The 57671-nt window shown below is 55.6% G+C and carries 54 protein-coding genes, 1 tRNA gene and 1 pseudogene (1 of these 56 running past the window's edge); 21 read left to right on the top strand and 35 right to left on the bottom strand.

What is annotated here, in order from left to right; genetic code table 11:
- Nucleotides 1-259: the end of an EAL domain-containing protein gene (locus tag HEQ34_RS04110; protein WP_296197781.1), read on the top strand. The gene continues 1880 nt to the left of window position 1, outside the view; the window shows 259 of its 2139 coding nt (coding positions 1881-2139); its start codon lies beyond the left edge, outside the window; the stop codon is at nt 257-259.
- Nucleotides 256-2760 carry an ATP-binding protein gene (locus HEQ34_RS04105; RefSeq protein WP_296197778.1) on the top strand — a complete coding sequence of 835 codons (2505 nt, stop codon included), beginning with the start codon at nt 256-258 and terminating at the stop codon, nt 2758-2760. Before HEQ34_RS04110 ends, HEQ34_RS04105 begins: the two co-directional genes overlap by 4 nt.
- A 35-nt stretch (nt 2761-2795) precedes the next feature.
- Here the strand turns inward: HEQ34_RS04105 and HEQ34_RS04100 are convergent, their stop codons facing one another.
- The 4 genes from HEQ34_RS04100 to HEQ34_RS04085 all read right to left on the bottom strand — a co-directional run bounded on the left by HEQ34_RS04100 (nt 2796) and on the right by HEQ34_RS04085 (nt 7059).
- Nucleotides 2796-3518 carry a polysaccharide biosynthesis/export family protein gene (locus tag HEQ34_RS04100; RefSeq protein ID WP_296197773.1) on the bottom strand — a complete coding sequence of 241 codons (723 nt, stop codon included), beginning with the start codon at nt 3516-3518 and terminating at the stop codon, nt 2796-2798.
- Between the two features lie 138 nt (nt 3519-3656).
- A complete protein-coding gene (locus HEQ34_RS04095) occupies nt 3657-5330 on the bottom strand; it encodes a M20/M25/M40 family metallo-hydrolase (protein WP_296197771.1) in 1674 nt (557 codons plus the stop codon).
- Between the two features lie 455 nt (nt 5331-5785).
- A complete protein-coding gene (locus HEQ34_RS04090) occupies nt 5786-6610 on the bottom strand; it encodes a hypothetical protein (RefSeq protein ID WP_296197767.1) in 825 nt (274 codons plus the stop codon).
- Entirely contained in the window at nt 6607-7059 is a 453-nt protein-coding gene (locus tag HEQ34_RS04085; RefSeq protein ID WP_296197765.1) for an ABA4-like family protein, read from the bottom strand. The genes HEQ34_RS04090 and HEQ34_RS04085 overlap by 4 nt, the downstream gene beginning before the upstream one ends.
- Nucleotides 7060-7111: 52 nt before the next feature.
- On the opposite strand from HEQ34_RS04085, the gene HEQ34_RS04080 reads away from it, so the two are divergent.
- Complete coding sequence (locus tag HEQ34_RS04080; RefSeq protein WP_296197763.1) at nt 7112-7576, top strand: TetR family transcriptional regulator; 465 nt, start codon at nt 7112-7114, stop codon at nt 7574-7576.
- 114 nt (nt 7577-7690) lie between these two features.
- Here the strand turns inward: HEQ34_RS04080 and HEQ34_RS04075 are convergent, their stop codons facing one another.
- The 3 genes from HEQ34_RS04075 to HEQ34_RS04065 form a co-directional block, all read right to left on the bottom strand.
- Nucleotides 7691-9172, bottom strand: a complete 1482-nt coding sequence (locus tag HEQ34_RS04075) for a S41 family peptidase (protein WP_296197761.1) — start codon at nt 9170-9172, stop codon at nt 7691-7693.
- Between the two features lie 250 nt (nt 9173-9422).
- Nucleotides 9423-11315, bottom strand: coding sequence for an NAD(P)-binding protein (locus HEQ34_RS04070; protein WP_296197757.1), 1893 nt, complete (start codon nt 11313-11315; stop codon nt 9423-9425).
- Nucleotides 11312-12049, bottom strand: coding sequence for a hypothetical protein (locus tag HEQ34_RS04065; protein ID WP_296197754.1), 738 nt, complete (start codon nt 12047-12049; stop codon nt 11312-11314). The genes HEQ34_RS04070 and HEQ34_RS04065 overlap by 4 nt, the downstream gene beginning before the upstream one ends.
- Before the next feature lie 116 nt (nt 12050-12165).
- Here HEQ34_RS04065 and HEQ34_RS04060 point away from each other — a divergent pair, with 116 nt between their 5' ends.
- Nucleotides 12166-12747 carry a TetR family transcriptional regulator gene (locus HEQ34_RS04060; RefSeq protein WP_296197750.1) on the top strand — a complete coding sequence of 194 codons (582 nt, stop codon included), beginning with the start codon at nt 12166-12168 and terminating at the stop codon, nt 12745-12747.
- Nucleotides 12748-13207: 460 nt separating this feature from the next.
- Here the strand turns inward: HEQ34_RS04060 and HEQ34_RS04055 are convergent.
- Nucleotides 13208-13297: transfer RNA gene (locus HEQ34_RS04055), tRNA-Ser, on the bottom strand.
- 132 nt (nt 13298-13429) lie between these two features.
- Between HEQ34_RS04055 and hspQ the strand changes: the two genes are divergently transcribed.
- Nucleotides 13430-13780: a heat shock protein HspQ gene (gene hspQ / locus HEQ34_RS04050; RefSeq protein ID WP_296197748.1), complete on the top strand. Its 351-nt coding sequence runs from the start codon at nt 13430-13432 to the stop codon at nt 13778-13780.
- Nucleotides 13781-13815: 35 nt separating this feature from the next.
- Here hspQ and HEQ34_RS04045 read toward each other — a convergent pair whose 3' ends face one another.
- From HEQ34_RS04045 to HEQ34_RS04020, 6 genes are all read right to left on the bottom strand, one after another.
- Nucleotides 13816-14514: an amino acid racemase gene (locus HEQ34_RS04045; protein ID WP_296197746.1), complete on the bottom strand. Its 699-nt coding sequence runs from the start codon at nt 14512-14514 to the stop codon at nt 13816-13818.
- 81 nt (nt 14515-14595) lie between these two features.
- Complete coding sequence (locus HEQ34_RS04040; RefSeq protein WP_296198070.1) at nt 14596-15978, bottom strand: NAD(P)(+) transhydrogenase (Re/Si-specific) subunit beta; 1383 nt, start codon at nt 15976-15978, stop codon at nt 14596-14598.
- A 31-nt stretch (nt 15979-16009) separates the two neighbouring features.
- Nucleotides 16010-16291, bottom strand: coding sequence for an NAD(P) transhydrogenase subunit alpha (locus tag HEQ34_RS04035; protein WP_296197744.1), 282 nt, complete (start codon nt 16289-16291; stop codon nt 16010-16012).
- The gene (locus tag HEQ34_RS04030; RefSeq protein ID WP_296197738.1) at nt 16291-16710 is read right to left on the bottom strand and encodes a DUF559 domain-containing protein; all 420 of its coding nucleotides are present in this window, start codon (nt 16708-16710) and stop codon (nt 16291-16293) included. The genes HEQ34_RS04035 and HEQ34_RS04030 overlap by 1 nt, the downstream gene beginning before the upstream one ends.
- Nucleotides 16711-16791: 81 nt before the next feature.
- Nucleotides 16792-16980, bottom strand: a complete 189-nt coding sequence (locus HEQ34_RS04025; RefSeq protein WP_296197736.1) for a hypothetical protein — start codon at nt 16978-16980, stop codon at nt 16792-16794.
- Complete coding sequence (locus HEQ34_RS04020; RefSeq protein WP_296197733.1) at nt 16977-18107, bottom strand: NAD(P) transhydrogenase subunit alpha; 1131 nt, start codon at nt 18105-18107, stop codon at nt 16977-16979. Before HEQ34_RS04020 ends, HEQ34_RS04025 begins: the two co-directional genes overlap by 4 nt.
- Before the next feature lie 289 nt (nt 18108-18396).
- On the opposite strand from HEQ34_RS04020, the gene HEQ34_RS04015 reads away from it, so the two are divergent.
- Nucleotides 18397-19824, top strand: a complete 1428-nt coding sequence (locus tag HEQ34_RS04015; RefSeq protein WP_296197730.1) for a sigma-54 dependent transcriptional regulator — start codon at nt 18397-18399, stop codon at nt 19822-19824.
- Nucleotides 19825-19898: 74 nt separating this feature from the next.
- On the opposite strand, the gene HEQ34_RS04010 is transcribed toward HEQ34_RS04015, so the two are convergent.
- The 6 genes from HEQ34_RS04010 to glmM all read right to left on the bottom strand — a co-directional run bounded on the left by HEQ34_RS04010 (nt 19899) and on the right by glmM (nt 25883).
- The gene (locus tag HEQ34_RS04010) at nt 19899-20318 is read right to left on the bottom strand and encodes a DUF2177 family protein (RefSeq protein WP_296197729.1); all 420 of its coding nucleotides are present in this window, start codon (nt 20316-20318) and stop codon (nt 19899-19901) included.
- 73 nt (nt 20319-20391) lie between these two features.
- Nucleotides 20392-21483: a dihydropteroate synthase gene (gene folP, locus HEQ34_RS04005; protein ID WP_296197726.1), complete on the bottom strand. Its 1092-nt coding sequence runs from the start codon at nt 21481-21483 to the stop codon at nt 20392-20394.
- A complete protein-coding gene (locus HEQ34_RS04000) occupies nt 21480-22610 on the bottom strand; it encodes a DNA methyltransferase (protein ID WP_296197724.1) in 1131 nt (376 codons plus the stop codon). The genes folP and HEQ34_RS04000 overlap by 4 nt, the downstream gene beginning before the upstream one ends.
- A gap of 212 nt (nt 22611-22822) precedes the next feature.
- Nucleotides 22823-23404, bottom strand: a complete 582-nt coding sequence (locus HEQ34_RS03995; protein WP_296197721.1) for a ribonuclease HII — start codon at nt 23402-23404, stop codon at nt 22823-22825.
- Nucleotides 23401-24543: a bifunctional hydroxymethylpyrimidine kinase/phosphomethylpyrimidine kinase gene (thiD, locus tag HEQ34_RS03990; RefSeq protein ID WP_296197718.1), complete on the bottom strand. Its 1143-nt coding sequence runs from the start codon at nt 24541-24543 to the stop codon at nt 23401-23403. The genes HEQ34_RS03995 and thiD overlap by 4 nt, the downstream gene beginning before the upstream one ends.
- Nucleotides 24543-25883: a phosphoglucosamine mutase gene (gene glmM, locus HEQ34_RS03985; RefSeq protein ID WP_296197715.1), complete on the bottom strand. Its 1341-nt coding sequence runs from the start codon at nt 25881-25883 to the stop codon at nt 24543-24545. Before glmM ends, thiD begins: the two co-directional genes overlap by 1 nt.
- Nucleotides 25884-25979: 96 nt before the next feature.
- On the opposite strand from glmM, the gene HEQ34_RS03980 reads away from it, so the two are divergent.
- Together HEQ34_RS03980 and HEQ34_RS03975 are read left to right on the top strand one after the other, a co-directional pair.
- Entirely contained in the window at nt 25980-27224 is a 1245-nt protein-coding gene (locus HEQ34_RS03980; RefSeq protein ID WP_296197712.1) for a dicarboxylate/amino acid:cation symporter, read from the top strand.
- Complete coding sequence (locus tag HEQ34_RS03975) at nt 27211-28206, top strand: aldo/keto reductase (RefSeq protein ID WP_296197710.1); 996 nt, start codon at nt 27211-27213, stop codon at nt 28204-28206. Before HEQ34_RS03980 ends, HEQ34_RS03975 begins: the two co-directional genes overlap by 14 nt.
- 8 nt (nt 28207-28214) lie before the next feature.
- Here HEQ34_RS03975 and HEQ34_RS03970 read toward each other — a convergent pair whose 3' ends face one another.
- From HEQ34_RS03970 to HEQ34_RS03955, 4 genes are read right to left on the bottom strand one after another with little or no spacing between them, the layout of a single operon-like run.
- Nucleotides 28215-28892, bottom strand: a complete 678-nt coding sequence (locus HEQ34_RS03970; RefSeq protein ID WP_296197708.1) for an NnrU family protein — start codon at nt 28890-28892, stop codon at nt 28215-28217.
- Between the two features lie 50 nt (nt 28893-28942).
- On the bottom strand, nt 28943-30235 hold the full coding sequence (locus HEQ34_RS03965; protein ID WP_296197706.1) for an amidohydrolase family protein: 1293 nt from the start codon (nt 30233-30235) through the stop codon (nt 28943-28945).
- On the bottom strand, nt 30232-31635 hold the full coding sequence (locus HEQ34_RS03960) for an amidohydrolase (RefSeq protein WP_296197703.1): 1404 nt from the start codon (nt 31633-31635) through the stop codon (nt 30232-30234). The genes HEQ34_RS03965 and HEQ34_RS03960 overlap by 4 nt, the downstream gene beginning before the upstream one ends.
- A gap of 3 nt (nt 31636-31638) precedes the next feature.
- On the bottom strand, nt 31639-33405 hold the full coding sequence (locus HEQ34_RS03955) for an oligopeptide:H+ symporter (RefSeq protein ID WP_296197700.1): 1767 nt from the start codon (nt 33403-33405) through the stop codon (nt 31639-31641).
- A 132-nt stretch (nt 33406-33537) separates the two neighbouring features.
- Here HEQ34_RS03955 and HEQ34_RS03950 point away from each other — a divergent pair, with 132 nt between their 5' ends.
- Complete coding sequence (locus HEQ34_RS03950) at nt 33538-34107, top strand: nitroreductase (protein WP_296197698.1); 570 nt, start codon at nt 33538-33540, stop codon at nt 34105-34107.
- Nucleotides 34108-34179: 72 nt separating this feature from the next.
- Nucleotides 34180-34521 carry a GntR family transcriptional regulator gene (locus HEQ34_RS03945; RefSeq protein ID WP_296198067.1) on the top strand — a complete coding sequence of 114 codons (342 nt, stop codon included), beginning with the start codon at nt 34180-34182 and terminating at the stop codon, nt 34519-34521.
- 34 nt (nt 34522-34555) lie between these two features.
- On the opposite strand, the gene HEQ34_RS03940 is transcribed toward HEQ34_RS03945, so the two are convergent.
- Complete coding sequence (locus HEQ34_RS03940; protein ID WP_296197694.1) at nt 34556-35971, bottom strand: short-chain fatty acyl-CoA regulator family protein; 1416 nt, start codon at nt 35969-35971, stop codon at nt 34556-34558.
- Between the two features lie 147 nt (nt 35972-36118).
- On the opposite strand from HEQ34_RS03940, the gene HEQ34_RS03935 reads away from it, so the two are divergent.
- The 3 genes from HEQ34_RS03935 to HEQ34_RS03925 all read left to right on the top strand — a co-directional run bounded on the left by HEQ34_RS03935 (nt 36119) and on the right by HEQ34_RS03925 (nt 38471).
- On the top strand, nt 36119-37720 hold the full coding sequence (locus tag HEQ34_RS03935) for an isocitrate lyase (protein ID WP_296197691.1): 1602 nt from the start codon (nt 36119-36121) through the stop codon (nt 37718-37720).
- Nucleotides 37721-37731: 11 nt separating this feature from the next.
- On the top strand, nt 37732-37890 hold the full coding sequence (locus HEQ34_RS03930) for a hypothetical protein (RefSeq protein ID WP_295444897.1): 159 nt from the start codon (nt 37732-37734) through the stop codon (nt 37888-37890).
- 170 nt (nt 37891-38060) lie between these two features.
- On the top strand, nt 38061-38471 hold the full coding sequence (locus HEQ34_RS03925) for a hypothetical protein (protein ID WP_296197690.1): 411 nt from the start codon (nt 38061-38063) through the stop codon (nt 38469-38471).
- Between the two features lie 20 nt (nt 38472-38491).
- On the opposite strand, the gene HEQ34_RS03920 is transcribed toward HEQ34_RS03925, so the two are convergent.
- Nucleotides 38492-39277, bottom strand: coding sequence for a 3-hydroxybutyrate dehydrogenase (locus HEQ34_RS03920; RefSeq protein ID WP_296197687.1), 786 nt, complete (start codon nt 39275-39277; stop codon nt 38492-38494).
- Nucleotides 39278-39462: 185 nt separating this feature from the next.
- Between HEQ34_RS03920 and HEQ34_RS03915 the strand changes: the two genes are divergently transcribed.
- Nucleotides 39463-40611, top strand: a complete 1149-nt coding sequence (locus HEQ34_RS03915; RefSeq protein WP_296197685.1) for an alpha-hydroxy acid oxidase — start codon at nt 39463-39465, stop codon at nt 40609-40611.
- 402 nt (nt 40612-41013) lie between these two features.
- A pseudogene (locus tag HEQ34_RS03910) lies at nt 41014-41720 on the top strand (IS5 family transposase).
- On the opposite strand, the gene HEQ34_RS03905 reads toward HEQ34_RS03910, so the two are convergent.
- On the bottom strand, nt 41717-42418 hold the full coding sequence (locus tag HEQ34_RS03905) for a LysE family translocator (RefSeq protein ID WP_296197682.1): 702 nt from the start codon (nt 42416-42418) through the stop codon (nt 41717-41719). The pseudogene HEQ34_RS03910 and the gene HEQ34_RS03905 overlap by 4 nt on opposite strands.
- On the opposite strand from HEQ34_RS03905, the gene HEQ34_RS03900 reads away from it, so the two are divergent.
- Entirely contained in the window at nt 42409-43395 is a 987-nt protein-coding gene (locus tag HEQ34_RS03900) for an LLM class flavin-dependent oxidoreductase (protein WP_296197679.1), read from the top strand. The genes HEQ34_RS03905 and HEQ34_RS03900 overlap by 10 nt on opposite strands.
- A 779-nt stretch (nt 43396-44174) precedes the next feature.
- Here the strand turns inward: HEQ34_RS03900 and sdhA are convergent.
- The 3 genes from sdhA to sdhC are packed head-to-tail and all read right to left on the bottom strand — an operon-like array spanning nt 44175 to nt 46809.
- A complete protein-coding gene (gene sdhA / locus HEQ34_RS03895; RefSeq protein WP_296197676.1) occupies nt 44175-45977 on the bottom strand; it encodes a succinate dehydrogenase flavoprotein subunit in 1803 nt (600 codons plus the stop codon).
- The gene (sdhD, locus tag HEQ34_RS03890) at nt 45977-46366 is read right to left on the bottom strand and encodes a succinate dehydrogenase, hydrophobic membrane anchor protein (RefSeq protein ID WP_296197673.1); all 390 of its coding nucleotides are present in this window, start codon (nt 46364-46366) and stop codon (nt 45977-45979) included. The genes sdhA and sdhD overlap by 1 nt, the downstream gene beginning before the upstream one ends.
- Nucleotides 46366-46809, bottom strand: a complete 444-nt coding sequence (gene sdhC, locus HEQ34_RS03885) for a succinate dehydrogenase, cytochrome b556 subunit (protein WP_296197671.1) — start codon at nt 46807-46809, stop codon at nt 46366-46368. The genes sdhD and sdhC overlap by 1 nt, the downstream gene beginning before the upstream one ends.
- A 164-nt stretch (nt 46810-46973) precedes the next feature.
- Between sdhC and HEQ34_RS03880 the strand changes: the two genes are divergently transcribed.
- The 5 genes from HEQ34_RS03880 (at nt 46974) to HEQ34_RS03860 (ending at nt 50871) form a co-directional block, all read left to right on the top strand.
- Nucleotides 46974-47666, top strand: a complete 693-nt coding sequence (locus HEQ34_RS03880; RefSeq protein WP_296197669.1) for an SDR family oxidoreductase — start codon at nt 46974-46976, stop codon at nt 47664-47666.
- Complete coding sequence (locus HEQ34_RS03875) at nt 47656-48636, top strand: 50S ribosomal protein L11 methyltransferase (RefSeq protein ID WP_296197667.1); 981 nt, start codon at nt 47656-47658, stop codon at nt 48634-48636. Before HEQ34_RS03880 ends, HEQ34_RS03875 begins: the two co-directional genes overlap by 11 nt.
- A gap of 73 nt (nt 48637-48709) precedes the next feature.
- On the top strand, nt 48710-49267 hold the full coding sequence (locus tag HEQ34_RS03870; RefSeq protein ID WP_296197664.1) for a sigma-70 family RNA polymerase sigma factor: 558 nt from the start codon (nt 48710-48712) through the stop codon (nt 49265-49267).
- Nucleotides 49264-49950, top strand: a complete 687-nt coding sequence (locus HEQ34_RS03865) for an anti-sigma factor (RefSeq protein WP_296197660.1) — start codon at nt 49264-49266, stop codon at nt 49948-49950. Before HEQ34_RS03870 ends, HEQ34_RS03865 begins: the two co-directional genes overlap by 4 nt.
- 438 nt (nt 49951-50388) lie before the next feature.
- Complete coding sequence (locus tag HEQ34_RS03860; protein ID WP_296198065.1) at nt 50389-50871, top strand: fasciclin domain-containing protein; 483 nt, start codon at nt 50389-50391, stop codon at nt 50869-50871.
- Nucleotides 50872-50908: 37 nt separating this feature from the next.
- Here the strand turns inward: HEQ34_RS03860 and phhA are convergent, their stop codons facing one another.
- From phhA to HEQ34_RS03835, 5 genes are all read right to left on the bottom strand, one after another.
- Nucleotides 50909-51778, bottom strand: a complete 870-nt coding sequence (gene phhA, locus HEQ34_RS03855) for a phenylalanine 4-monooxygenase (RefSeq protein ID WP_296197655.1) — start codon at nt 51776-51778, stop codon at nt 50909-50911.
- Nucleotides 51779-52503: 725 nt separating this feature from the next.
- On the bottom strand, nt 52504-54552 hold the full coding sequence (gene ligA / locus HEQ34_RS03850) for an NAD-dependent DNA ligase LigA (protein WP_296197650.1): 2049 nt from the start codon (nt 54550-54552) through the stop codon (nt 52504-52506).
- Nucleotides 54549-55112 (bottom strand): hypothetical protein, encoded by a 564-nt coding sequence (locus HEQ34_RS03845; protein WP_296197647.1) that lies wholly within the window; start codon nt 55110-55112, stop codon nt 54549-54551. Before HEQ34_RS03845 ends, ligA begins: the two co-directional genes overlap by 4 nt.
- Nucleotides 55109-56764: a DNA repair protein RecN gene (recN, locus tag HEQ34_RS03840; protein WP_296197644.1), complete on the bottom strand. Its 1656-nt coding sequence runs from the start codon at nt 56762-56764 to the stop codon at nt 55109-55111. The genes HEQ34_RS03845 and recN overlap by 4 nt, the downstream gene beginning before the upstream one ends.
- 4 nt (nt 56765-56768) lie before the next feature.
- Nucleotides 56769-57563 carry an outer membrane protein assembly factor BamD gene (locus HEQ34_RS03835; RefSeq protein WP_296197641.1) on the bottom strand — a complete coding sequence of 265 codons (795 nt, stop codon included), beginning with the start codon at nt 57561-57563 and terminating at the stop codon, nt 56769-56771.
- Between the last annotated feature and the right edge of the window lie 108 nt (nt 57564-57671).

The raw sequence follows: 57671 nt of genomic DNA, 5'->3' as shown, positions 1-57671 counted from the left end.
GATCGATCAGACTTTCATTTCGCGCATCGAAACATCCGCAACTGACCGCGCCATCGTCTCTACGATCACACATCTTGCGCACGCTCTCGACATGCGGGTGGTGGCAGAGGGCGTCGAGACGGAGGCGCAGTTTACGTTATTGCGGGAAGCAGGCTGCGACGAGGTACAAGGCTTTCTAACGGGACGGCCGCTTTCGGTGCAGGATCTGCACCATCTGTTCAGCAGCGCCAGCACGCAATTCCGGACTGGCACAAGATGAACCACCCACGGAGCCTCATTGGCGACGCATTCACGCCAGAGCAGCAATTGCTGGTCACGCGCATATTGCTTGGTGGCGCGGCCATTTTCGTCAGCTATTTCGGCGCCTTTGATGCGCTGATCATTTGGGCGTTATCCACTTATGTTGGCGCTAACGCCGTTCTTTTTGTCTTGCAAAAACATGGCATTTTGGAACTGGAAAAGCGCTTATCTTTGGCAATGGCCTTCGACATCATTTCGGCTTTTGTGGTGATGTATCATTATCCGGAACAGATGTCCCTTTTCTTCCCTGCTCTGCTGTTGCTGACGTTAAGCACTGGTTTTCGCTTTGGTATAAAATGGCTGTTGTCAGCTGCGGCGCTGTCGACGGTTGCCTTTGGCTGTTTGGTTATGACAACAGATTATTGGCAGCAAAATTATGCGCTGGGCTTGACTCTAACCGTCACATTGCTTGCCATTCCTGCTTATTGCTCGACGCTTATCCGAAGCATTTCAAAGGCAAAAGCGCAGGCGGAATCGGCGAGCAAGGCAAAGAGCTATTTCCTGGCTAGTGTAAGCCATGAACTGAGAACCCCACTGAATGCGATCATCGGTTATGGCAACCATCTGCGTCAGTCCAACATGCCAGCCGGCCAAAAAGACATGGTAGAGGCAAGCGTATTGGCAGGCGAACATCTCCTCCACCTGATTGAACAGCTTATCGACGTCGCCAAAGCAGGCACGGGCAGTACCGAAGTCAAGCGAACCGCCTTCCGACCGACGGACCTCCTCGCCGAGATCAGGGACATCATGACCGTCCAGATCGAAGAAAAGGGCCTCGCGCTGCATCTTCAGGCTGCTCCCATGAGCGATGATATCATCAGCGGGCCCACCAGCGTTATTCGGAACATACTCCTCAATCTCGTCGGGAATGCGATTAAATTTACCGAAGTCGGCTGTATTACAATAAGCTGCGGAATATTGAGCCGGACCGAGAAAAATGCAGTCTGGTTCGCAGTGTCTGACACAGGCATTGGTATTGCTGAATCCGCAAACCAGCGCATTTTCCAGCCCTTTCAGCAGGCAGACGATACAGTTATGAACCGCTTTGGCGGAACTGGCCTAGGGCTTTCCATCTGCAAACAGCTAACCGAACAAGTGGATGGCGACATCAGCCTAAAAAGCCAGATTGGCCAAGGCAGCACATTTCGTATCGAAATTCCTGTTGAGACGCTCGAATATTCCCTCAATCTTAACGACATGCATGCAGGAGCCGACATCAACGTCCTTGCCTTTGGACAAATGTCACCGGACCTGTTGTCGCAGGCACAAGCTATCGAGAATATGCGCCTCCGTCACATAGCCTGCGCGGACAGTTCTGTACTATCTCTTGCCATTGGCAATCTCGACCTACAGCAATTTCAGATTGCCCTGTTGCCAGAGCGCCTCGCCAAGGACATTGCAACAGACGACCAGATATGGACGCAATTTGCCGACGCGGATATCGCGCCAATCTTGGTGTCTAACGAAGAAACATTGGCTTTGGAGCCTATTCAATATCCGAAGCAGTTTACCTCGGTCCTGTCAGCAACGCCCAATATTGCAGAACTTCGAAGCGCCGTAAAAATTGGTTGTTCTTTGGCCCCCAAAATGCGGATGTCGAACGTAGAGCGCGAGAAGCAAACCGAAACGTACACCCCCAAACGCGTTTTGGTGGCCGATGATAATCGGACAAACCGAAACATATTGGCCGCAATCCTTGAGACGGCAGGTCATCATGTATCCATGGCAACCGACGGAGATTCAGCGCTTACTGAACTCGCAAAGGGTGAAACCGATATCCTGCTGCTTGATGTGAATATGCCGCGCTTGAATGGCATTGATGCGTGCATGATGTGGCGACAAAGCGAGGGCGATACTGGGCATTTGCCGATAATTGGCATCACCGCCGACGCCACGGCGGAGACGGAGGCTAAATGCCTACAAGCCGGAATGGACTCGCGGATCACCAAGCCAGTGAATGCGCAGTTACTGCTAAAAACAATTGAAACATATTGCTCGGGTTCAGCCGCAACGTTCATGATGCCTGACATAAAGCCCGCCTGCCGCCAAGATATAGTTGAAGGCATGTCATGCGAAGCAGCCACCCCAATCGATGCCATTGATCGCACGCAAATTCAATATCTGCGCTCAATTGGCGACCAAGCCTTTGTTAACAATATGGTCGAGAGTTTCCTTGAAGATATCAATCAAACGCTTGATCCCGTAAGACGCGCGGTCAAAAACGGCGACATTTCTGAATTCCGCTTTTGCGCCCATGCATTCAAAAGTTCGGGTAACAATATGGGTGCGCACGCCCTATCGCTGCTCTGCGGTCAGCTAGAACAAATTAACGACGCCGATTTTTCCCAACACAAGCATCAATATCTTGCCCAAATCGAGCAAGAGATCATACGCGCTGTGCATATGCTTAAGACAGACGTGTTTACTGACGCAGCCCCCGTTTTGGAAAAAACTGGGTAAGACGCACCAGATGCCGAGCGCGATTGCTTCGCGGATTAATTGGTCTGCAAGATATAGATCAGCGGCGTTAAAAGAGCAGGCGTGACCTGCAGCGCATCCTTGAACAACCTGCGCGCCTGTGAATCACCGACAACGACAACATCATTGGCGAACACTTCTGGGTCATTGTAAACGCCACGGCGGATCGATTTCAGGTTATAAAGCGCCGCCATCTTTTGCCCATTTACCGTTCGGAAAATGACGACATCGTTCAGCTTGGCAAATTCCGAAGTGCCCTTTGCCACCGCCACAGCGCGCATCAGCGTCATTTTGCCAATGACAGGATATAATCCTGGTTCACGCACCTGACCGTCGATGGTGATTACTTGGCTGACCGTTTCTTTCAGATTCACGGTAACCTGGGGATCGCGGACATATTGGCCACGCAGGCGGCCCTCGATTTCCTCTTCCAGCTCACCGGGCGTTTTTCCAGCGGCCTCTATAATACCCGCCAGCGGGAAAGATATCCGCCCACCGGCATCGGTTTGAACTTCCTGCTTGCTCAACTCTTCAATGCCGAAGACATCAATGGTCAATTTATCAAAGGGACCGATGAGATAGGGTCTGTTTTGTTCAAATAAATCAATCCGGGTCGGTTCGGGCAGTACGTCACTGTCAACGACCTTGATATCGGACATACTCCCCACCCCGCCAAGTTGCGAGCTGCCGCAAGCAGAAAGTGCCAATGACAAAGCAAGAAGTGCCAACAGTTTACGCATATGTGATTCCCGAAGAATATGTGCCGTTGCTGCTAGCGAATGGCGATATATATTGCCACCTCTTTTGCGTGTAATTGAACAGTAATATAGTCTGCTTCGTTCAGTATCAGCGCTTATGCGCCATCCGTAAACGGGCTTTTACTGCTTGGTATCGGAATAAACAGCCCGGCTTGCTGCGGGAGCATCAAGTAGGACCCAAAGTGACACGGACGCAGCCCCCAGCAAGGCAGCAACGGCGATCGCACGCGCCTTTCGAGCCTCCATGCCGGGCCACAGCGGCAGTGTCGATAAAACCGCTAATGCCAGCGGCAGTGCGACGGCAAAGGAAAGCGTCGGCCCCACCCCTTGCATCAACTGATGACCCAGCGACAACATATAGCCACCAACCAGTGCCGCATTGCCAATCTGCACAGCAGCATAGCGCGCCAACAGTGCAAAGGTGGTGACCACTAGCGGTAGAACCACAAAATAGGCAGCCGTGGGCGCCAGTGCTTGCGCGGCAAGGCCGATGACGAACAGAGGCAGCGCCGCACCTACGACACCGGCGCGGCTTGGCCGCCAGGTTGCAAACAGTGCGAGAAACGCCGCCAGCGCGCCCAATGCGGCCATAACCTCTAGCCGGGGGATCGCGGCCAAGCGGTCGTAATAATTTGCTGGCGCAAGCCCGATGGATAAGCGGTTGAGCGCGAAGAGTATCGCTGCGCTTCCCAAGATCAGCGCTAGCATATGTCCGGCACCGGCCATCAGACCGTCTGTTCCGTCTCGCCGCACGACCACAAACAGTCCGCCTGCTGCTGTGATCATCATGACCCAGCCCAGCCAAACAGGATAGATCACGGTGAATATCCCGAATAGGTCAAAGAACACGACATTAGCCGCCCTTTGGGGAAGTCCTTCTGCCTCAAGGAGCGCGCGGCTGAGGTCAAGGACCTGCCCACCCATATCCTGTAATGACCCTTGATCAAGGTTGTCCGGCGTCGCCAATGGTGAGTGGTAGAGGCCGGATCGCCCAATGAAGGCAAAGTTATAGGCAGCGTAATCATGCTTGATGACGGGTGTCAGATCGGAGTCATTGGGCAGGACTGCGTAAATGAAGGCTGCAAGTGAAGATGCGCCAGGGCGACGGACCGCATCGGCATAGACGTGCATTGCTGCACCGTTCTGGTGCGAGGTCTGGAACAGGGTGGTGCGTCCGCCGCCGCCGCGCGCTTCCATATTGATTACTGCGCCAACGCTTTTGCGCAAAGGATGTTCAGCCCAAAATTGGCGTGCACCCTGCAGGCCCAGTTCTTCGCCATCGGTGACCAGCATGACCAGATCGCGTTCCTGCTGCCCACGGGCGCGGATTGCGCGCACGACTTCCAGGCTTGCAGCAACGCCCGCTGTGTCGTCGGCGGCGCCGGGCGAGCCCCAAACCGTATCGTGGTGCGACATCAGAACAACTGACGGCGCGTTGCGATTTTTTCCGGGCAGAATGCCGATCAAATTGACCAATGTGGCCGGTGGATCGTTGCGTCCGCTCCAGTGATTGAGCCGCTTTGTCCCCTTGGCGTCGATTAGGCCCGTGCTGGTCGACACCTCCATCCCGAGAGCTTCCATGCGGCGCATAATGTGATCGCGCACGACTGCATTCTCGGCCGAGCCGGTGACGTGCGGGTGTTTCGCAATTGTCCTCACATCCGTCATTGCGCGGATTGCGGAGAAGCTTGGAGCTGGGGCATTACCCGGCATTGCTTTTGGCGGCGTCGTCGCAAAAAGCGCCAACAGGACTGCTACAACCAGCGTCCCTAAAACCGGCCCAAATCTCTTCATGCGCTTCCCCCTCGAATGAGGAGCCTGTTGCCCGCCCCACGAAGTCAGGTCAATATCAAGGTGACAATCCTCTACACTTGCTTGCCCAATGCGCCCATGACCCAAAGGAGAGCCGCTCGCTAAACTATCGGGCAGTACTTAGGGTTCAGGATCCGCCTGCAGTGTTAAAGCCGACGTAACGGAGGAAGCTGGCACACAACAAAATAGATAAAACGATCTAGCCTAAAGCAAACGCCGCATCAGGGAATCTCTGATGGAACGGAATACGATTTAAAAGAAGTCTTGTTATTTTTCAATATAAATTGGCGGTGCGAGAGCATCTCCCAACCAACTCTCTTTCTATTATCTTATTGATATTAAACGTCTGATTTTTCAGGCCCTTTAGGACCAACGCTGCTTAACATGGGCACCATTTGTAGCGAAGGGGTCCACCATCAAATGCAGGGATCAAACATCTAGATAGGCCAAAACGGCTTGCCTGAGAGTGCTTGTAGAAAGAGGAAGGTTGCGAACGTCAGCTGAACAATAGCAACGCCAACGACCAGCTTCACGCCCGGCCATCTTTTACGGTCAGCGATATATCCAGCAAGCGGCAGCGTTTGCATCAAGTGGAGTGAAACAAAGTGAGCTGGACGTAAATCTCCGATCTCGCGAGACCAGCCAAAAAACGGAACCACCATCCCGACATGGTCCAGGTCGCCACCCACATAGCGCCCATACGACGACATGTAGCCGGCGAAGATCAACGTGGAGATGAAACCAAGCGTCAGTCCCAATATCGAGCCCCAACGTAGACCGGCCATCGACTTGTCGCCCTTGCGATAAATCTGCACCGCAAGCGCCATAGCAACTGCGATCAGCAAGAACGCGCCTAGCCCCATCAATGCAAACATTAACGCTTCGAACTGACCATCATAATTGTAATGCGATCGCCTTGCGCGCGCGGCTTGCAAGCTGACGTAACCCCATTCGAAAACCAGTGAGACTGCGGCAGCATAGGAAAAACCGATCAACACTGGACCGCTTCGGACCTCCCGTGGCAATTGCTGTGCAAGGACTGCAAGCGTCGCGAAATGCAGTGCAAGTGAAACGGTGAACTTCTGTGGCTTGGTCCAAACAGAGGCGCCATCCAAAACGCGCGGATCAAGGAACCACGCAGGGAGAAATACGACGAAGTTCGCCAGCATAAACAAGCAGGAAACAAGCAGCAGACGCGTCACATGGTCGCCATCCAACTGAGGGATAAGCGGCTTTCGATAAGCTGTGTTTTTCTCGCTCATGCGCTTGCCTCCCGCTTGCGAAAATGGCCTGCACGCATTGCCAAGAACAACGCCAGCCCCACCGGTCCGAACATGAACGTCGCGATCAGGATTGGCGCCTGGAACACTCTATTTAGGCCAACTTTATCCGCTTCAACCGCGATCCAACCGCCAATAAAGAGATCAAACGCCAGGTAATGCACCCAGCCAGCCAACAACATCTCTTCTTTTGAGAGCAGAATTCTGACCTGATCTAGCGAGTTGTAGCCTCCCCCTTCGATTGTAAAGAAGTGCGAAAATGCAAGTCCGGCATAAAGCAGGCTGAGTCCGAAAGGGATTAGATAACGCGGAATAAACAAGATCTGTGGCCAGCGTCTCGGCAGAAAAATCAGGATGCCCCAGCCGATCATTGCTGCTTGTCCAGCCCATCCGAACATTGCTTCCGGCGCAACCGCGATTGCTTCGCCCATAATTCGACACCCTCCGCTTGCGACTCGCGCAAATGATGTTAACGTCATCAACATGGCAAAGAATGATACCAGTGTCAACATAGCGCCAGCACTTGGCCGTGATGCCTATCACCACGGCGATTTGCGCAGTGCGCTGATCGCAGCTGGTATGCATGCGCTGTCAGCGGACAGCGCCGACGCACTGTCGCTACGGGCGCTGGCGCGGGAAGTGGGGGTAAGCGCGACCGCCGTATACCGCCACTTCCCGGATAAGGATGCATTGCTGGTCGCTCTCGCGATGACCGGTTTTGACCAGCTGGCGGCAGCACAGCAGGCAGCCTCGCGCTCCGCATCGGGGCAAGGTGCGCTGGCAGCATTTTCCGCAAGCGGTGCTGCCTATGTGCGTTTTGCCATCATCAATCAGGAGTTGTTCCGACTGATGTGGAAGGCGGCGCCACGGGGCGATCAACTTCACCTACCGATCGACGAAGCCCACCCCGCCAAGTTGCGAGCTGCCACAAGCAGAAAGTGCCAATGACAAAGCAAGAAGTGATACCAGTTTACGCATAGGTGATTCCCGAAGAATATATGCCGTTGCTGCTAGCGAATGGCGATATATATTGCCACCTCTTTTGCGTTTAGGGTCCTGACCCTAATTGAACGTTAGTCCACGCACCCAATTAGCCACCGCCGCATCGGTCATCGGACCGCCCGGCCAACGGATCGCGGGTTCGTACCATTGGTTGTTGGATCGTATCCGGTTCCGATAAACCTTCATCGACCAACTCAGTGAACCGTGCCCGCTTGGGAGCGCTATTCCCGTGTTATCAATGTAGATTGAATCGGCCGAAGTAGGCAGCCCTACATGCACCACGCCGGGCAGGCGCCGAGCGATGTCGGCGAAGTCCAGGCAAGCGCTCGCGCAGTTATGGTCTGTCAGCAGCAAGACGCGACCCTTGAACGGAGACGATTCTGTCGGCGTGTTGGCCTCTGATTGAGCAGGGCTGGACTTGTGGACATAAGCCTTTCCCGCTGCGGCCGCCGTCTCGATCTCATCAGCCAATTCACGGCGATACAACGCGTCGGCAGTCTGGCCGGCCTTCTCTGCTTCCTCCGCCGCCTGACGGAGCGATACAGCGTTGAGTGACGATGCACGCCAGTCGACCGTCCAATCGAACTGGCCCTCAATCCGGTCGATGGTCTGCTTTCCAAATAGCGACGCCGCAACCTCACTGCCCCAACCGCTGTTACCGCCATCATTGCCCCGGACATCCAACACCACCCAGGGCGCTTTGCGCAATGCCTCGGCTTGTTCGCCAAGTTCGCGGATCAGTGCCCGCATGGCATCGACCTGTTCGGACTGCTGCAGGTCGAAGGTTGGCAACGACACAAACCAGACCCCATCTACTTGGCGCAATTTGATCGACTCTCCGCCCCCGCCCGAGGCCCGATCGATCAGGCTGGAAAGCCGATCTTCGGATACCGAAGACCAACGCAAGGTCCGTTCGACCTCCGCGCCGTCAACGCGGAAGCGACAGGCTAGAGGCTTACGTGGATCGCCCACAAAGGCGGTCATCAAAAAGACGGACGCCGCGTTGCGCTCGTGGGGAATGTCGGCGTTCCAACGATAGGGGTCTACCCACTGCCGCTGCAGGGTCTCGGAATCCTTGCCGTCGCAGGCCAGCAGTTCCGACTGCAATGGCACGCTCGGCTCATCGTCGTTGAGCACCACCCGAGTGCGCCCGTCGGCGTCGCGCATCGTAAGCAGGCCCGGCCACGCGCGCGTCACCGGCTCGCTGAACCCGAACCAGATATGCCCATCGCGAAAACCATTGGTGTAACTGCGCACTGCGCGCCAATAGTCACCGGCATGAGTCGCGGCGGCGGCCTGCGCCAGCGCCTGTGCCTTGCCCTCTTTCAGCCATTCAGCAAAAGCAGGGTTGCCCACATCTACGGGGCCGGGATGGTTGTCGCGCAGGGTGTCATGGATGGCCTCGATATCCATGCGGGCAGCGGCGGCCCAATCTGACTCCACAGCAGACTGTGGAGGTGCAGCCTTATCTTCCGCTACAGCGGCCCCGGCAACACAGAAACTCAATCCCACGCCGAACCAAGCACGCACCCAAGCCCTCATAGTTCATCTTCTCCTATCGCCAGAAACCCTCTTGCATCTCGGACGGCACCCACAGAAGTCTCGATCCATTTTGAACCACGGCAATCCTGATTACAGCGCTTTCAGTTGTTGATTCGACCCCGATGTTTTTAAGAATTAAGAATTTGATAAACAATTTCAATGCTCTTCAAAAAAAGCTAGGCGGCTACGCGGCGCGTCGGCCTCTAATCGAGCAGGGTTAGACCTGTGAACATAAAAGTATTCATGCAGTTTAGGCGAGTTGCTCTGTCACGGCCCGCCAGGCCGCATCGATTGCGGCATCCAGATAGGCTCGAGCTTCGGAGTCCGAGTTTGCAATTGAGATTCGTCCGAATTTCCTGCGTCCGATCTCATGCGGAAAAGCGCCCTCCTCAAAATCCGGATCGTCAAGCTCGCTGTAGGTATAAGCATAACCATGCGACCATCGGTTCACCGTTATTGCTTCAATATCTCGCTCAGCGTCGAACCCGTATCTCCCATACAAGTCCATGAGTTGAGCTTTGGTTGCAGTCTCGATTTCTGAAAAAGGTGTCTCCAGAAGTTGATAGCGACCAACCCTGTAATGGTCACGAATGGTCGTATCCGGGATTTTATGCCTGACAGGTGCGCGCAACATGAACAGCACTATAGGATCAGTCTGTTCCTCAGGCGGAGAAAAATCCGGGAGCGTCACGGGCGGCGCCTTTGTAACGATGCAATAATAGCCCTGCGGACAAAGGATTGTTTCGGCGGCGGCGCGTCGTATCGCAGCCCCGTCGCGCAGCAAAACGTTGGTATAGATAAAGGGAGCTTTCGACCCATACTTCAGGCCATCCTTCTGCTCAGCCGTCATTTCCGGACATAAATGCGGAATGATCATATTGAAACAAGCCAACACACAATGCTTCGCTCGAACGCGTGTGGGTTTGCCGTTCTGGATGTAAGAGACCGCGACTGTTTCACCCTCCTCTCGGACTCTGACGACGGTGCTGTTGAGACGGATGCGGACTGGCGAGGCGTCTGTATCAAGCTTGGAATAATCGAAGCGAGCAGCCGCAATATCGTCCATGCTGTTGCCTTCGGCCACGCCGGGGATCAGCCGCCGCACCATCAGCCGAGCAACAGACGCATTTCCATCTGGAAACAGAAGCGCTTCAAACACGTTGTCCCCATCTACCAGCAGCCGCTCCGCCAGGGCCCAGGGCCAACCAACAGCACTCAAACCGGGCGCGCCGGAGTTAATCGCTTCATTTACGGATAGTCCCTCACCACCAACGCTGAAATTGGCCAGCAATGCAGGATCGAAAAGCGAAGCAGTATCTGGCGAAAGACCGACTCTGCTGGTCAGGAACTCTCGGTAGGAGGTCGATGACAAATACTCACTGCGTTCGAACATTGACCGCCCGGCAAGATAATCCCAGTTGCCCCCAAGGAATTTGAGAAGCTTCTCTTTCTCACTGCGAGGATACGGCAATTGATCGACAAGCGGTTTGGCATCGGCGTCCCCGAAAAAGGCGCCGAACCAACGTCCAGCAATGAGCGCAGATTCGCCGGTTTGCGATTTAACGAACATACCGGTTTTGCGCGTGCCGCCGCCTAAGAAATAATCCGGATCTTTTGCTCTTTTGAGCTGCTTGAAATCTACCCCAAGTTCGCTCAAAAGATCTTTTGCGATATCGCTATACTTGCTCGGATTCTCCAGATTTATGCTGCCGCCGACACCAAGCAGCATGTTACCGCCGGTATGAAACTCATTGCGTTTTGCGTGTCCTCCAAAATCGTCATGATTGTCGAGTATCAGAATGCGTTGGCCAACTCCGCGGGCTTGCTGGAAGAACAAGGCTGCCGCTAGTCCGCTAATACCCCCACCAACTATGACCAGATCATACTCTTCGCCCGTGTCATGAAATGCTGTCGGCGATTCTCCATCCCTGGCGAGCGCATGCGCATCATCGAAGGCGCCAGGATGATTTCCTCTCATTCCAGTGAGTTCTGGAGGGTAGTCACTCCGGATAGGGGATTGTTGGTTTGCGGATAGGGGATTGCTGGTTTGTGCAAAGGCGAGTGGCGGCAACGCTGCTGCGACGACGGTCAGGGCAGCGCCGTCGAGAAAATCCCGCCGGCTAATCGAGTTCCTCATGGTCATGACGCAACCGAGCCTGATGCTGGCTGGATGGTATCGACGCGGCTGCCACGAAAGCGGAACAGAAGCGCGATTGCGGCAATCAGAACCAAAAGTGTGTTTAGAAAGACGACACCCGGCACATCACTCTGACCCAACAAGTCGATCATGACAGCGACATAGACGAGATGAAACAAGATTCCGTACAACAGCAACGCAACGGCGGCAATTTTAGCACTGAGCGACTGACGAAAAAGCGGCCTGAACAATAACAAACCGATAAGTCCATAGAGCCAGAAACCAAGGTAATCAATTGATGACAGGAGGCCAAATGCTTCGCTCGGCCCCAGCGTGGTAAGGATGGATTGAGCTGAACCAGCCACCGCGTTTTCCGCCGCGATCGCTTTTGCGGTAAGGGGAACCGACCAGAGAGACAGGAATTTTGAAATCAGGAACGCAAGGGTCGCCATCAACGTAAACACCCAAACCGCTCCGGCGCGAAGAGGGGCTGATGAATAGATCGAAAGACCGGCCGCCAAGAGGATCACAGAACAGGCAAACATCAAGATGACCTGATTGAGCCAGCCGAAAAGATAGCCCCCGGCTTTGGTATTCAACCATAGTTCTGCCGCACTCTGAGTGGGAACCGGAGCCTCAAGTGGAAGGGCGAGTGAGATTACGCCGGTTATCAGGAAGACAATTACTGCTTTGTAACCGAGATCAAAGATTGCCGGTGAAATATTCTTACAAGCCATCATTAACACTTACATTCGGAATGTGATTGGACATATGTCAAATTATATAATCTTTGACATATGTCAAGATGTGTTGCGAATGGTGTTTAAACACAGACTCGAAGATCGGAACCTCAACAATGCAAATCAGCGCCGGAGAAAAAACCCGACAACAAATTTTGAAGGGAGCCTTGGCGGTTATAGACAAGGAAGGCGTCGACGCTGTCACGCATCGCCGCGTCGGCAGTGAAGCGAAGCAATCTCACGGCGTCGTCAGCTATCATTTCCCGACTCGCGATGTACTCATCCAGAAAGCTTTTGAGTTCCATCTTGGCTCAGCCGAGAATTACATGTCAGCGCTAGGTTGGCGGACAGACCAGCGATTGACCCGATCGCATCTTTCGAAGTTACTGACACGGTTGGTGGCAGAAGAACTTTCAGACGCCCGCTCAATCAAGATCGACCTTGAGTTAAGCCTCTACGGTGCCCGAAAGCCAGCTTTAGCCGAACTGTTCGACAATTGGGTGCGTATAGGATGTCAAAACTTGTCACTCGCATTGCACCACGGTGGGTATGAGCAGCCTGATGAACTCGCTAGCAGTCTGGTCAATCTAGTGCGCGGCTTCCTGCTAGAATGCCTAACTAACAAGACGCTAACAAAGTTAGACTTTCAAGCGCGACTTGAGCTTCTGCTTCCAGCATCTCCAATTATTGAGAAGTAGACCAATCATCCCTGAAAACAATCGAATTGCGAACGGAAAATGCAAGGCCTGACGTGACCTCCAACCAACTTGTTTCGTTCGGTATGAGTAGTATTGGCGATATTTTCATTGTAGATTTTGACGGTCAGATATTTAGGGTCAGGACCACTTAAATCCACCTTCGCGGTTTGAGGCCATACTGTTCAGTGCAAGGCGGTAAGCGCGGGACTTAGTGGTTCTAAGTCCAAGCTTGCCAACGCGGCAATGGACAGTATGGGTCAAATCCGAAAGACGTCTTGACGCCGCGAAGGTGGATTTAAGTGGTCCTGACCCCAAGGTCGTACAAGCTTAATCCCCAATGGGCGCAGATCATGAGACCGTTCTTCTTTGAGTTAATAGCCCCCAAGCCGCCAGCTATCGGGGAGCGTTTTCGGGAACAGCTCTAAAAATCTAAAAATTAACTCTTTTTTTCAATATAAATTGGCGGAGAGATAGGGATTCGAACCCTAGGTACCGTCACCGGCACGCCGCATTTCGAGTGCGGTGCTTTCGACCACTCAGCCATCTCTCCGCAATGCATAGGGACTGGTCATTGCCGTAAAAACGGCGCATCCCTATGACAGAGCGGGGCCATTAACCGAAGTTTTTCGCTTTGCCAAGCCACAAGGTTGATTTGCGCGTGAGAAGATACGATATTGACCTCATGAATCATCACACACGCGCTCCCGACATTGTTGAAACGGCGTTTTCGATCGGTGATGTTGTGCGCCATCGCTTATTCAATTTTCGTGGCGTGGTGTTCGACATTGACCCTGTTTTTGCCAATAGCGAGGAATGGTATCAGTCCATCCCGGAACCCGTGCGGCCTGCCAAGGATCAACCATTTTACCATCTGTTCGCCGAAAATGCGGAGAACAGCTATATCGCTTATGTAAGCCAGCAGAATTTACTTGCCGACCATCAGCAAGGGCCAATCAACCACCCCGGTATTGATGCGGTTTTTGAAGGGTGGAATGGCGACCAATATCAACTCAAACGGCTTATGCTTCAGTAAACGTTGTATGGCGTGGGCGTGATGGCCAAGCCGCGTTACATTGCATCCCCCAAAATCCAGTCGACCCCTGCGTCGGCATGAATTTCGGTGCTGTCATAAATAGGCAGGACATTGGCTTTGGTATCGACCAACATGCTTAATTCGGTGCAACCCAGCACAACCGCCTTGATGCCTTGTTGATCAATTTCGGTGATGATCGTTTTCAACGTCCGTTCGGAATCGCGCTTCACCACGCCGTGCATAAGTTCATCATAGATGATGCGCTCTAGATCTTTCACATCGTCCATTTCGGCGGGCAATAAAGAAACGCCATGCTTAACCAGGCGCTGACGATACCAGTTTTCGGCCATGACATTTGCCGTGCCTAATAATGCGGCAGATGAGACCGCGTCGGCCTTCATCTTCTCACCGACCGCGTCGGCAATATGGATGAGCGGGATCGAAACCGCTCCGGCGACGTCATCAAACACTTTATGCATGCTGTTGGCGCAAATAAGCAAGGCGGTGGCTCCGGCTTGCTCAAGACGGCGCGCTGATGCGATCAGCACTTCTGCAACATGCGCCCAGTCTTCTGGTGTGCTGGCCTTGCCAACGTCGCAGAAATTGAGGCTCTCGATCAACAACGGCGCATTGCACGTCCCGTTGGTCCGCCGCAGGACCTGTTTATTGATATGTGCGTAATAAAGTTCAGTGGAATACCAGCTTAACCCACCGATCAGTCCCAATTTACGCATGCTCATTACCTTTGATAGAGAAACAAAGACCGCCCCGAGTTCGCTCGGGACGGCATTTATCTATCGATAGCTTGAACTGGCCTAATGCTGCAAGGCTTTGACGATGTCCTCACACATCTTCTTCGCATCGGCGAGAAGCATCATCGTTTGATCCATATAGAACACGTCATTGTCGACGCCGGCATAGCCAACGCCGCCCATCGAACGCTTCACGAAGAACACGGTCTTTGCCTTGTCGACGTCAAACACCGGCATACCGTAAATCGGCGACGTCTTGTCGGTTTTCGCCGCAGGGTTCACAACGTCATTCGCGCCGATGATAAAGGCGACATCGGCTTGGGCAAATTCGCTGTTGATATCTTCAAGCTCGAACACTTCGTCATACGGCACCGATGCCTCAGCCAACAAAACGTTCATGTGGCCGGGCATACGTCCGGCAACAGGGTGGATAGCATATTTTACCGAAACGCCCTGTTTCTTCAAAACATCTGCCATTTCGCGCAAGATATGCTGCGCCTGCGCAACCGCCATGCCGTATCCGGGCACGATGATAACGCTTTCGGCCTGTTGCATCATATAGGCCGCATCTTCGGCAGAGCCACGCTTCCATGGCCGCTGCTCCTTGGCTTCACCGCTGGAGACAGCCGCCTCCGCGCCAAAGCCGCCCGCGATAACGCTGATGAAGCTCCGGTTCATGGCCTTGCACATGATGTAAGACAAAATCGCCCCTGACGAGCCGACCAATGCGCCTGTGATAATCATCGCCGTGTTGTGCAGCGTGAAGCCCATGGCGGCGGCGGCCCAACCGGAATAGCTGTTCAGCATCGACACCACGACCGGCATATCCGCGCCGCCGATGGGAATGATAAGCAAAAAGCCAATGAGGAAAGCAAGCGCAGTAACGGTCCAGAAAATCCAAGGGCTTTGGTCCACGGTGAAGTAACCAATGAGGCCAAGGATCGCTGCCAAGGTGCCCAGGTTGATGACATGGCGAAGCGGCAAGAGGATGGGCGCGCCCGACATTTTGCCCGCCAGCTTCAGGAAAGCGATGACTGAGCCTGAAAAGGTGATCGCGCCAATGGCGATGCCCAAGCCCATTTCAACGCGGCTGACGGGGTTTATAAGGCCGTCTTCACCGGCAATGCCAAAGGCAACAGGGTTGAGGAATGCGGCGGCAGCAACCAGCACTGCGGCCATCCCAACGAGCGAGTGGAAGGCCGCCACAAGCTGCGGCATGTCGGTCATGGCAATCTTGCGTGCCGTGACCCACCCAATGCCGCCCCCGATGGCGATTGCGCCGAGGATTTCAGGCAGCGACGCGACTTCATGCGTGACTAAGGTAGTGACCACGGCAATCAACATACCGGCCATGCCAAAGCGGTTACCCTGTTGCGATGTTGCAGGCGACGACAGTCCGCGCAGCGCCAATATAAAAAATACGCCCGAAATCAAATAAGCGAGCATGACCCAAGCGGGAGGAGCAACATGTTCCAACTTAACGCTCCTTTTTCTTATACATGGCGAGCATGCGCGCCGTGACCGCAAAGCCACCAAAGATATTGACGCTGGCCAAGGCCACGGCGATCAAACCAAGCCATTTTGCCGTGGGTGACCCCCCTGCCGCCCCGGCGATCAACGCACCGACGATAATGACGGAAGAAATCGCGTTCGTCACCGCCATCAACGGCGTGTGGAGCGCAGGCGTTACTGACCAGACGACATAATAGCCCACAAAACAGGCCATCACGAAGATGGATAAGATTGAAATAAAGTCCATTATAAGTGAGCTCCAGTAAATCCTCCCCCATTGGGGGAGGTGGCAGCCCGAAGGGCTGACGGTGGGGGTCTGTCGGTACAAAGGCGCACGATGGCGTCAGCAGCGTTTTCAACGTCGCGCAAAACATCGGCGACAGGGACCCGAACAACTTCAATGCCCAAGGCGCGGAGCTTTGCATCCCGACTGGCATCACGTTCGGGGCGATTGCCCATGTCGTGGGCGATGCCATCAACTTCGATGGCTATGCGCTTTTCGACGCAGTAGAAATCCAACACGAAATTTTTGATCGGGTGCTGCTTGCGGAACTTCAAGCCCATCGGCTTGCCTTTTAGCAAACGCCACAGCAAAACTTCCGGCAAAGTCATCTCGCCGCGTAATTTGCGTGCGAGTTGCAGAGCTTCTGGGGTGTGGTCTTCCATTTCAAACCCCCTCCGTCAGCGCTTCGCGCTGCCACCTCCCCCAGAGGGGGAGGATTTTGTTCCTAGCCAGACCTATGCCTATCACTTAGCTAACTCCCCAAGTGGGCCGCTACTGTCGCGCAAAGCGAAATCAGCCTCGTTAAGCGCGTCGGCCGCATTATCGCGCATCGCCATGTCTTTGCCGACTGAATATCCAAATATCACGACCACAGCCAATATGACCCACCAGCGATGGCGAGATACAGCCTCCCGGACGTCACCTCGCATCACGCCATAAGCCGTTCATTCACAACCTTACCATCTTTGGTCAGGCGAATTGCTGCGGTAATTTCATCGTCATCCGGCAACACAGGCTTGCCAGCTTCCTTGTCCCAAAAAGCGGAAAGGAAATTGAACAGGTTGCGCGCATACAGGGCCGATGCGTCCGCCGCCAAATGCGCTGGCGTGTTGCTATAGCCAATGATTTTTACGCCATGTTTGATGACGATTTCGTCTGCCTTGGACCCTTCGACATTGCCGCCTTGCGCAACGGCAAGGTCGAAAATGACCGAACCGGGCTTCATGCTCGCAATCTGCGCGTCAGACACCAGACGCGGTGCGGGGCGGCCCGGAATCAACGCGGTGGTAATGACGATGTCCTGCTTGGCGATATGCGCGGAGACCAATTCGGCTTGCGCTGCCTTATATTCGTCGGACATTTCGGTCGCATATCCGCCAGCGCCCTCGCCTTGTATTCCGGCGACATTCTCAACGAAAATTGCCTTTGCACCCAAGGATTCAATCTGTTCCTTCGTAGCAGAGCGCACGTCGGTTGCCGAAACCTGAGCGCCTAAGCGCCGTGCGGTGGCAATCGCCTGAAGCCCGGCCACGCCAACACCCATGATAAACGCCCTCGCGGCGCTAATGGTGCCAGCGGCGGTCATCATCATTGGGAAGGCCCGGCCATAGACCGACGCCGCCTCAATCACCGCCTTATATCCCGACAGGTTCGATTGCGACGACAATATGTCCATCGATTGCGCACGCGTAATGCGCGGCATGAATTCCATCGCCAGCGCTTCTACGCCCGCCTTGGCATAAGCATCAATGCGTGAACGCTGACCAAAGGGGTCAAGTCCGGCAACCAACCAAGCACCGGGCTTCATGCCCTTCAACGCCTTTGGATCTGGGCCCTGAACGCCCAAAACAATGTCCGCATCCTTCAGGACCGCAGCCAGATTTCCCACAGCAGCGCCCGCATTTGCATAATCGCCGTCACCAATGGACGCCCCTGCGCCTGCTTCATTTTCGACCGAAACTGTCGCGCCAAGCGCAATGAATTTCTTGACGGTTTCAGGGGATGCAGAAACGCGGGCTTCGCCGGGAGTGGTTTCCCTTAGTACAGCAATCTTTACCACTTAAGCAGCACGGCTTGCGATGATCAATACTACTATAGCGGTAACAATCGCGGTAACAATTGTACCCCATTTGAAAAATGTGACGAAACCCGAATATGTTTCTTTTGCGGGTCCAAGGTCATGATCGTTTGTCAAAACAGCCTCCGTGTAAAATTATATTACGCAACCGCCTTAACTGGTGATTTTCCAATGCTCAAGCATGATGAACAAAGAAAATATCATGACTGCTTAATTAGCTCTTTACCCATTTGCGTTACCAGCATGCGCAAGGACCATGAATGGACGGCGCATGCACGAAAGAGATACACGGTTATTGTTGCTTATGGACGACGAACCAGCCCAATGCAGGCTGGTTTCGGCCGTTGCATCGCGTGCGGGATGGCGCACGATATTTGCGCGCGATGTCGAATCGGCAATTGACCTGCTGGGAACGCAGGACGGCATGATGCTGGACGCAATCCTCATAGACCAATGCGGACTTGGCGCTGAATCCGCGTCGTTTATATCCGAACTCAAGGACCGCCGCCCTGCCCTGCCCCTGTTGCTTATGACGTCAATCGGGTCGATCGAGGATGCCATTGGCGCAATGCGTGCTGGTGCGTGGAATTATATCCTAAAGCCTGTCGCGCCCGAACGGATCATCGCCGCATTGCGCATGGCTGCGGACAAAAGCATGGCTTTGGGAGAACTATACCCATTGACCGAAAAAATCAGCCAACCGTTGGCGTTTGAGGAAATCATCGGCTCCGCGCCTGCGTTTCGAACGGCGCTGGCGATCGCGGCCAAGGCCGCACGCAGCCGCGCACCAATCTTCATCGAAGGCGAACATGGCGTTGGAAAGGAAGTTGTCGCAGATGCCATTCAAGCCGCTAGCCCGCGCGCAAAATTGCCATATCTGAAGGTAAATTGCAGCGCGATTCCAGATACTTTGCTGAACTCTGTTCTCTTTGGGCATGAAAGAGGTGCTTTTGCTGGTGCATTTGACCGCCATATTGGCATTTTCCAACAGGCCGAAGGCGGAACTGTGTTTCTTGATGAAGTCGACAAGCTTCCCTGCGACACACAAGTCCGGTTGGTCCGTTTACTCACGCATGGCGAAATCTCACCCGTTGGCGCGGCCCATAGTTACCGTATTGATGCACGCCTTATATCGGCCAGCAACTATAACCTCTCCGACAGGCTAGAAACCGGCGAATTTCGGGAAGACCTTTATTACCGGCTGAATGTCGTCCAGCTAACGATTCCCCCGCTGCGCGAACGCACATCGGACATTCCTGCCTTGGCGCGCCATTTCCTGGGCCGCATGGCAAGCCAGCCTGGTCTTCGTAGCCTTGGAATCACAGACGAGGCACTCATTATGTTGCGCGGCTATGACTGGCCCGGCAATGTGCGTCAGTTGCAAAGTGCGTTGTTTCGCGCCGCTGTCTTGTGCGATCGCGACGCTCTGACGCCAGAGGAGTTTCCGCAGATTTCCCAGACCGTTGGCGTTCCCCGCAATGGTGGGTCCGCCGGTGCCGGATCAAATGACGGTATTGGCGTCACGCTGTATGAACATGACGGCAACATGCGTTCGCTCGAAGAAATTGAGGCCGACGTCATCCGGCTTGCTATCGGTCATTATAGCGGCCGGATGACCGAGGTTGCCCGCCGATTGGGTATCGGCAGGTCAACCTTGTACCGAAAGCTTGCTGACCTTGGGATCAGCGATGCCGCTTAGAGTCAGGACCACTTACACCTTCGCGGTTTGAGGCCATTTTGACGCCGCGATGGTGGATTTAAGTGGTCCTGACCCTAAGTGCTTTTGCCAAGCAAAGCTTGCGTAATCCAAAAGCCGACCAGCGAAGCAGAGCCTGTCAGAAATGTGCCCCAAATGATGTCGAGTATGGTGACTTTCATGCTCCACACTTTTAACGTCGCATAATTGGTCAAATCATAGGTCATATAGCAAAAGAAGCCCATCAACGCGCCCCAAATGAGCGCAGTCTGCCACTTGCCCGTCAGCAGCGCTGGCCCGACAGCGAAGATCATCATGCCCAAAATATACAGCAGATAAAAAATGATGGCCGGCCCCAAACGGAAACCATTCTTCATCATCATTTCGCCGATTTCTGGCTGATACAGCCGCGTGTACATGGTCCGCAGCCAGACGCTATCGATGAGCGCAAAGGCGATGCCAGTTGCGATGTACCCAATGATATATTTCATCAGCATTTTAACTCTCTCCTTACCGCCATGAAGTTGCCCGCCATTGGGCACGGGGTCAAGGCCGCCAAAGGACTGTAGACTATATAGGCGCCGTTAACGCCGCATCCCGAAGACCGCGCCAGACGTGAATAGCCTGCACAGTTTCGGCAGCATCATGAACGCGGACAATATGTGCGCCCTGCTCCACTGCTTTCATGGCGAGGAAGATTGAACCGCCAAGACGATCGGTTGCGCCCGCCTCATTTGAAAGCGCACCAATCAATCTTTTGCGGCTTGCGCCAAACAATAAGGCGCAACCCAGTCCATGATAGATTGCCAGATTGTTGATGATCGCCAGATTATCGGCGAGTGTCTTTCCGAACCCGATACCCGGATCGACCAATATTGCTTCACGCGACAACCCTACAGCTTCGACCGCCGAAACCCGCTGTTCAAGCCAGTCGAACACATCGTATACGACATCGTCATATTTACCGTCTTTATGCGGGTCGCTGCTTTGGCTCGGGGCGTGCATCAGGACCACAGGAACATTGCCCTTGCGCGCGACTTCGACGGCGCGATCGTCGTATAAAAGCGCCGAGATGTCATTGATCATCGTCGCGCCAGCTTGCAATGCACCCTCCATCACCAACGCCTTGCGCGTATCGATGGAGATCGCAGCCCCAGCTCCAGCGAGCCTGCGGATCAGCGGCACGACCCGATTTAGCTCGTCGCCTTCCCAGACCAAAGGCGCCCCTGGCCGCGTAGACTCTCCGCCAATGTCAATGATGGCCGCACCAGCGCTCGACATCGCGATAGCCGCTTCGGCCGCAATTTCCGGATCTACATTCTTGCCCCCATCCGAAAAGCTGTCTGGGGTCGCATTGATAATCGCCATGACATGCGGTTGATCAAGCCTGATCATTCGCGCGCCCAACTGCAGTGCAGCGCGGGGAGCCGTTATGCGACCGAGCAGTAACGCGCACCGTTCGCGGGCAGACTGCGGCAGTGCCGCCGCAAAAACATTCCATTGGCCAACGGACACCAATTGCCGCTGCGTCGATTTTAGGTCGCGTGTGATATATTCGAGTTGCGAGAACCACAGCATGGTTCCCGCCAAACGCAAGCTTTCACCTTCGTGCCGCTGGGGGCTTTCCACAAAGCCAGTGGGACGAAGATAGATTTTTGTCACGGCTCGGTTGCGAGCAAATAGGTTTGGCGCAGGTCGTCAATCGGCTTCATTGCGCCATCGGCGGCGGCATAGTGCCAATAGGTCCAACCGTTGCAGCTTGGCGCATTTTGAATGCTTGAACCGACCTTGTGGATCGATCCGTCCACCACGCCGCATAGGATAGATCCATCGGCGCGCACCATCGCCTCAAACTGACGCTTGCGGTCAAACAGTTTCGTGCCGGGATTAAGATAGCCAGCCTCAACCAATTGGCCAAAGGCGACCTTTGGCGCAGACTTTGGTGATTGCATGGTTTTAATGGCGCTTTCGTCCAGTGGTAATGCCGCCGCAATGCGCTCCTCAGCGACTTCGCAATAGACGGCCTCACGTTCGCAACCAATCCAGTCACGGCCAAGACGCCGCGCAACCGCACCGGTTGTGCCCGTTCCGAAAAACGGATCAAGGACCACGTCACCTGGCTTCGTACAGGCCAGCAAAATACGATACAGCAGTGCTTCGGGTTTTTGCGTTGGGTGGGCCTTCACACCATTGCGCTTCAACCGCTCTTGCCCGCCACAAATCGGAATCAACCAATCGGACCGCATTTGAAGTTCGTCATTCAACGTCTTCATCGCGCGATAGTTGAAGGTATATTTCGACTTCTCGCTTTTCGATGCCCAAATGAGCGTTTCGTGCGCGTTGGTAAATCGCGTGCCCTTGAAATTGGGCATTGGGTTGGATTTGCGCCAAACGATGTCGTTCAGAATCCAATATCCAGCGTCCTGCACCGCCGTGCCAACGCGAAAGATATTGTGGTAGCTACCAATCACCCAAAGCGAGCCATTGGGCTTTAAGATACGCCGCGCCTCGGCCAGCCATTCGCGGGTGAATTTGTCATAAATCGCAAAGCTTGCAAACTTGTCCCATTCATCGTTGACAGCGTCGACCTTGCTATTGTCAGGGCGCAACAAATCCCCGCCCAGTTGCAAATTATAGGGCGGATCGGCAAAGACCATGTCGATGGAACAATCAGGTAAGGAGCGCATGGCCGCAATGCAGTCCATCCGCAAAATCTGATTACGCGGCAGGTCGTGCGCCGGTGCCAGCTTTGCTTTTGTTGCTGGTCTAATTTTCTCAATAACACCCATTGCGTGCTCCCTTTGGCGCTTACCAAATTGCGATGAGTCAGCACGGCCCTTGGGTCAAGGTCGTTGATGGTTCGGGATTCCTCAGAACAGCGGTCATGTTGCCGTCATATAGGCGGAACGAAACGAGTCCGGCACAATATGTGGAGTCTTGCGAATCTAAGCAGACTCAACCCCTAGTGGTGTTACCCGAAGGACTCACTGCCCCAAAAAAATTACAGTAAAAGCAGTTGTGCGACCGGCGCGAAGCTTTTCCGGTGCAAAGGCGTCGGACCATGCGCCCGCAGCGCGGCCAAATGGTCAGGCGTGCCATAGCCTTTGTTCTTTTCCCAACCATAATGCGCATGCTGCTCGGCGGCGGCACACATTATCCGGTCACGATGCTCTTTGGCGATAATTGACGCCGCTGAAATGCAGGGTTCAATCGCATCACCGCCGACTATTGCACGCGCTGTCCAACGCCATTCGCGACATCGGCCCATTGGCGTCATGTTGCCGTCCACCAGCACTTCAAGCGGATCAGAACCAAGTTTCACGCACAAGGCATCCACCGCCAAGGTCATGGCCAGCATTGTTGCGCCAAAAATATTCAGGCGGTCAATGTCCTCAACTTCGACAACGCCAACCGCCCATTGGCAGCGGCGTTTGATCGCGGCTTCCAACTCCGCACGGCGCGCGGCGGTTAGTTTCTTGCTGTCGTCCAGTCCAGACGGACGCGGTTTGCACAATAATACCGCCGCCGCGACCACCGGCCCTGCAAGCGGCCCACGCCCGGCCTCGTCGACGCCGAAAATCATATCCGCCAAGCAGGATAGCGCCGATTTTCACCAGCTTTATAGAGGCACACCATATTCCCCGCAGGATCCAACAAACGCGCCTCACGCCAGCCCCAGCTTTCATCCTGCGGCAATTGTTCAAAGGCGTAGCCTTGGCTGACCAGCTCCGTTACCCACGCATCGAGGCGCTTGCTTTCAAAATAAATTATGGTCGATGTCGCGATATCGTCACGTTGATATATGGAAAAGGTGACGCCATTGGGCGCTTCAAATCGCGCATAGCCGCTGGACGGGCTATCAACGATTAACGGAAGCCCAAGCGCCGTATAGAAGTCCAACGACGCCGCATAATCGCGGCAACCCACGGTCACATGATTGAGCGACGGGCCAGCGACCATAGCGTCCTCGCGCACCGATTGATGCCCCATAGGGCCATGACCCTGCCCAAGCCCCGGCGCATCACGCAGCGCGAGCCGCACGAACAGGCGCGCGCGCTCTATGGCGGGGACAAGCTCCATCCCCTGCCCAAGGCCCGTCGCGATGGCCGTGGCCAATGTGCATCCGGTGCCGTGCGTGCTGCGCGTGTGTATGCGCGCGTCGCGCCAAATTTCGCTTTGCCCAGGCGCGAGATGCAGTTCGTCGATGATATCATCCCCGTCCGCGTGGCCGCCCTTCAGCAACAACGGAAACCGCCGCGCGAGCAAAGCATCCTTACCGCCCAAAGCTTCCAGCTCTGGCAGGTTGGGCGTCGTCAGCGTGGCAAGCCGCATAAGCCGTTCAAATGCGGCTATGGTATCCGCATCCGCCAAAACCGCGCCGCTCGTCGCGACCATGACGGGATCGAATATGATCGGGAAAGACTGGTCCGAAAGACTGTCGGCCACCGCATGCGCGGTGTCCGCATTGCCAATCATTCCGATTTTGACTGCGTCCACGCCAATGTCGCTGACGACTGCGCTAATTTGGTCAATCACCATCTGCGTTGGAACCATGTGCACAGCATCGACGCCCAGCGTATTCTGCGCGGTAATGGCTGTCACCGCCGTCATCGCATGGCCGCCAAGCATCGTCACCGTCTTGATATCCGCCTGAATCCCAGCGCCGCCACCGCTGTCGGAACCAGCGATAATCAATATGCGGGCGGTCGTGCCTTTGGTCATTAGCCTGCGGCGATCCTTACCGCGTCGCAAATGCCATCCACAATACGCTCAACCTGCGCCGCGTCATCGCCTTCCGCCATCACGCGGATAACCGGTTCAGTCCCCGACGGGCGGATCACCAAACGGCCGTTGCCCGCCAGTTCGGCCTCGGCCTTTGCAATAACGGCCTGAACATCTGGGTTATCAAGCGGCTTGCCGCCGGAAAAGCGAACATTTTTAAGTAGTTGGGGAACAGGATCGAACAAGTGCAGCACTTCACTTGCGGGCTTCCCGCTGGCGACAAGCTGGGTCAGCACCTGCAACGCGGCTATGGTGCCATCGCCCGTCGTGGCGTGGTCCAACATGATCATATGACCCGATTGCTCACCGCCAACATTGATGCCGTGCTTACGCATTTCTTCAAGGACATAGCGGTCACCCACTTTCGCGCGAATGAGGCGCAAGTCCTGTGTTTCCAGATAGCGTTCAAGGCCCAAATTGGACATCACCGTCGCAACAATACCCCCGCCAGTCAGCTTGCCGCTGCGGCTCATGGCGCTGCCGAGCAATGCCATGATCTGGTCGCCATCTACGATGCGACCATGTTCGTCCACAACGATTAAGCGATCAGCGTCGCCATCAAGCGCAATGCCGATATCGGCACCCGCTGCGACCACAGTTTCCTGCAACGTCACGACATGGGTTGATCCGACCTTATGATTGATGTTCTTGCCATTGGGTTCAATACCAATTGACGTTACTTTTGCGCCCAATTCCCAAATCGCGGTCGGCGCGACTTGATAAGCCGCACCATTGGCGCAATCGAGCACCACATGCAGGCCGTCAAAACGGATATGTTCTGGTACCGATGCCTTTACCGCATGAATATAGCGGCCCCGGCTGTCTTCAATACGCCGCGCACGCCCCACATCTGCCGCGTCCGCCAATGCAAGCGGTGCATCCAGCAAAGCCTCAATGGCCAGTTCGTCCGCGTCTGACAACTTAAAGCCATCGGGACCGAACAGCTTAATGCCATTATCCTCATATGGGTTGTGACTGGCCGAAATCATCACGCCCAGATCCGCGCGCATCGACCGTGTGAGCAACGCGACAGCAGGCGTCGGAATCGGGCCAAACTGGACCACATCCATGCCGACGCTCGTGAAGCCAGCCACTAAAGCATTCTCAATCATATAGCCGGACAAGCGCGTATCCTTGCCAATGACGACGCGATGCTTGTGCCCACCACGCAGGAAATGCGTGCCCGCTGCTTGGCCGACTTTCATCGCCATCTCCGGTGTCATAGCACCGACGTTGCTGCGCCCTCTGATGCCGTCCGTTCCGAAATATTTGCGCGCCATTTGCGTTCCTGCTCTTTTGCGGTTGTTCAACGTTTTTTCCGCACTGCCATGCCTCTCCCTTGCATAGGGAGCGACTGGCTGGCAAGACCCGATGCTATGTCTAACGCTACACGTATTCTCCTCGCCCTCGTGATAGGGCTTGCCCTAGGAATTTTCGCTGCCGCGATAATCCCTGCCATTGGAACGCAAATCGCCTATTGGCTCGATATCGTCGGCTCCTTGTGGCTTAACGGTCTTCGAATGACCGTCGTGCCGCTGGTCGTGGCGCTGCTGATTACCGGCATTGTCAAAAGCGCAGAGGCGGCGCGCGCTGGCCCCATGGCGGCGCGGACCGTCACGTGGATTGTTGTCATGATGGGTCTTTCGGCGGCCATGGGGGCCCTCCTGACGCCGACATTGCTGACGTTATGGCCAATGCCAACGGAAAGCGCGGCGGCGTTACGTGCGGCGCTTACAGGCGCCCCAGCGGTGGCAGAGCAGCCTCCGTTGCGCGACTTTATCGTCGCACTGGTGCCGACTAATCCCATTTCCTCGGCAGCAAATGATTCGATCCTACCGCTTCTGATCTTCACTTTAGTATTTGCCTTTGCGATAACGCGTCTGGCGCAAGGCCCAAGGGCGCAAATGGCCGGATTTTTCAGCGCGCTTGCCGATGCCATGGTTATAGTCATTGAATGGGTGTTAAAACTCGCACCAATCGGCGTATTTGCCTTGGCCTTTGTCGTGGGCGCACGATCGGGGTTCGCGGCACTGGGTGCAGTTGCCCATTACATCGTCACGGTTTCCATCGTCGGCATCATCGTCGGCGGCTTTGCATATCTGGTCGCAACTTTTGCCGGAAAGGTCCGCTTTAGCGAATATGCGCGACAGATCGCACCGGTCCAAGCCTTTGCGGTATCGACACAATCGTCACTCGCGAGTTTACCGCTGATGTTGCAAAAAGCCGAGGCGCTTGGTGTGCGCGAATCGACCGCCGGCCTTGTTCTGCCTATGGCTGTCGCTTTGTTGCGCGTCACTGGGCCAGCCATGAACTTGGCTGTCGCGTTGTATGTTGCCAACTGGTTTGGGGTGGAACTCAGCGGCTTCGATTATGGCTTCGCAATCTTCATCGCCGCGTTGACCTCCATGGGCGCGGTCAGCCTGCCCGGCTCGGTCAGCTTCATAACGTCTATCGCGCCTATCTGCTTGGCGCTTGGTATCCCGATTGAACCTTTGGCCCTATTAATCGCTGTCGAAACGCTACCGGACATTTTCCGCACAACTGGCAATGTGCAGATGGACGTGGCGCTTGCTACGGCCATAGAGGCATCTGAAAAGGAAAAAGCCAATGCAATATCGTGAACTGGGTCATGGGTTAAAAGTCTCCGCACTCGGCGTTGGCTGTATGCCCATGATCAAGGGCGGCAACATCACATATGGCGAAGATGCCGACCCGGATGAGGCAATCAAGACGATTCACCGTGCCATCGACCTTGGCATCAACTTTTTCGACACGGCGCAAATTTACGGACCGTTCCAGAATGAGGAACTGGTCGGCCAAGCGATTAAAGGCAGAAGCGATGGCCTCGTCATCGCTAGCAAGTTCGGTTTCAAATTTGACGGCGGCAATATTGTTGGCGTCGATGGATCAGCCATGAATGCCAAGACTGCGGTTGAAGGCACGTTGAAACGCCTCGGCATCGATTGCCTTGATTTATATTATCAGCACCGCGTCGATCCCAATGTACCGATTGAAGAAACGGTTGGCGCGATGGCGGACCTGATCACCGAAGGCAAAATCAAGCATATCGGTCTGTCCGAGGCGGGCCCAGAAACGCTTCGTCGCGCGGCTGCTGTTGCGCCGATTTCTGCGTTGCAAAGCGAATATTCGCTGTGGGAACGCGATATTGAAGATGACATTCTGCCGACTTGCCGCGATTTGGGTATTGGTTTTGTCCCTTACTCCCCGCTTGGTCGCGGATTTCTTACAGGTACGTTCAGAAGCCTTGATGAACTGCCCGAAAATGACTGGCGGCGGCAGGACCCGCGTTTTCAGGGCGACAATTTTGCCGCCAACCTCTGTATTGTCGACGTTCTGGGCGAGATTGCGGCGAAGCATGCGGCCTCTCACGCACAAATCGCGCTGGCATTGATATTGGCGCAAGGCAGCGATATTGTTCCGATTCCCGGTTTCAAACGCCGTGTGACAATGGAAGATAGCGCAAAGGCTAGCGATATTGCGCTTGAGATGGATGATCTTGCCAAGCTGGATGCAGCCGCCCCGCGCGGTGGCACGTCAGGTCCGCGTTATGGCGAGCGGGGTATGAAGATGGTTCGGCTTTAGGCCGAGAATTAACCGCCAATCCAGCGGAACAGGCCAGCGTCAGCGATGCCCCAATAAGGGTGGGCCCATGTCGCCACGGCCCAGATCAAAGTACCTGCGACCCATGGGCCGATGCCCACACGGAACAATGCGGCGGGACGGACAAAGAAATGCGTGCGGCGTAGCCACGTTGCCCATTGACCGCCCATCAGCTTACTTTTTTTGATCTCCTGCGCCTTGGAACCCACCAAAGCCAAGAAGACAAGACTGCCTGCGAAGATGAAATTGTCAATGCGTGGTGCAACGAGAATATGGCCCACCCCCCATAAGGCAAAGCCCCACATCATGGGATGCCGTGTCGCCTTAAACACCCCCGAGGGCATTTGTGTGGCCAGTGCGTCGGGCACACCGGGAAGCGACGGGTTGCGGATGAACGAGCCCGCAAACAGCACCGCCGCAATTAGTGTAAGCGCGCTCGCGAGTATCCAGACGACATCGCCAACAGGCCAAAGACCATCGGCCTTGGGCGCGCGCCCGAACGCGATAATCATCCAAACAAAAGTAATGAGCGATATGGCCGAATAGACCGCCATAAACCCGTTCGCGCCGAGCCGACGCACAAGTATGGCGCGCAACGGATGCGACATCAGAAAATGGCTACCGACGAACAATAGGCTCGCGGCGGCCAATGTTAGATAATCGTCCAAAACGCCACCTCCTTACCCCGGATAGAACGGCCCGTTATGCTGTTACACAATCAACGATCATATGCCTTTGGCAAATCACCTTCCGTGGGACGCGCATAACGGTCACGCAGGCGATTCTGACGATTGGTGAGCGGTTGCTCAACTCCATCTATGATAACCGTCGTAGCGGCACTTGAGAGCTCAAGCGGGTCGCCATCCCAGACCACGACATCTGCCGCCCGACCTGCTTTCAAGCTGCCAAGAAGGTCGCCAACGCCCATGATCTCTGCGGGAACTGAGCTGATCGCAGCAAATGCCTCATCCCAGGTCAGACCCGTCGCACCAGGCACATATTGAAGGCTCACAATATTGCCGGCATATTGCGTTGTGTAGCGCAATTGGTGGGAATCCCGGTCGTTGATCATGCCAATGGCAACCTGAACCCCGGCATCTTTCATCCGGCCAATATTGCTTTGCGTCGCACCCAGCATTTCGAATGTTGAAGGCAAATCATTGAGTGCGGACGCAATGACAGGAATGCCAGCCTGTGCGAGTTCGCGGGCGACCCGCCAACCTTCACTCACGCCCACAAACACGACTTTAATCGCTGGGAATTCCCGTTTCAATTCCATCAGGCGAAGCATGTCGTTTGCGCCTTCAACATGGATGAGCAAACGGGTTTCACCGCGAAGGACGGACAACAACGCCTTGGCATCCTCAGCCTTCAACAAATCGTCATCAAATGTGCCACGTCCAGCAGCATAATCTTGGGCCTCACGCAGCATGGCGCGGAAGTGCAGATGCGTTCCCGCTCGGCTTCCACCCGCAGACGCAGCTCCGTCTTCACCGAACTCGGCAAACTGGAACGCACGGGCTTTTGTGACCGGATTGCCATCCGCACCCAGATCGGCAATCGCGCCCTGCCCTGCAAATATATTGTCCGCAGCCTCTGGTGCAACCACAGCGCGGGTCACACCCGCCGCACGGTTGACGGCAAAAGGCGACCTAAAAGGATCAATGGCAGGCGCAACATCGATAGCCGCGGAAAAACCGCTTTTACCGCCGCTTTTGTCGTTGGTGCCGTTGACCGCGTCCACTTCGGCTAGGCCAAGCCGAGTGAAACCGGCAAATACACCTGGTGTCACCCATTTGCCCGTGGCGTCAATTTGGCGTGCGCCCGCTGGTATGGTGACACGCGCGCCAGCAGCCACGATTTTACCGTCGCGGATAACAACAGTGCCACCTTCAATCGGCGCACTGCCATCCCCGACCACGACGCGCCCCCCCGTGATGGCAATGGTTTCGGCGGCAACAGGCGTTGCAAAGGCTGCCACAGCAGCGGCGGCATACAGGAAATGCCTCATTTCACATCTCCTTCACCGGGTTGGCCAAGCTCAAAATCGCTGACTGGACGTATCTTGGGGTTGCTCGCATCAAACATCAACGCACCATCGATCCAGACCTTGTCTGGCCGGGCGTAGACGCTCAACGGGTTGCCGTTCCACAACACAACATCGGCCATTTTGCCAGCCCTTAAGCTGCCCGTATTGGCATCAATACCAAGCGCCTTGGCAGGGTTGTAGGTCAGCCATTTGATGACTTCGGCATCGCTAATGTTGAAACCCATGCGACGGCCATCGGCTTGCGCCTTTGCCGCTTCTTGGTTCAAACGCTGAATCTGATTTTCATCATCGGAATGGATGATGACGCAAGCACCTGCATTATGCAGGATGGCTGCGTTTTCAGGAATGGCGTCATACGCCTCCATCTTGAAGCCCCACCAATCAGCCCAAACAGCCGAGCAGACTTTATTGTTGCGCAACAGATCAGCGATTTTGTAGCTTTCTACCGCATGGTGGAATGTCGATACCTTATACCCAAATTCCTTGGCCATATCGAGGACGAGCGCCATTTCATCGGCGCGGTAGCAGTGGTTCTGGATCGAGATGTCACCATCCAGCACGCCAGCCAATGTTTCCATGCCGAGGTCGCGGGTAAATTCTTTGCCGCTATCGCGCTTTTTCTTATACTCCTGCGCCTTGATCCATGTCTGACGGTTCACGGCGATATTGCCCATGCGTGTTGACGGCATACGGCCTTTGGATCCGTAAACGCGCTTCGGATTTTCACCGCACGCCATTTTCAAACCATAAGGCGCGTCAGGAAACTTCATGCCCTGCACCGTGCGGGCATAGACGTTTTTCAGGACGACTGACCGGCCGCCCATCAGGTTTGCCGAACCCGGCAATACCTGCAACGCCGTCACGCCGCCATTGGCGAGCGCACGGCTGAAACCAGGGTCTTGCGGCCATACGCTATGTTCGGCCCACACTTCGGGCGTGGTGGGCGATGTGGCTTCATTGCCGTCGCTATGCGCCTCAACCGATGGCGATGGATAGTCACCCAAATGAGAGTGAATATCGATGATGCCCGGCGTCACAAATTTGCCGGTACCATCGACCACATTCACGCCCGCCGGAATAGCCGTATCCGGACCGCCAACGCTGCTAATCTTGCCGCCGGTCATAAACACCACACCATTGTCGATCTTGCCACCTTCGCCGTCATATACAGTGACATTACGAATGGCCGTCGCGACACCGGGATAGGCCTTATAGGTGGATGGAAACGGCGTTGGTGCCTTTTCCGCAGGCTTCGACGCCGGTGTGGCCGACGCGGTCTTTGGACCTTCGGCGTTGGAACACGCCATCAGGGCCAGTGGCAGCACCAAATATGCGCTGCGCAATGTATTCGAGATTGCCATTATTTAACTCCGGTTTGTTGGGTGAATGCCAGCGGCGGCAGGTTCACCTGCCTCAGCCTGGCCTTCCAAAGGCCCATCGTCACGCAAGGTGTCGAGGTGCATCAGTTTTTTGATAAGCGGCGAGATGACGACAACGGCTACGCCGACGCCAATCGCAATCCAGCCAATCTGGCTATACACGGCCATGACGACTTCACGTCCCGCGCCGTCGCCGGATGCCGCTTCTGATCCCGTTGCCGAAGCAATCAAGCCTGCGACAAAGTTCCCAGTTGCTGATGCAAAAAACCATGTTCCCATGATTAACGATGCAAGATGTGCAGGCGCAAGCCGGTTCATCGCGCTGAGGCCAACTGGCGACAGGCACAATTCGCCAGTCGTGTGGAACAAATAGATCAGGAAGATGAACAGCACCGGAACCATGCTGTCCGCGCCTGCCGCAGCCGAACCAGCCACAAGGACGAGAAAACCAATGCCGAGCTGCACAATACCAAGGCCGAATTTTGCCGCAGCCGACGGCTCAAGCCCCTTGCGACCAAGCGATGTCCATAGCCATGCAAACAAGGGAGCCAGCATAACGATATAGATGGCGTTTAAGGATTGGAACACCGACGCCGGAACGCCCGCACGGTCCACATGGCGGTCGGTAAACAGGTTTAACGAAGAACCGGCCTGTTCAAACAACGCCCAGAACAGGATCGAACCGATAATCAAGAACATCGCCGCAAAAATGCGGTCCCGGTCATGATTTGGTTTGCCAATACATTGCCAGATGACAACAAGCAACGACAGTCCAAAACCTGCGAGTGCAACATTTTGCGCCACTAAATCCGAAAATGCTTCGAAAAACATTCCGACAAAAGCCACAATTGAGATGACACCGCCAAGGCCAAAAAGCATCAACGGCAGCTGCGGTGCGGCGGAAAAAGAGCCATAAACAAATTTGAAGGTCGCAATGCCTATTACGTACAAGATCAAGATCGTTCCAGCGATGCCAAGCAATGTGCCAACAACGCTTTGGTTTTGCACCAACCACCAGCAAATGACGACAGCCACAAGGCCAACAAGATACAGCAGCCATTCAAGTTTGATGCCCAAAACCGTCTTGTTCAACGCTTCAGGGTTTATCGGCTCACCGCGACCAAGCAGCAATGGTTTGAATACAACAAAAACTATAAGGCCAAGCAGCATACCCACGCCCGCCGCGCCAAAGCCATAAGACCAGCCATAGGTTTCACCCAGATAGCCGCAGAGCAGCGCTCCAAGCGCAGCGCCGAGGTTAATGCCCATATAGAAAATGGTATAGGCACCGTCACGGCGCACATCGGTGCGAGAATATAGCTGCCCGACGATCACTGAGATATTGGCCTTCAAAAAGCCCGAACCGACGATGATAAATGCCAATGCGAGCCAGAAGATGTTCAGCGAAGCTGCATCCTGGCCCCCGGAACCTTCAAATCCCATGAGGAAGTGGCCAAAGGTCAACAGAACAGCGCCATAGGTGACGGCCTTTCGCTGCCCAAGATAGCGATCCGCTAAATACCCGCCAAGAACGGGCGTAATATAAACCAATGCCGTATAGGCGCCGTATATGAAACCGGAATCTTCATCCGAAAACAACCAGTGTTTGGTCAGATAGAAAATCAGCAGCGCGCGCATCCCGTAATAGGAAAAACGCTCCCACATCTCAGCAAAGAATAATACAAAAAGACCTTTGGGATGTCCAAGGAATGTCCCTGCTGCATCTCCATCTTGCGCATATGATGTCGCCATCGAGCGAACCCCTCATCTTTGTTTTGTTTAAAATCCCGTTGAATGGGACGATTGCCCAGGAACCTACCGAAAAAATTGCGTGTGTGAAGAATTTTATTGCCGGAAGGGTCGAATTTCGTCGAAGGGAGTGTCATGTTCAATGTTCTTTCCTCTGTCACCGCCTATCTGGAAACCCGCCGTTCTGGCAAACCACGCGATATGGTCGCTCCCGGCCCCGACGGCGGGAAGCTTGACCGAATACTTCAAACGGCGATGCGTACCCCCGATCATGGGAAATTATTCCCGTGGCGTTTTGTCGAGATCACCGACCGCTCGGCCTTTGCGGACTTGTTGAAAGCAGCATTCTGCGCCGCGAACCCGGACGCTCGCCCGGTGCAAATTGAAGCGGCTATTGCGTCTGCCTACATGGCCCCAACGCTCATCATGCTGATATTTGCACCGCAACCAAGCCATAAAATTCCGCTGTGGGAGCAGCAGATGAGCGTGGGCGCGGTGGGTATGAATTTACTGCATGCGGCACATGCGCACGGTTTTGTCGGTAGCTGGATTACAGGATGGACAAGCTACGACCCTGTGGTTCACGCCGCCATTTGTCAGGGCGAGGAGCGGATAGCGGGCATGTTCTTCATCGGCACCCCGGCGCTTGGCTTGGAAGAACGCCCACGCCCCGTGCCAAGCGACATCATCCGTCAATGGCCATGACTACAAGGGTCAGGACCTATTAAATCCACCCATGCTTGACGCGCCATACTGTATTATGGCAGTAAGCATGTGATGAGAAATGATGCAAAACCCGTTTATCTAAAATTACGTGACGTGATCGCTGCGGCGATCCTCGACGGCGATTATAAAGAGGGGCAAATGCTTCCCTCCGTGCGTGCATTTGCAGCAGTTCAGGGCGCAAATCCGCTGACCGTGGCCAAGGCCTATCAATTATTTCAGGACAGCGGCCTGGTCGATGTTAAACGTGGCGTTGGTCTGTTTGTAGCCCGCGGCGCCATTGCAAAGCTGCGGAGTTTTGAGCGCCAAAATTTCGTTCAGAATGTTTGGCCCGACGTAAAGGCGCAAATGCAGCGCGCAGGCATTGATCCAGCAGAGTTGCTCGCGCTGAACTAAGCCCGCCATTGGGGGCTGCCCGCCATTGGGGCCTTCAGGCAATTTGGTCAAAGGTAAAAGGCGACATACCGCGTTCGCGTTCATTGAATACCAGCACCCGGCCAGCAGGCGGCGCACTTCTTTGAGAACATTCCGGCCGCGTGCACGCGGAACAACCAAGGCCAATCGCCGTCGCCACTCCATTTTTAAGGTCCATGCCGCGCGCGGCGGCCAATGGCGCGGCGAGCTTTGCGTCCACGCCAAGGCAAATCGCAAACTCTGCCTCCACACTGCCACTCACCGCAGTTTGCGGGTGCACGGTACGCGACAAAGTGAACCAACGACTGCCGTCTTCTAACTCCACCAGATGCGGCATGAGCGTCCCGGGCCGCGCAAACACATTATGCACATGCCATAAAGGACAACGCCGGTCGGTCGCCACCAATGGCGATGCGCTTGCACCAGCGTAGCGTTTGCTGCTTTGCCCTGCTTTATCAATGCGCAGCATGAAAAACGGCAAGCCGCGTTGGCCCACACGCTGCAATGTGGTCAGACGGTGTGCGATCTGTTCAAAGCCTGCGCCAAAGCGCCGCTGCAAAAGCATGATGTCATAACCTGTCGCTTCGCAAGCGCGGAGGAACCGCGCATAAGGCATCATCACAGCGGCAGCAAAATAGCTGCTTAAATGGCGACGATAGAGCCGTTCGGCGGCCCGTTCGGTGAAGGATGCTCCGGCGACAAGCGCGTCAATCTCCGCCCTTGCCTCCAGATTGCCGAGCTGCAACGCAGCGGCAAAGGTGCGGCTGGCGGGGTCAAGCAGCTCTGACAATTGCAGCTGCCGTGCGTGCAGGTCGAGGCGGCGGAGCCGGTCTGGCATTACGTCAAACGGCAAAATGCGTATGGAAAGCTGATGCTTTACGCGCAGCCGTTCGGTAATCGCGCCATACAGGTCCGCATTGGCGAGCCGCAGTTCGTCAGCGAGGGTCTCTGCTTGAGAGTCCAAATCGGCGAAATGGTTGCGCCAGCGTTCAATTTCGCGTCGCGCCGATGCAATCGCTTCAGGCTCAATCTGTGCGCCGCCCGCTGCTGCGCTAGCCCCGCCGTGGGAGCCGCCCGAAAGACGGTCAAACGCCCGCGCAAACGCCTCGGCCGCATCCGGGCTTGCGGCAATCCATTCTTCGACCTGCGCCCGATCAACGGCGAGGTCAGCAAACATCGGATCGCTTAGCCGACGCCGGATAGCATCAACACCGCCACCCGGCGTTGCACCCGTCAATGTGCGGGGGTCGAAGTCATAAGACTGCGCCAGTTTCAATAACAAGGTCGCGGTCAACGGCCGTTGATTGCGTTCAATCAGGTTGAGATAGGACGGCGAAATCGCGAGCGTATCCGCCATTGCCCCTTGGGTCAGACCATAAGCGCGGCGAATTCTTCGCACGGCATGTCCTGCAAATAGTTTTTCTTCAGCCATCGCACCCTTGTCAATAACATTACAACATTACAAATAAATGATAAGGTTCTACGACGATAACACAACAAATATTACAAAATTGACTCGGCTTTTCTGCTGAAATGGCAGAGAACTGCGGAATAGACCCCGCGACCGAAGGAATAGAAAATGTCATATCAGACACTGATAGCCACAAACAGCGCCCAAATTGCCGCGCATGAAGGAACGTGGGATTCCATCAGCGCCGAATCTGTCGCGCGTATGCAGTTGCAAAACCGTTTCCAGACTGGCCTCGATATCGCCCGCTATACCGCCAAGATCATGCGCGAAGACATGGCTGCTTATGATGCCGACCCCGCGCAATATACGCAGTCACTGGGTTGCTGGCACGGATTCATCGCGCAGCAAAAGATGATCTCTATCAAGAAGCATTTTGGCACCACCAAGAAGCGGTATCTGTATCTGTCAGGTTGGATGATTGCCGCATTGCGCAGTGAATTTGGCCCCCTGCCCGACCAGTCTATGCATGAAAAGACAAGCGTTCCGGCGCTCATCGAAGAACTCTATACATTCTTGCGCCAAGCCGACAGCCGCGAGCTCAACATCCTCTTCCGCGACCTCGACGATGCGCGTGGACAAAAGGACACAGCGCGCGTCGCCGCTATCATGGATAAGATCGAAAACCATGAAACACATGTCGTGCCGATAATTGCGGACATTGATGCGGGTTTTGGCAACGCAGAAGCCACTTACTTGCTCGCAAAGAAGATGATTGAGGCGGGTGCCTGCGCGCTTCAGATCGAAAATCAGGTGTCGGACGAAAAGCAGTGCGGCCACCAAGACGGAAAAGTTACTGTGCCGCATGAGGATTTCCTGCAGAAAATCCGCGCATGCCGTTATGCCTTCCTTGAACTTGGCGTCCCCGACGGCATTATCGTTGCACGCACCGACTCGCTTGGCGCTGGCCTGACCAAGCAGATCGCCGTTTCAACCGCTGCTGGCGACTTGGGCGATTTGTACAACAGCTTCCTTGATTGTGAAGAAATTGACCCCGCCACGGCGCAAAATGGCGACGTCATTTTGAACCGCAACGGAAAATTGCTGCGTCCAAAGCGTTTGCCATCAAACCTGTTTCAGTTCCGCCCAGGAACTGGCGAAGATCGTTGCGTGTTGGATTGCATTACTTCGCTTCAGAACGGTGCCGACCTCATTTGGATCGAAACGGAAAAGCCGCACATCGAACAGATTGCCGGAATGGTTGATCGTATCCGTGAGGTCGTTCCCAATGCAAAGCTGGCTTACAACAACTCGCCAAGCTTCAACTGGACTCTGAATTTCCGTCAGCAAGTGTTTGATGCTTGGTCTGCCGAAGGTCGCGACGTCTCGGCCTACGAACGCGCAAACCTCATGAGTGCAAGCTTCGACGAGACACCATTGGGCATTGAAGCGGATGTCCGCATCCAGAACTTCCAGCGCGATTCTGCAAAGCGCGCAGGCATTTTCCACCACCTCATCACGCTGCCAACATACCATACAGCGGCACTCAGCACCGATAATTTGGCGAAGGACTATTTCGGCGAAATGGGCATGCTAGGCTATGTCGCGGGTGTCCAACGCAAGGAAATCCGTCAGGGCATCGCCTGCGTCAAGCACCAGAATATGTCGGGTTCCGACATTGGTGATGACCATAAGGAATATTTTGCCGGTGAAGCTGCGCTGAAGGCAGGCGGCAAAGACAATACGATGAATCAATTTGGCCAGGCTGCATAGGAGCGATCGATATGGGTGAACCACCACGCGCACGCGCCGTCCTTTCTACCGAGGATCTTACGCTGCTTCGGCAAGCATTGGTGCATTATCTTGAGGTCATTCAGGACAAGCCTGAATCGGTCAAATTTGCCCGGCTTTATCACCGCCTTGGTAGCGCTGGCGGCAAATAGACCAACCCGCATAGACCAACCAGTTTTCCGTGTTTTCCTGGGGAGGAAAAACGCCTAACCGCCGGCAGCAATGTCGGCGGTTTTTTTATGCCCTTAAGGAATTTCATCGCTCATATTATATTAACGGCCTGCCGTTATCGCTTGGTCGGAACCTAATTGAGCAGAGGCGCATGGACAATATTCTGAAATTGCTATTGGGGGCGCTCTCGGTTGCCGGGTTTATCGCCCTGGTTGTGTCTGAGGAAAACCCAATCTCAGGGAATTCTTCGCAAGCCAGCGTTGAGATTACCGTGCAGTCGCCAGCGGAGTCACAATCGCTCCCGCCGTCTCCAATGCCCACGCAATCGGCCTTGGAACCCGTTGATGACTTTCAATTCGACACACCGACCATTGATGGAAATCCGATGCAGCCCGAATTTGGAATGCCATTGGGCACTGCACCGCAGATCAGTTCGTCCAAAGGCGATGGCGCGCCAGCTACCCAAATTGGCTACACACCGCCGCCCTATATATTGCCGGGCTCAGCGGCTCCGGCAGAAGCCGCCACGAACATCGCTGCGGTGGACGCCCAAGGACAATGAGCGGACTTTGACACTCAGTGCTATTGCGCGGTCCAACCGCCATCAACGGACAGGTTTGTGCCGGTAATCGCGCTCGCCTCATCACGGCACAAAAACACCGCGAGCGCGGCCAATTGCTCCACCTGCACAAATTTCTTCTGCGGCTGGTTGGCCAGCAGCACGTCGTTGATCACTTGATCCCGCGTCAGTCCCCGGGCTTTCATCGTATCGGGAATTTGGTTTTCGACCAACGATGTCCAGACATAGCCGGGGCAGATATTGTTCACCGTGATGCCTACTGTAGCCACTTCAAGCGCGACCGTTTTGGTGAAACCGGCAAGGCCATGCTTTGCGGCATTATAGGCCGATTTGAACGGCGATGCGACAAGGCTGTGCATTGACCCTGTATTGATGATGCGGCCCCAGCCCTTGGCCTTCATCGCGGGCAAGGCGGCCTTGGTTGTATGGAAGGCCGAAGACAGGATGATGGACAAGATCGCATCCCATTTGTCGTCCGGAAATTCGTCAACCGGCGCAACATGCTGGATTCCGGCATTATTGATCAAAATATCAGGTGATCCCAATAGGTTGGTGCATTCGCAGACCATGGCACGGATGCTGTCGGGTTGAGTCATGTCGGCCGCGGAATACTGCGCCTTTCCGCCGCTCACCTTGCTGAGTTCGTCGACATAGCTTTGGATCAGGTCGGCATCACCAAAGCCGTTGATCATCACATGTGCACCCTGCGCGGCCAACGCGCGGGCATAGCCCAACCCGATACCAGAGGTTGAACCCGTGATGAGTGCTGTTTTGCCTTCGAGAAACATATGAGCATGCCTTTGCATTTAGGGTCTGATGACTTTGTCTTGCGCAATGTCCCGGTAACCGCAATGTTCCATCAGGACAATATGCGGTGCGACGACCTTGCCCAAAGCAGCAGCGCAAGCAACCGTTGCTCGGGCAAACTATCCAAATGGATGCAATTATGTGCAAGGTCTGTCATAGGACCAAAATGCGTTTACAAGATTGCCATAATGTAGCCGATTTCCGCCGTTTAGCAGAATCGCGCCTGCCCGCACCGATCTTCAATTACATCGATGGCGCTGCCGACGATGAACGGACAAAGACGCGCAACACGTCGGCATTTGACGATTGCGATCTGGTGCCCAATGTCTTGGCTGGCGCGTCGGAGATCGACATGGGCGTGACGGTGATGGGGCAACGGATGGACATGCCGCTGATGCTGTCCCCCACGGCCTTGCAGCGCCTGTTTCATTGGCAAGGCGAACGTGCCGTTGCGTCGGTCGCGCAGCAGCATAATATATGGTTTGGTATCTCCTCATTGGCGACCATCAGCATTGAGGAAGTCGGCGCGACCATCAAAACCCCAAAAATGTTCCAACTCTACATCCACAAGGACAAGGGGCTGAACGCGTCGATGATCGAACGCTGCAAGGCGGCGAAGTTTGATGCAATCGCGCTGACGGTCGACACGATCGTTTCAGGAAACCGCGAACGGTGCCTGCGCAGCGGGTTCACCTCGCCGCCGCGCTTCACGCCCGCGTCGGTGTTAAGCTATGCCATCCACCCAAAATGGGCGCTGAATTATCTATTCCGCGAAAAATTTGCACTGCCCAATCTGGAAACGCACGTTGATGCAGGCACGAATGTCGCGGTATCCGTCGCGGAATATTTCAATACTATGCTCGATACATCCATAGACTGGAAAATGGCCGAAAAAATTCGGTCAGATTGGGGTGGCGAATTTTGTCTGAAAGGGATCATGTCCGTTGACGATGCGAAACGCGCCGTCGACATTGGCGCGACCGCAATCATGGTGTCCAACCATGGCGGGCGGCAATTGGACGGTTCGCGCGCGCCATTTGACCAGATATCCGAGATCGCCGATGCCGTGGGCGGCAAGATCGACATCATCTGCGACGGCGGCATCCGGCGTGGCAGCCATGTCCTCAAAGCAATCGCCGCCGGAGCAACGGCTTGCTCCGGCGGACGTTTATATCTTTATGCACTTGCCGCAGCCGGGCAACTAGGCGTCGAGCGTATTGTCGGCAAATTGCGTGACGAGATTGATCGCGACATGCGGCTTATGGGGGTCCGTTCCGTCTCACAGTTTGACCGTTCTATGCTGCGCTGGCGTTAGGGTCAGGACCACTTAAATCCACCTTCGCGGTTTGAGGCCATTTTGTTCAGTGCAAGGCGGTAAGCGCAGGACTTAGTGGTTCTAAGTCCAAGCTTGCCAACGCGACAATGGACAAAATGGGTCAAATCCGAAGGACGTCAAAATGGCTTCGATCTCAAAGCAAAATGCCCTTGCAGGCAGAATGACTGCCTGCGGCGGACATTTTCCTTCGATATCTTTGCCATTTTGACGCCGCGAAGGTGGATTTAAGTGGTCCTGACCCTAGGTCACATACTCATAAATTGGATTCCCAAAGTGATTGATATCTGATTCAATGCTTTTTCTGGAAGGGAGAAGCTGATGGCACGGTTTGATTTGACAGATTTCGAGTGGTTGGTGATCCAGCCTTTGTTGCCGACCAAGGTGCGTGGCGTGAAGCGGGTTGATGATCGGCGGGTTTTGAACGGGATATTCTGGCGGTTACGCACTGGCGCGCCTTGGGCGGATATTCCGGCGCGATACGGTCCGTATACGACCTGTGTGAACCGGTTCAACCGCTGGCGCAGAGCCGGTGTGTGGAAGCATATATTGGATGCAGTTTCCGTGGCTTACGAAGGCAATATCCAGATGATCGACTCGTCTTCGATCCGGGTTCATCAACATGGAGCCAATGGTAAAAAAAAGACCAGCGATCCCGTTGCATGGGTCACTCGCGTGGCGGCCTGACCACCAAGATACATGCACTGGTCGATGCGATGGGCATGCCGATCATGCTCAAGCTGACCGAAGGGCAAGCCGCCGATGGTCGCAGTGCAGCAGACATGTTCGATACCGTCGGCAAAGGGGATATCCTGCTCGCCGACCGGGCTTATGACTCCGATGCGTTGCGCGCCGAAATGGAGGCGCGCGGTGCCAGGGCCAATATCCGCGCCATGCCGCAACGCGTGATCAAACCGGCATTTAGTCACTTCCTCTATAAGCAACGCAACCTCGTCGAGCGCTTCTTTAATAAACTCAAGCATTTCAGAGCAGTTGCCACGCGATACGATCAAAGAGACGATAATTATCTCGCCTCTGTCCAACTCGCATCAATCCGGATCTGGTTGAGACATAATGAGTCTGTGGCCTAAGCTGAGGTTAAAAGGAACCAGATAGCGATGCCTGCCAACAGAATGGCAAAGACGCGGCGGACGATGCGCGCTCTGTTTCCGGTGGATATCCATCCATGTGCCTGTGCCGCTAGCGCGACGATGACAAGATGCACAAAAGTGGCAATCGCGACATAGCTTGCGGACAGCAACGCCGTTTGCGGCGCAATTGGCGCACTTTGCGTAATATAGGCTGGTAGGACCGTTATGAAGAAAACGGCTGCCTTAGGGTTCAACACGTTTAACAACAGCCCATGGCGAAACCATGCACCGAGCGCATTTTTGCTTACGCTATCCGGAATAGGTTCATCTTTGCCCGCCCATGTCTTCCACGCCAGCCAGAGCAAATAGGCAACGCCGGCATAGCGCAACAGGCTGAAAATCGCTGGAGAGCGTGTTGCCAACTCCGCAAGGCCGATTGCCGATGCAGCAGCCAGTATCGCGAGGCCAAGCGCAATCCCTGCTACCGCCGCAAATCCCGACCTTTTGCCTTCGCTCGCACTCGTCAACGCCAACCACGCCATATTTGGACCAGGCGTTAGCTCAATCAGCATTGTCGTCACAAGGAAGGGTATGAAAAATTCTGTCACCACATGAACGCATATCGCACGGCACGAAGAAATAGTCGATTGCGCTTGGCTTTGGGGTGATAAACCACCATCTACACGCCATGACTTCATTCTCTTTCTTGGATCTGGTGCCTGTTGTGGAAGGCGGATCGGTCGCAAGCGCGCTCGCCAACGCCGCTGACCTGGCGGCGCATGCCGAAAACCTTGGCTTCACACGTTATTGGGTTGCCGAACATCACGGCATGCGCGGCATTGCGAGCGCAGCCACCAGCGTCGTGATCGGGCATATTGCCGCGGCGACGAAGACCATCCGCGTTGGCTCCGGCGGCATCATGTTGCCCAACCATGCGCCTTTGGTCATTGCGGAACAGTTCGGCACGTTGGACGCGCTCTTTCCGGGCCGTATTGACTTGGGGCTTGGCCGCGCGCCCGGCAGTGACCAACGCGTCGCCGCCGCGATCCGGCGGACGCTCGACAGCGATCCCAATGCTTTCCCGCGCGATGTGATGGAATTGCAAAGCTATTTCGCCGATGATGGCCAAACTGGCATCGTCGCGACACCGGGCGCGGGTGCAAACATCCAACTCTATATCTTGGGTAGCAGCCTGTACGGCGCGCAAGTGGCCGCCGCTTTGGGCCTGCCCTTCGCCTTCGCCAGCCATTTTGCGCCACAGATGCTGGATGAGGCGCTGCACATCTATCGCAGCCATTTTCGGCCAAGCGCCATGCTTGACGCGCCGCACGCGATAGCCGCGTTCAACATCATCGCCGCCGACACCGATGCCGAAGGGGAGTTTTTAGCGAGTTCATTGATGCAAAGCTTCGTTGCACTGCGCACGGGCAACCCGCGCCAATTGCCCCCACCCGTGGAGGGCTATCTTGCGTCCCTGCCCGCTCATTTTAAAGGTGCCCTAGATGACGTGCTGTCCGCAAGCGCCATTGGTGCGGCCAATAGCGTAAAGTCAGCCGTGCAGGCGTTTCAGGCGCGAACACAGGCCGACGAAATCATCGTCGCCTGTTCGATATTCGATCATGCAAAGCGCAAACGGAGTTTGGAGATTACGGCAGAGGTTTTTGCTGGCCTTTGACGGGGTGGGGGCAAATTATATTTTTCGACGAATGCAATCGCGCAATGGGCGAGCCTTCAACGCGGGATAGGCCCCAGCCTGCGCTGGGGCGATGGGAATTTGGATTCACAGACCCCAATACCCCAAGATTGTCATTCCCGCGAAAGCGGTAACCCATGGCCCGATATTTCCGCGTATGATACGTTTTTTGTTCGCACGAAGACACGAAGACGAGGAGCAACCTCTTTGTGCCTTCATGTCTTTGTGCGAACCATTTTGCCGATAGACGGGATAGGCCCCAGCCTGCGCTGGGGCGACGGGAATTTGGATTCACAGACCCCAATATCCTAACATTGTCATACCCGCGAAAGCGGGAATCCATGGTCTCATATTTCCGCTCGCGATACGTTTTTGGTGCGCACGAAGACACGAAGACGAGGAGCAACTTCTTTGTGCCTTCGTGCCTTTGTGCGAACCATTTTACCGATAGTTCGGCCCATGGATTGTCCTGACGGTCACTAAGTTCCCTGCTTTCGCAGGAATGACGAATCAGGGAGTTCACGCCGAGGCGCGGAGGCCGCAGAGGGGCATTCCCCACAACGTCATGCACAACTCGGTTCAGCATCCATCGTGCCACATAGACCGAAGAGTAGAGACGAGAAATGGACCCTGAACCAAGTTCAGGGTGACGGTTGTGGGAGCGGACGACATTCGAAAGGTAGCGCGCGAAACTGAAACGCGTGATAGGCCCCAGCCTGCGCTGGGGCGACGGGGTGTTCAAAATCCCGATTTGCTAACCCTCAATACACCCGTGGTTTTGGCTTAATATACTCGACATCATCGGTCAGCGTATAATCATGCACCGGGCGATAGTCGATTTTGACCTTACCGCCGGAGCCGCCCCAACCTTCAAACCATGAAGCCGTGTGCTTCATCCAGTTGGCGTCGTCGCGCTCGGGGAAATCTTCGTGCGCATGTGCGCCACGGCTTTCCTTGCGGTTGTTTGCACTTTCGACCGTGCAAACCGCCTGCGCCATTAGGTTATCGAGCTCAAGCGTTTCGATGAGGTCGGTGTTCCAGATCAGGCTACGGTCGGTCACGCGAACGTCGGCCAAACGTTGATTGACCTTCTGCATTTCAACCACGCCTTCTTCCAACAATGCAGTGTCGCGGAAAACGGCGGCATGCTTTTGCATTGTGCGCTGCATTTGCAAGCGGATCTCGGCGGTTGGCGATCCGCCTTTTGCGTTACGGAACTTATCGACGCGTGCAAGCGCAAGGTCGGCGGCGTCAGCCGGCAATGCCTTATGCGGAGCACCTGGCGTCAACGACGATTTCAGATGCAAGCCGGTTGCGCGACCAAATACGACCAAGTCGATCAACGAGTTCGACCCAAGCCGGTTGGCGCCGTGTACGGAAACACAGGCTGCCTCACCGACCGAATAAAGGCCGGGAACGATGACTTCGGGATCATCGCCAACCTTGGTGACAACTTGCCCATGATAATTGCACGGAATACCGCCCATATTATAGTGGACCGTTGGCGTCACGGGCAGCGGCTGCCGCGTCAGGTCAACGCCCGCGAAAATCTTGCCGCTTTCGGTGATGCCGGGCAAACGCTGCGCCAATACCGCAGGGTCGATATGATCGAGATGTAAATAGATATGGTCTTTATGTTCGCCAACGCCGCGCCCTTCGCGCATTTCAAGCGCCATCGAACGGCTGACCACGTCGCGTGATGCAAGGTCCTTCGCCGATGGGGCATAACGCTCCATAAAGCGTTCGCCTTCGCTGTTGGTCAGATAACCGCCCTCGCCGCGTGCGCCTTCGGTAATCAGCACGCCTGCGCCGTAAATACCCGTCGGGTGGAACTGAACAAATTCCATATCTTGCAATGGCAAGCCAGCGCGCAAGACCATGCCGCCGCCGTCACCGGTGCAGGTATGCGCCGACGTTGCGGAGAAATAGGCGCGGCCATAGCCGCCGGTTGCCAGCACGACAGCGTGGCTTTTAAACCGGTGGATACTGCCATCTTCCATGCACATGGCGATAACGCCACGGCATTCGCCATTTTCCATGATCAGGTCGAGCGCGAAATATTCAATGAAGAAGTCCGCGTCATATTTCAGGCTTTGCTGATACAAAGCATGCAACATCGCGTGACCGGTACGGTCGGCCGCGGCTGCGGTGCGTTGAACCGGCGGGCCTTCGCCCATATTCTGCATATGGCCGCCAAAGGGTCGTTGGTAGATGGTGCCGTCGGCATTACGCGAGAAAGGCACGCCCGCATGTTCAAGCTCATAGACCGCTGCTGGCGCCTCACGGACCATATATTCGATGGCATCTTGGTCGCCGAGCCAATCGGAGCCCTTGACCGTGTCATACATGTGCCACGTCCAATGGTCGGGCGAGTTGTTACCGAGCGATGCGGCGATCCCGCCCTGCGCCGCGACAGTGTGCGAACGCGTTGGGAAGACTTTGGTAATGCAAGCGGTTTTTAGACCTGCTTCCGCGCTGCCCATGGTGGCGCGCAGACCCGACCCGCCAGCGCCGACGACGACGGTGTCATATGTGTGGTCAATAATCTTGTAAGCGTCTGACATCAGGCGGGAGCTCCGGTAAATGCGAGTTTTGCGACGACGAAAATGCCGAATACGGCGCTGGCGATGACGTAAAAGTTCAATAATGTCATGGCCGCAAACTTCAGGCCGTCATCATGGACATAATCCTCGATCAACACCTGAAGCCCAAGGCGGACATGCGCAAAGATATTGGCAATCATCAAGATCATCGGAACCGCAACCAATGGCTGCGCGAGCCACTGCGCCAGTGCGGCATGGTCAAAACTTGGGATCATCAACAACGACAGCACAAACCAAGTGGTCAGCAACACATTGCCAATCGCGGTCAAACGCTGCTTCAGCCAATGTTCGCCGCCATGTTTAGCCGAACCAAGGCCGCGTACGCGACCGATATATGTTCTACTGTCCATCACAAAACTCCAAGAAAGCGCGATGCCACAAACAGGGCGACCAATGCAGTTGCAAAAAAGGCTGCGACAAATGCAACCGATGCCCACAACCGGTTGGTCTTCAATTCATAGCCAGCGCCAATATCCAGCACGAAGTGGCGAAGCCCTGACGCCAAATGTTGGAAGAAGCTGAAGGTCACGGCCAAGCCCACAAGACGGAAGAACCAGTTGCTGGCGATTTGTACTGCCGTGCCATCGACGCCTGCCGAAACGACATATTGTTGGAACGTGGCGTAGCTTTGCGCGCCACCCCCAATGGCCGACAACCACCATAATAAAGTCATCATTCCAGCAGTCGCGAGAACAAAGCCTGTCGCGCGATGGAAGATCGAAATGGCCATCTGCGGCGACCAACGATACACCTGCAAATGCGGTGACAGTGGCCGGTTGGGGTTTTTCGCCATAATTTTTAGCGTCCTTCATATCTGCAAGTGGTCGACGTTGCGACGCTCATTAACCGATTAATGCCGTGGTGCAAGACCTGCGCAGTGCGAAACGCGCAACCCTTCAACTGATTTCTTCAATAACTTTGGTTGAATTTTCGTCTGTGCTGTGAAAAGCAGCGCCCATGAAAACCCATATCCTTATAACCGGCGCCTCGCGCGGAATTGGCGCAGCAATCGCCGCAAGTTTTGACCCAGCCACAACGAGGGTGATTGCATTGTCCAGCAAGGACGGCGACCTGAACGACCCGGCGGTTCCCGCGCGGCTGTGGGCCAACGCATGTGAGGCTTTGGACGGACGGATTGATGTCCTCATCAATAATGCAGGCGTCTTCGAAGAAAACCCCATTTCGCGGTCGGATGATGCATGGCTGGCAAGCTGGAACCGAACCATGCAGATTAACCTGACGGCCAGTGCGGACCTGTGCCGCCGCGCGGTGCTGCATTGGCAAGAAAATGGCGCATCAGGCCGCATCGTCAACATCGCCAGCCGCGCCGCACATCGCGGCGACAGCACTGCCCATTGGCATTATGCCGCATCAAAGGCGGGCATGGTTGCGATGACCAAAACCATCGCGCGCGCTTATGCCAAAGAGGGCATTTATGCCTTCGCGATCTGTCCCGGCTTTACGATGACAGGCATGGCCGAAGAGTATCTGCAAAGCCGCGGCGGCGACAAATTGCTGGCGGATATCCCCTTAGGCAAGGTCGCAGACCCCGAAGAAGTCGCGGCTATGGCGAAGTTCTGCGCCTTGGATGCGCCGCCATCGATGACCGGCGCGGTGCTCGACGTAAATGGCGCAAGCTATGTCCGGTGATTGGAAAGTCCGGTTTCCCTGCACCCGTGCAGAGGCAGAGGCAATCCACGAAGACGATGACTGGCTTGCGTCGCTTGATCCCATGCCCACGATTGTGGCGGACGAAGTTGAGGCATTTAACGACGATAAATGGCGCTTGGATGCCTATTTTTCGGTTGAACCTAGCCAGTCTGTTATCAACGCGATTCACAGCCGGATAAAAAGCGCTGCAAAGGCAAAGGCGGTCATCGAAAAGCTGCCCGACGCCGACTGGGTCGTGATGAGTCAACAAGGGTTGAAGCCAGTCCATGCGGGCCGTTTTTATGTCCACACCAGTTCCAACAAGGGGACCGTGCCCAAGGGCGCAACGCCGTTCCTGATTGAGGCAAGCCGCGCTTTTGGCACAGGCGGCCATGAAACCACTACTGGCTGCCTGAATATGCTCGACAGCATGAAACGCGCCGGCAAACGGTTCGACGTGATCGCCGATATTGGCACGGGCACTGGGTTGCTCGCTTTTGCCGCAGTTCGCCTTTGGCCAAAGGCCTATGTGACGGCGTCGGACATTGATCCGGTTAGCGTTGAGGTCACTGCGGACAATGCGCGGGCCAATGATGTGCCCTGTGGCGTCTCTCAGGGGCAAGTGGTGCTGTGTGCAGCAGAAGGCACCGCGCACCCACTCATCGTCTCACGGGCGCCCTACGACCTCGTAACGGCCAACATTCTCGCCGGCCCCTTGATTGAGCTTGCACCGTCCATTGCGAACATACTTCGCGACAATGGTTCATTGATATTGGCCGGGCTCCTGAATATTCAGGCGGAGGCTGTGTTACGCGCGTATAGACGGCAGGGTTTCCGTCTCGAAAAGCGCGTTGACTGTGGTGACTGGCCGTGTCTGTGGCTATTGAAGCGCCGCAAATATGGTTGGAAACGTCACGTCCGTGCCAGTGGTCGCACGAGCCAACCACCCGGAGATTTCGGAACTTGGTAGCAAAGCAGCATTGCACCAACCGAATGCCTTCGCCATATTATCTCGAATGACAATTAGCTTAGGGCCAACAGATTTGGATTCGGCGCGACGCGCGAAGCTTGCCGAAGCGCTGGTGCAAGCAGGTCGTGGCGACCGCAATGCATTTGCTACCGTTTATGCGGCAACCTCTGCGAAGCTATTTGGCGTGTGCCTGCGTATCTTCCCCGACAGGAACGAAGCGGAAGACGTGTTGCAAGACGCTTATCTCACTATTTGGAACAAGGCCGCGAGCTTTGAAAGCGGTCGGGCAAGCCCGATTAGCTGGCTTGTGGCTGTAACGCGTAACCGGGCGATTGACCGGCTGCGCGCAAAAAAGAAAGTTGGCACAAGCTCAATCGACCAAGCGGCGGAAATTGCCGACTCTGCCCCCTTGGCAGATGCGCAATTAATCGAACAGGCGGATGACCGTATCTTACATGACTGTATATCGTCTTTGGATCAACGCGACGCCATGTTCATAAAAAATGCCTTTATCGGCGGATCGACTTATGCCGATCTCGCCAAAAATGAGGGGCAGCCCTTAGGAACCATCAAAAGCAGAATAAGACGGGCCTTGTTAAAGCTGCGCGGCTGCATGGAGGGCGCAGCATGACAGCCATCACCGACGAAGATTTCACCTTAGCCGGGGAATATGTGCTTGGCCTGCTGGATGCGGGCCAAGAAGCGGTTGTCGCCGCACGCATTGCCACAGATTCCGATTTCGCCGCCGAAGTTGAGGCATGGCGCCTTCGGCTGAATCCGTTGCTTGGGCCAGAGCATTTGGCCCCTGCGCATATCTGGCCCAAAATTGAAAAGGCCCTGCCCGCGGCGACTTTGCAAGATGTCGGGACGGCGAAGCTCACATTCTGGCGCGCGCTCACAGGTCTTTCCGTGACGGCAGCGATTTTCCTTGGCGTTTTGCTATTGCAACAGCCCGCTCCCACCGCACCTGTCGCCAACCCGACGCCGATGATCGCCGCTTTGGGTAGTGAGGATGGCCGATCCGCGATGACCGCAAGCTATGATAGCACGCAGGGCACCATGCTCCTGATGCCGGTCACGCTGGAAACGGGCGAGTTATATCCCGAATTATGGATCATACCCGCCGACGGGAAAGCGCGTTCGCTTGGTGTCATCAATGGCGACAGGCCAACCGCAATGGACGTCAGCCCAGACATGCGCCAATATATGAATGAAGGTGCCTTACTGGCGATAACGCCTGAACCGGCGCAGGGCGCGCCGGGTGGCGTTGCCACGGGTCCAGTGCTCGCAAGCGGGAAAATGATAATTTTGTGATCTAGGGTCAGAATTGCGTCACTCGCCCCCGACTGTCACCCCCCTCGACCGTCACCTTCCCCGACCGTCACCCCCACCCGTCACCCTGAACTTGTTTCAGGGTCCATTTATCAGCCGAAAACTTCGGTCTGTGTGGCACGATGGATGCTGAACCGAGTTCAGCATGACGTTTGGAGGAAACGCGTTCTCTTATTCCCGTCGCCCCCCGGCCGTCACCCCCCACCCGTCACCCTGAACTTGTTTCAGGGTCCATTTATCAGCCGAAAACTTCGGTCTGTGTGGCACGGGTGCATCCGAACGGCCAATCCATCCGTATCTGTTTTCAGCACGCCAATGATTGGCAGTGCCGAGAAACAGGAAAGCTGAACCATGAAATCTACTAGCCGTTTGATAGCCGCCATAGCACTGGCAACCTCAACCCTCGCTGGCACAGCCGTAATGGCGGACCATCACAAGATGTCCAACCCATCTGTACCATCCAAGAACATCGTTGAAACCGCGTCAGCCGCGCCAAATCTGAGCACATTGGTCGCTGCGGTAACTGCCGCAGGCCTTGTCGACACGCTCGCAAGCCCTGGCCCGTTCACCGTGTTCGCGCCAACCAACGCAGCCTTTGAAAAACTGCCCGCAGGGACCGTCGGCACGCTCGTGAAGCCAGAGAATAAGGCGACCTTGACCAAGATACTGACCTATCATGTGGTCGCGGGCAAGCTAACCGCCGCCGACATTGTCGGGGCTATCCAAGCAGGTGGCGGCAAGGCGACGCTCACGACCGTATCTGGCGACAAGTTGACCGCGCGTTTGTCGGGCAACAGCGTCGTCATCACCGATGGCAAGGGTGGCCAATCCGCCGTGACCACCGTTGACGTCATGCAGTCAAACGGCGTTGTCCATATCATTGATTCCGTGTTGCTGCCTTAATCGGTAGCTGGGTTGCCGGTCGCTCGATCCCCCTCGTTCAGCGGCCGGCACCCATCGCATATTCTTGCGTGCCGTGCGTGCGCAGCACATCATCTGAAGATACTTCACCGGCCATTATGTCGGGAAGTGTTTCCAACTGAGCATAAAGCGGCGCAAAATCGGTCTCCAGTGTGACGTTTAGCAATTGGTCGATGCTGGAAATCACAAAATAACTCTGCTGAAAATCGTCAATCCGGTAGTGCGTGCGCATGACCCGAAGCAGATCAAACGCAATCCGGTTCGGGCTTGGGTCGTCCAAAGCAAAGATGCTTTCGGCATAGCTTGATACTATCCCTGCGCCATAAATGCGCAGACCATCGGGCTGCTGGATCAGGCCAAACTCCACCGTATACCAATATAACCGGGCCAGATGGTCCAACGCGCCAAAGCCCAACGACCGCAGCCCGCCTTTGCCATAGGCCACCATATAATCGGCAAACACCGGATCGGCCAGCATCGGCACATGTCCAAATACGTCGTGAAAGACATCTGGTTCTTGCAGATAATCGAGCTGTTCCAGCGTCCGGATGAAATTGCCAGCGGGAAAACGGCGGTTCGCCAGATGGTCAAAGAACACATCGTCCGGAACAAGACCGGGCACAGCGACAATTTGCCAGCCCGTCGCCGCCATCAACCGCGCGTTCAACTCGCGATAATCGGGAATGCCGGGGCGCGACAGTTTGAGCACATCAACGCCGCGCATGAAGGCATCGGCGGCACGCCCGGGCAGCATGGCGGTTTGCCGTGCAAACAGACGGTCCCACATTTCATGTTCATCCGCGCTGAACTTTTCCCAATTTTGGGGTACGGTCCAATCGGCATTCGCGCCAGCGGGCGGCGTTTCATACACGTGACTATTCGGCTCCATCCGAACTAGTTACACTTGAAACCATATTATGGCAACAGCAACTGCAACTACTGGAGCCTATCGCGTCTCGCCGGATCGGGCTGCGCTCGACCGATAGACGTGATAGGCCCCAGCCTACGCTGGTGCGACGGGAATAAGAAGGCGCGCTTCCCCCAACGTCATGCTGGAGCCGAAGGCGTGCAGAGCACAACTCGGTTCAGCATCCATCATGCCACATAGACCGAAGGGTGCAGAGGCAAAACCCGATCCCCCCAAAAACACCGTCGCTCCAGCGTAGGCTGGAGCCTATCTCGTCTCGCCGGATAGGGCTGTGCTTTGTCGATAGACGTGATGGGCCCCAGCCTGCGCTGGGGCGACGGAAAAGGGTTCACGCAGAGGCGCGGAGGTCGCGGAACTGTGCCGCAATAGCTCACACCGTCGCTCCAGCGTAGGCTGGAGCCTATCTCGTCTCGCCGGATAGCGCCGCGCTGGGACGATAGACGTGATAGGCCCCAGTCTGCGCTGGGGCGACGGGAAAGGTTCACGCAGAGGCGCGGAGGTCGCGGAGCGGTATTCCCCCCAACGCCATGCTGGAGCCGAAGGCGTGCAGAGCACAACTCGGTTCAGCATCCATCATGCCACATAGACCGAAGAGTAGAGAGGAGAAATGGACCCTGAACCAAGTTCAGGGTGACGGCCGGGGGGCGACGGGATGTAAAATCATGCCGCCAACCTATCCACCAACATTAGCCGCTTTGCACGATATTTGCCCATTCGGCTTCGTCAATGACCTGAATGCCAAGCGCGGTTGCCTGTTTCAGTTTCGACCCAGCGCCAGGGCCGGCCACAACAAGATCGGTTTTTGCGCTTACAGAGCCAGCGGCTTTTGCTCCCAGCGCCTCGGCCTGTGCTTTGGCTTCATCGCGGCTCATCGTCTCCAGCTTTCCGGTGAAAACAATCGTTTTGCCCGTCCACGCGCTCTCGCGAATGTTGGAAACATAAGCAGGCGGCTGCACCGCGTTCAAAAGGTCGTTCCAAACGGAGAGATTATGGGGTTCGTGGAAGAAGTCACCCAACGCCTCGGCCACCGCGCCGCCGACCCCGTCTATCGCAGTGACATCCGCAATCGCGGATTCATCCGCCTGTGCCAGCCTTAGGCCGACCTTGCCGATTTCTTCAACTGATCCGAACGCCTTGAACAAATCACGCGCTGTGACCGTTCCGATGTGGCGGATTCCCAAACCAAAAAGCAGTTTTGCGCCGTCGGGCGCACGCTTTGCCTCAATCGCTGCCAACAGGTTATCCACAGACTTATCCTGCCAGCCATCACGCGACAATATATCAGCGCGGCGGTTCCGAAGCCTGAAAATATCCGCAGGGCTTTCCAGCCAGCCCATATCAAAAAATTCTTGGATGGTTTTCTCACCCAGCCCTTCGATATCAAGCGCGCCGCGACTGACAAAATGGATAAGCCGTTGCACCCGCTGCGCCGGGCAAATCAGCCCCGCCGTGCAGCGCACATCGACTTCGCCCTCTTCGGCCACCGCTTCGGAACCACATTCCGGGCAATGGGCGGGAAAATGATAGGGCGCGCGATCACTTTCGCGGGTCAGGTTTTCAACGATTTGGGGAATGACATCCCCTGCCCTCTGCACGACCACGCGGTCACCGGGGCGCACGCCGAGGCGCGCAATTTCGTCACGATTATGCAGCGTCACATTGGACACCACGACACCACCGACGGTCACAGGCGTAAGGCGGCCAACCGGCGTCAACTTGCCCGTTCGGCCAACCTGTATATCGATCTGCTCCAGCGTCGTTTCCGCACGCTCCGCCGGGAATTTATGCGCAATGGCCCAGCGCGGCGATTTGGCGACAAAGCCAAGTCGTTCCTGCCATTCCAAACGGTCAACCTTGTAGACAACGCCATCAATATCATAAGGCAAATCGGCGCGACGGCGTTCGATGTCGGCATAATGCGCGAGCGCGTCTTCGGTGTGACCAAAGCGGCGCAGCAAGGGCGATATTGGCACGCCCCAATCGGCAATCGCTGCCATCACCTGGCTTTGCGTATCTGCGGGCAGTGCGCTCACCTCACCCCAGCCATGCGCCAGAAAGCGCAAGGGGCGCGCCGCCGTAACCCTTGCATCCTTTTGCCGCAAAGACCCCGCGGCCGCATTGCGCGGGTTGGCGAACAGCTTTCCACCCTTTGCCAGTTGCGCTTCGTTGATCGCGGCAAAATCGCATTTCGCCATATAGACTTCGCCGCGTATTTCGAAAATGTCGGGCACGTCACCGGTCAGCTTTTGCGGGATGTCCGCGATATAGGCGACATTGGCCGTGACGTCCTCTCCCACGCTGCCATCACCGCGCGTCGCGGCTTGCTTGAGCACGCCTTTTTCATAGCGCAGCGACAGCGAAAGCCCGTCAATCTTGTCCTCCGCCGTTAACGCGACCTCTGCGTCTGCGGACAAGTTCAAGAAGCGTCGCACGCGCCCGACAAAGTCATGCACATCTTGCGCCGCAAAGGCATTGTCGAGGCTCATCATCCGTTTGGCGTGGGTGATTTTTTTGAGGCCAGAACCTTCGACCGCCGCCCCCACTTGCGTGTTAGGGCTATCCGCGCGGATGAGGTGCGGGAATGCGGCTTCTAATTCATTGTTACGGCGCACCAATGCGTCATATTCCGCATCGCTTATCTCCGGCGCGTCTTGCGTGTGATAGCGTTTGTTATGATAGGCAATCTGTTTCGCCAAGCGCATGAGCTCATTGGCTGCATCGGCCTCTAAAGTCACTCATTCGCTCCGGTTACAGGATTGGCCACGTCAAACGCAACCCGGAATAACCGGTTCGGGCGTGCCAGTTCATAGGTCAATGTCTGGCCCGGATCGATTTCAAATGCCCAGACGTTGGTGTTTGAAACCGTGCGGCCTTCTTTAGTGAACATCGCTTTGGAATAGGCATCGACGGGGAACTCCTGACGCGTGGCCGTTCCCACTTGCGCGGTGTCGCCGCCATATTGCGATACGGGGTCTTCGGTGCCGTCTTTTAGCATATGGCGGTGTTTTAGGCGCAGGCCGCTGTCGGTCCGCGTGATGATCCATGTGCGTGAACGGTCTTCGCCAACGTCGAACGAAATCTGGATTTCGCGGTCGGTACAGGTGCGGACATGCGCCTGCATCTTCGCCGTGGCAAAGCTGGCGTCGCTATCATCACCAGCGACCAATTTGCCATGGAAGCTTTTTCCGCACAGCGTCGACATTTGCGTAAAAAACTGGTCCGCCGGTTGCGCCGGAGATTGCGGCGTCGCATAGGCGCTGGCCGACAAAGCCACCAAAATCCCAAATATCTTCATACAACCTCCAAAAGCCGCACGGCCTGAGCCCTTGCCTCGTCTGTTACCTCTGCGCCGGACAGCATACGGGCGATTTCTTGGCGGCGTGCTTCGGCATCCAACAAGGTGACGCCGGTCCGTGTCACCGTCCCTTGGCTCGATTTCGCGATGAAATAATGCGCCTTCCCCTTGGCCGCGACCTGCGGGCTGTGCGTGACAGCAAGCAATTGTGTGCGGGTCGCAAGACGCGCAAGGCGTTCGCCAATCGCCGCGGCAACTGCGCCGCCAACGCCGCGGTCGATTTCGTCGAAGATAATCGTGGCCGCTCCGCCCTCTTCGGCCAATGCGACTTTCAACGCCAGAATGAAACGCGACAATTCCCCGCCCGACGCGATCTTCGCCAAGGGCGCAAAAGGCGCACCGGGGTTGGTCGAAATCAGGAACTCAACGCGGTCCATGCCATAAGCGGTCCAGCGGTCTTCGGCCAATCGCTCCACCGCCGTCTGAAACTGCGCGGCATCAAGCTTTAATGGCGCAAGTTCATTCTTCACCGCTGCGTCCAACTTGACCGCAGCCGCGTTACGGACCGCAGACAATGCGCTTGCGCTCCCGACATAGGCGGTGTGCTTGGCCGCGACCTCGGCCTCCAACAACGCAAGTCCCTCGCCGCCTGCCTGTATCGACTGCAACTGCGCCGTCAGCTTTTCCTGCAGCGCGATAATGCCGTCTGGCGCAATGTTATGCTTGCGGGCCAGTGCGCGCAGCTCAAACAAGCGCTCCTCAATCTCGTCAAGCCGTGCAGGTTCATATTCAATCGCGCGCGCGGCGGCGTTTAACTTATCCTCGGCCTCGCTCGCCTCAATCACCGCGCGGTCCAATGCGGTCAGCGCCTCGGCCAATAACGGGTGCGCGTCGGCCAAACGGTCCAGCTTGCGCGCCGCGCCACGGATCAGCGACAGGCCACTTTTCGGGCCACCAAAGCTTTCCAACACGGCCTTGAGGTCCTCGGCAATGCGCTCGCCCTTTTGCATGTCGGACCGCTCACCCGCGAGCTGCTCTTCTTCGCCGGGTTGTGGGTGGAATGCGGCAAGTTCGGCCACCGCATGTTCCAGCCATTCGCGGTCGCGCGCCGCGTTTTCGAGCGCTTCACGGGCAATATCCAAGCGCGATTTGGAATCCTGCCACGCGGCAAAATTGGCCGACACGGTTGCGGTGTCACTTCGGCCAAAGGCGTCCAGCAATCCGCGATGCCCACGCGGGTTCAGCATGCCGCGATCATCATGCTGACCGTGGATTTCAACCAACGCAGCGCCAACTTCCCGCAACAGCGCGGCAGAGCAAGGTTGGTCGTTGATAAACGCCTTGCTGCCGCCGTCCGCCTTTACCGAACGACGGATGATTAAAGGTTCATCGCTGTCGATATCAATGTCATTGTCGGCCAAGAACGCCGCGACATGGGCCGGTGCATCAAAACTCGCCGTAACCTGCGCCTTGTCCGCGCCGGACCGTACCAAACCGCTATCGGCGCGCGCACCAAGGGCAAGGCCAAGCGCATCCAACAATATGGATTTACCGGCCCCGGTTTCTCCCGTGAGCACGCCAAGACCGCCTGCAAATTCCAAGTCCAGTGCCTCGATCAGCACGACATCGCGGATCGAAAGCCCCGTTAGCATGGCATTACGCGGCGGGCGCGTTCTTCTGCATCAAATTATAGGCACGCACATACCATTCGCTGCCGGGATAATTGGCACCCAGCACGGCCGCTGCCTTCTTCGCCTCTTCGGGCACGCCCATTGCAAGATAGCTTTCGGTCAAACGATACAAAGCCTCTGGTGCGTGCGTCGTCGTGTCATATTTATCGACCACTTCACGAAAGCGCAGCGATGACGCAAGCCACAATGCGCGACGTTGGTAGAAACGACCAATTTCCATTTCCTTGCCGGCAAGGTGATCGCGGACAAGGTCAATCTTCAACGTGGCATCCGACGCATAACGCGATGTCGGGTAACGGCGCTGCACCTCGCCCAAAGCGGCCAATGCCTGCTCCGAAATCTTCTGGTCACGCGTCACGTCACTGATCTGCTCATAATAAGACAAAGCGATCAGATAATATGCGTAAGACGCGTCCTTGTTACCCGGATGGATCGACAAGAAACGGCGCGACGATTGCACCGACTCATTATATTTCTGCGCCATATAATAGCTAAACGCGCTCATAAGCTGCGCCCGGCGGGCCCATGGCGAATAAGGATGCTGACGCTCCACCTCGTCAAATAACGCCGCTGCGACTTCATATTGCTTGTTATCAAGCTTATCCTTTGCGGCGGCATACAGCGTATTTACGTCACGCGCGACATAACGGGTGTTGCTACCCGGCTTCGCACCGCCACCGCCCAGACCGAGCGCAGCGCAACCGGAAAGCAGGGAAGATGCGGCCAACACCGCGACGGGCACAAGGAATTTTTTGTTCATGAATGTTCCCTAGATAATCTTGTCCGCCCCGCCAAGCCTTTTGCTTGGCACGGCGCATAAACACGCACATAGCGTGGCCGAAATATTGTGTATCGGCGATGAACTGCG

It is taken from the genome of Sphingorhabdus sp., from assembly GCF_023910635.1.
Classification (GTDB): Bacteria; Pseudomonadota; Alphaproteobacteria; order Sphingomonadales; family Sphingomonadaceae; genus Sphingorhabdus_B.
Note: the sequence above shows the minus strand (reverse complement) of the source record. Positions and strands in the feature narration are given on the sequence as shown.

Bases quoted from the DNA above. Each gene is read 5' to 3' on its own strand.
- HEQ34_RS04105 (WP_296197778.1), top strand. From the start codon at position 256: ATGAACCACCCACGGAGCCTCATTGGCGACGCATTCACGCCAGAGCAG.
- HEQ34_RS04100 (WP_296197773.1), bottom strand. From the start codon at position 3,518: ATGCGTAAACTGTTGGCACTTCTTGCTTTGTCATTGGCACTTTCTGCT.
- HEQ34_RS04095 (WP_296197771.1), bottom strand. From the start codon at position 5,330: ATGAAGAGATTTGGGCCGGTTTTAGGGACGCTGGTTGTAGCAGTCCTG.
- HEQ34_RS04090 (WP_296197767.1), bottom strand. From the start codon at position 6,610: ATGAGCGAGAAAAACACAGCTTATCGAAAGCCGCTTATCCCTCAGTTG.
- HEQ34_RS04085 (WP_296197765.1), bottom strand. From the start codon at position 7,059: ATGGGCGAAGCAATCGCGGTTGCGCCGGAAGCAATGTTCGGATGGGCT.
- HEQ34_RS04080 (WP_296197763.1), top strand. From the start codon at position 7,112: ATGGCAAAGAATGATACCAGTGTCAACATAGCGCCAGCACTTGGCCGT.
- HEQ34_RS04075 (WP_296197761.1), bottom strand. From the start codon at position 9,172: ATGAGGGCTTGGGTGCGTGCTTGGTTCGGCGTGGGATTGAGTTTCTGT.
- HEQ34_RS04070 (WP_296197757.1), bottom strand. From the start codon at position 11,315: ATGACCATGAGGAACTCGATTAGCCGGCGGGATTTTCTCGACGGCGCT.
- HEQ34_RS04065 (WP_296197754.1), bottom strand. From the start codon at position 12,049: ATGATGGCTTGTAAGAATATTTCACCGGCAATCTTTGATCTCGGTTAC.
- HEQ34_RS04060 (WP_296197750.1), top strand. From the start codon at position 12,166: ATGCAAATCAGCGCCGGAGAAAAAACCCGACAACAAATTTTGAAGGGA.
- hspQ (WP_296197748.1), top strand. From the start codon at position 13,430: ATGAATCATCACACACGCGCTCCCGACATTGTTGAAACGGCGTTTTCG.
- HEQ34_RS04045 (WP_296197746.1), bottom strand. From the start codon at position 14,514: ATGCGTAAATTGGGACTGATCGGTGGGTTAAGCTGGTATTCCACTGAA.
- HEQ34_RS04040 (WP_296198070.1), bottom strand. From the start codon at position 15,978: ATGCTCGCTTATTTGATTTCGGGCGTATTTTTTATATTGGCGCTGCGC.
- HEQ34_RS04035 (WP_296197744.1), bottom strand. From the start codon at position 16,291: ATGGACTTTATTTCAATCTTATCCATCTTCGTGATGGCCTGTTTTGTG.
- HEQ34_RS04030 (WP_296197738.1), bottom strand. From the start codon at position 16,710: ATGGAAGACCACACCCCAGAAGCTCTGCAACTCGCACGCAAATTACGC.
- HEQ34_RS04015 (WP_296197730.1), top strand. From the start codon at position 18,397: ATGCACGAAAGAGATACACGGTTATTGTTGCTTATGGACGACGAACCA.
- HEQ34_RS04010 (WP_296197729.1), bottom strand. From the start codon at position 20,318: ATGCTGATGAAATATATCATTGGGTACATCGCAACTGGCATCGCCTTT.
- HEQ34_RS04000 (WP_296197724.1), bottom strand. From the start codon at position 22,610: ATGGGTGTTATTGAGAAAATTAGACCAGCAACAAAAGCAAAGCTGGCA.
- HEQ34_RS03995 (WP_296197721.1), bottom strand. From the start codon at position 23,404: ATGATTTTCGGCGTCGACGAGGCCGGGCGTGGGCCGCTTGCAGGGCCG.
- thiD (WP_296197718.1), bottom strand. From the start codon at position 24,543: ATGACCAAAGGCACGACCGCCCGCATATTGATTATCGCTGGTTCCGAC.
- glmM (WP_296197715.1), bottom strand. From the start codon at position 25,883: ATGGCGCGCAAATATTTCGGAACGGACGGCATCAGAGGGCGCAGCAAC.
- HEQ34_RS03980 (WP_296197712.1), top strand. From the start codon at position 25,980: ATGTCTAACGCTACACGTATTCTCCTCGCCCTCGTGATAGGGCTTGCC.
- HEQ34_RS03975 (WP_296197710.1), top strand. From the start codon at position 27,211: ATGCAATATCGTGAACTGGGTCATGGGTTAAAAGTCTCCGCACTCGGC.
- HEQ34_RS03965 (WP_296197706.1), bottom strand. From the start codon at position 30,235: ATGAGGCATTTCCTGTATGCCGCCGCTGCTGTGGCAGCCTTTGCAACG.
- HEQ34_RS03960 (WP_296197703.1), bottom strand. From the start codon at position 31,635: ATGGCAATCTCGAATACATTGCGCAGCGCATATTTGGTGCTGCCACTG.
- HEQ34_RS03955 (WP_296197700.1), bottom strand. From the start codon at position 33,405: ATGGCGACATCATATGCGCAAGATGGAGATGCAGCAGGGACATTCCTT.
- HEQ34_RS03950 (WP_296197698.1), top strand. From the start codon at position 33,538: ATGTTCAATGTTCTTTCCTCTGTCACCGCCTATCTGGAAACCCGCCGT.
- HEQ34_RS03945 (WP_296198067.1), top strand. From the start codon at position 34,180: ATGAGAAATGATGCAAAACCCGTTTATCTAAAATTACGTGACGTGATC.
- HEQ34_RS03940 (WP_296197694.1), bottom strand. From the start codon at position 35,971: ATGGCTGAAGAAAAACTATTTGCAGGACATGCCGTGCGAAGAATTCGC.
- HEQ34_RS03935 (WP_296197691.1), top strand. From the start codon at position 36,119: ATGTCATATCAGACACTGATAGCCACAAACAGCGCCCAAATTGCCGCG.
- HEQ34_RS03930 (WP_295444897.1), top strand. From the start codon at position 37,732: ATGGGTGAACCACCACGCGCACGCGCCGTCCTTTCTACCGAGGATCTT.
- HEQ34_RS03925 (WP_296197690.1), top strand. From the start codon at position 38,061: ATGGACAATATTCTGAAATTGCTATTGGGGGCGCTCTCGGTTGCCGGG.
- HEQ34_RS03920 (WP_296197687.1), bottom strand. From the start codon at position 39,277: ATGTTTCTCGAAGGCAAAACAGCACTCATCACGGGTTCAACCTCTGGT.
- HEQ34_RS03915 (WP_296197685.1), top strand. From the start codon at position 39,463: ATGCGTTTACAAGATTGCCATAATGTAGCCGATTTCCGCCGTTTAGCA.
- HEQ34_RS03900 (WP_296197679.1), top strand. From the start codon at position 42,409: ATGACTTCATTCTCTTTCTTGGATCTGGTGCCTGTTGTGGAAGGCGGA.
- HEQ34_RS03905 (WP_296197682.1), bottom strand. From the start codon at position 42,418: ATGAAGTCATGGCGTGTAGATGGTGGTTTATCACCCCAAAGCCAAGCG.
- sdhA (WP_296197676.1), bottom strand. From the start codon at position 45,977: ATGTCAGACGCTTACAAGATTATTGACCACACATATGACACCGTCGTC.
- sdhD (WP_296197673.1), bottom strand. From the start codon at position 46,366: ATGGACAGTAGAACATATATCGGTCGCGTACGCGGCCTTGGTTCGGCT.
- sdhC (WP_296197671.1), bottom strand. From the start codon at position 46,809: ATGGCGAAAAACCCCAACCGGCCACTGTCACCGCATTTGCAGGTGTAT.
- HEQ34_RS03880 (WP_296197669.1), top strand. From the start codon at position 46,974: ATGAAAACCCATATCCTTATAACCGGCGCCTCGCGCGGAATTGGCGCA.
- HEQ34_RS03875 (WP_296197667.1), top strand. From the start codon at position 47,656: ATGTCCGGTGATTGGAAAGTCCGGTTTCCCTGCACCCGTGCAGAGGCA.
- HEQ34_RS03865 (WP_296197660.1), top strand. From the start codon at position 49,264: ATGACAGCCATCACCGACGAAGATTTCACCTTAGCCGGGGAATATGTG.
- HEQ34_RS03860 (WP_296198065.1), top strand. From the start codon at position 50,389: ATGGCGGACCATCACAAGATGTCCAACCCATCTGTACCATCCAAGAAC.
- phhA (WP_296197655.1), bottom strand. From the start codon at position 51,778: ATGGAGCCGAATAGTCACGTGTATGAAACGCCGCCCGCTGGCGCGAAT.
- HEQ34_RS03845 (WP_296197647.1), bottom strand. From the start codon at position 55,112: ATGAAGATATTTGGGATTTTGGTGGCTTTGTCGGCCAGCGCCTATGCG.
- recN (WP_296197644.1), bottom strand. From the start codon at position 56,764: ATGCTAACGGGGCTTTCGATCCGCGATGTCGTGCTGATCGAGGCACTG.
- HEQ34_RS03835 (WP_296197641.1), bottom strand. From the start codon at position 57,563: ATGAACAAAAAATTCCTTGTGCCCGTCGCGGTGTTGGCCGCATCTTCC.